General features: G+C 41.8%; 52 protein-coding genes and 1 other RNA gene (2 of these 53 running past the window's edge). 16 read left to right on the top strand and 37 right to left on the bottom strand.

The window, feature by feature from the left end:
• A protein-coding gene (locus ACVCDT_RS03785; protein WP_447131422.1) for a sulfite exporter TauE/SafE family protein crosses the window boundary here: on the bottom strand, window positions 1–433 show its 5' portion. Its footprint begins 320 nt before the window's first position; 433 of the gene's 753 nt are visible here — the first part of the coding sequence; it begins with the start codon at window positions 431–433; its stop codon lies beyond the left edge, outside the window.
• A gap of 127 nt (window positions 434–560) precedes the next feature.
• Here ACVCDT_RS03785 and ACVCDT_RS03780 point away from each other — a divergent pair, with 127 nt between their 5' ends.
• Window positions 561–1,193 carry a CatA-like O-acetyltransferase gene (locus ACVCDT_RS03780; protein WP_447131421.1) on the top strand — a complete coding sequence of 211 codons (633 nt, stop codon included), beginning with the start codon at window positions 561–563 and terminating at the stop codon, window positions 1,191–1,193.
• Here ACVCDT_RS03780 and ybaK read toward each other — a convergent pair whose 3' ends face one another.
• From ybaK to ACVCDT_RS03755, 5 genes are read right to left on the bottom strand one after another with little or no spacing between them, the layout of a single operon-like run.
• The gene (ybaK, locus tag ACVCDT_RS03775; protein ID WP_447131420.1) at window positions 1,194–1,670 is read right to left on the bottom strand and encodes a Cys-tRNA(Pro) deacylase; all 477 of its coding nucleotides are present in this window, start codon (window positions 1,668–1,670) and stop codon (window positions 1,194–1,196) included.
• Between the two features lie 15 nt (window positions 1,671–1,685).
• A complete protein-coding gene (locus tag ACVCDT_RS03770) occupies window positions 1,686–1,976 on the bottom strand; it encodes a hypothetical protein (RefSeq protein ID WP_447131419.1) in 291 nt (96 codons plus the stop codon).
• 25 nt (window positions 1,977–2,001) lie between these two features.
• Window positions 2,002–3,222 carry an FAD-dependent monooxygenase gene (locus ACVCDT_RS03765; protein ID WP_447131670.1) on the bottom strand — a complete coding sequence of 407 codons (1,221 nt, stop codon included), beginning with the start codon at window positions 3,220–3,222 and terminating at the stop codon, window positions 2,002–2,004.
• 7 nt (window positions 3,223–3,229) lie between these two features.
• Window positions 3,230–4,552 (bottom strand): Xaa-Pro aminopeptidase, encoded by a 1,323-nt coding sequence (gene pepP, locus ACVCDT_RS03760; RefSeq protein ID WP_447131418.1) that lies wholly within the window; start codon window positions 4,550–4,552, stop codon window positions 3,230–3,232.
• A gap of 41 nt (window positions 4,553–4,593) precedes the next feature.
• Window positions 4,594–5,163 carry a UPF0149 family protein gene (locus ACVCDT_RS03755; RefSeq protein ID WP_447131417.1) on the bottom strand — a complete coding sequence of 190 codons (570 nt, stop codon included), beginning with the start codon at window positions 5,161–5,163 and terminating at the stop codon, window positions 4,594–4,596.
• A gap of 166 nt (window positions 5,164–5,329) precedes the next feature.
• Here ACVCDT_RS03755 and ssrS point away from each other — a divergent pair.
• The 8 genes from ssrS to ACVCDT_RS03715 all read left to right on the top strand — a co-directional run bounded on the left by ssrS (window position 5,330) and on the right by ACVCDT_RS03715 (window position 11,999).
• A non-coding RNA gene (gene ssrS / locus ACVCDT_RS03750) (6S RNA) lies at window positions 5,330–5,511 on the top strand.
• Between the two features lie 37 nt (window positions 5,512–5,548).
• On the top strand, window positions 5,549–5,959 hold the full coding sequence (locus ACVCDT_RS03745; RefSeq protein ID WP_447131416.1) for a hypothetical protein: 411 nt from the start codon (window positions 5,549–5,551) through the stop codon (window positions 5,957–5,959).
• 138 nt (window positions 5,960–6,097) lie between these two features.
• Complete coding sequence (locus ACVCDT_RS03740) at window positions 6,098–6,988, top strand: ribokinase (RefSeq protein ID WP_447131415.1); 891 nt, start codon at window positions 6,098–6,100, stop codon at window positions 6,986–6,988.
• 19 nt (window positions 6,989–7,007) lie between these two features.
• Window positions 7,008–7,949: a nucleoside hydrolase gene (locus tag ACVCDT_RS03735; protein WP_447131414.1), complete on the top strand. Its 942-nt coding sequence runs from the start codon at window positions 7,008–7,010 to the stop codon at window positions 7,947–7,949.
• 49 nt (window positions 7,950–7,998) lie between these two features.
• Window positions 7,999–9,624 (top strand): ATP-binding protein, encoded by a 1,626-nt coding sequence (locus ACVCDT_RS03730; RefSeq protein ID WP_447131413.1) that lies wholly within the window; start codon window positions 7,999–8,001, stop codon window positions 9,622–9,624.
• Window positions 9,625–9,631: 7 nt separating this feature from the next.
• The gene (locus ACVCDT_RS03725; RefSeq protein WP_447131412.1) at window positions 9,632–10,225 is read left to right on the top strand and encodes a 5-formyltetrahydrofolate cyclo-ligase; all 594 of its coding nucleotides are present in this window, start codon (window positions 9,632–9,634) and stop codon (window positions 10,223–10,225) included.
• A gap of 56 nt (window positions 10,226–10,281) precedes the next feature.
• Window positions 10,282–10,938, top strand: coding sequence for a ribose-5-phosphate isomerase RpiA (rpiA, locus tag ACVCDT_RS03720; RefSeq protein WP_447131411.1), 657 nt, complete (start codon window positions 10,282–10,284; stop codon window positions 10,936–10,938).
• Between the two features lie 173 nt (window positions 10,939–11,111).
• On the top strand, window positions 11,112–11,999 hold the full coding sequence (locus ACVCDT_RS03715) for an SDR family NAD(P)-dependent oxidoreductase (protein WP_447131410.1): 888 nt from the start codon (window positions 11,112–11,114) through the stop codon (window positions 11,997–11,999).
• A 35-nt stretch (window positions 12,000–12,034) separates the two neighbouring features.
• On the opposite strand, the gene ACVCDT_RS03710 is transcribed toward ACVCDT_RS03715, so the two are convergent.
• A complete protein-coding gene (locus ACVCDT_RS03710) occupies window positions 12,035–13,210 on the bottom strand; it encodes a dipeptidase (protein WP_447131409.1) in 1,176 nt (391 codons plus the stop codon).
• 308 nt (window positions 13,211–13,518) lie between these two features.
• Between ACVCDT_RS03710 and ACVCDT_RS03705 the strand changes: the two genes are divergently transcribed.
• On the top strand, window positions 13,519–14,457 hold the full coding sequence (locus tag ACVCDT_RS03705) for a DUF4382 domain-containing protein (protein WP_447131408.1): 939 nt from the start codon (window positions 13,519–13,521) through the stop codon (window positions 14,455–14,457).
• Window positions 14,458–14,530: 73 nt separating this feature from the next.
• Here the strand turns inward: ACVCDT_RS03705 and moeB are convergent, their stop codons facing one another.
• From moeB to ACVCDT_RS03600, 21 genes are all read right to left on the bottom strand, one after another.
• Window positions 14,531–15,286, bottom strand: coding sequence for a molybdopterin-synthase adenylyltransferase MoeB (moeB, locus tag ACVCDT_RS03700; RefSeq protein WP_447131407.1), 756 nt, complete (start codon window positions 15,284–15,286; stop codon window positions 14,531–14,533).
• A 63-nt stretch (window positions 15,287–15,349) separates the two neighbouring features.
• Window positions 15,350–15,745, bottom strand: coding sequence for an 8-oxo-dGTP diphosphatase MutT (gene mutT, locus ACVCDT_RS03695; protein ID WP_447131406.1), 396 nt, complete (start codon window positions 15,743–15,745; stop codon window positions 15,350–15,352).
• A 63-nt stretch (window positions 15,746–15,808) separates the two neighbouring features.
• Window positions 15,809–18,502, bottom strand: a complete 2,694-nt coding sequence (gene secA / locus ACVCDT_RS03690) for a preprotein translocase subunit SecA (RefSeq protein ID WP_447131405.1) — start codon at window positions 18,500–18,502, stop codon at window positions 15,809–15,811.
• A gap of 127 nt (window positions 18,503–18,629) precedes the next feature.
• Entirely contained in the window at window positions 18,630–19,538 is a 909-nt protein-coding gene (locus ACVCDT_RS03685; RefSeq protein ID WP_447131404.1) for a M23 family metallopeptidase, read from the bottom strand.
• Between the two features lie 275 nt (window positions 19,539–19,813).
• Window positions 19,814–20,728 (bottom strand): UDP-3-O-acyl-N-acetylglucosamine deacetylase, encoded by a 915-nt coding sequence (gene lpxC / locus ACVCDT_RS03680; protein ID WP_447131403.1) that lies wholly within the window; start codon window positions 20,726–20,728, stop codon window positions 19,814–19,816.
• Between the two features lie 162 nt (window positions 20,729–20,890).
• The gene (gene ftsZ, locus ACVCDT_RS03675) at window positions 20,891–22,063 is read right to left on the bottom strand and encodes a cell division protein FtsZ (protein WP_447131402.1); all 1,173 of its coding nucleotides are present in this window, start codon (window positions 22,061–22,063) and stop codon (window positions 20,891–20,893) included.
• A gap of 83 nt (window positions 22,064–22,146) precedes the next feature.
• The gene (gene ftsA, locus ACVCDT_RS03670; protein ID WP_447131401.1) at window positions 22,147–23,376 is read right to left on the bottom strand and encodes a cell division protein FtsA; all 1,230 of its coding nucleotides are present in this window, start codon (window positions 23,374–23,376) and stop codon (window positions 22,147–22,149) included.
• Window positions 23,377–23,435: 59 nt separating this feature from the next.
• Window positions 23,436–24,194 (bottom strand): cell division protein FtsQ/DivIB, encoded by a 759-nt coding sequence (locus tag ACVCDT_RS03665; RefSeq protein ID WP_447131400.1) that lies wholly within the window; start codon window positions 24,192–24,194, stop codon window positions 23,436–23,438.
• A 4-nt stretch (window positions 24,195–24,198) separates the two neighbouring features.
• A complete protein-coding gene (locus tag ACVCDT_RS03660) occupies window positions 24,199–25,098 on the bottom strand; it encodes a D-alanine--D-alanine ligase (RefSeq protein WP_447131669.1) in 900 nt (299 codons plus the stop codon).
• Window positions 25,099–25,145: 47 nt separating this feature from the next.
• Complete coding sequence (gene murC, locus ACVCDT_RS03655) at window positions 25,146–26,600, bottom strand: UDP-N-acetylmuramate--L-alanine ligase (RefSeq protein WP_447131399.1); 1,455 nt, start codon at window positions 26,598–26,600, stop codon at window positions 25,146–25,148.
• Window positions 26,597–27,682: an undecaprenyldiphospho-muramoylpentapeptide beta-N-acetylglucosaminyltransferase gene (murG, locus tag ACVCDT_RS03650; RefSeq protein WP_447131398.1), complete on the bottom strand. Its 1,086-nt coding sequence runs from the start codon at window positions 27,680–27,682 to the stop codon at window positions 26,597–26,599. The genes murC and murG overlap by 4 nt, the downstream gene beginning before the upstream one ends.
• Entirely contained in the window at window positions 27,675–29,015 is a 1,341-nt protein-coding gene (ftsW, locus tag ACVCDT_RS03645) for a cell division protein FtsW (protein ID WP_447131397.1), read from the bottom strand. Before ftsW ends, murG begins: the two co-directional genes overlap by 8 nt.
• Window positions 29,012–30,319, bottom strand: coding sequence for a UDP-N-acetylmuramoyl-L-alanine--D-glutamate ligase (gene murD, locus ACVCDT_RS03640; protein WP_447131396.1), 1,308 nt, complete (start codon window positions 30,317–30,319; stop codon window positions 29,012–29,014). The genes ftsW and murD overlap by 4 nt, the downstream gene beginning before the upstream one ends.
• A 15-nt stretch (window positions 30,320–30,334) precedes the next feature.
• On the bottom strand, window positions 30,335–31,417 hold the full coding sequence (mraY, locus tag ACVCDT_RS03635; protein ID WP_447131395.1) for a phospho-N-acetylmuramoyl-pentapeptide-transferase: 1,083 nt from the start codon (window positions 31,415–31,417) through the stop codon (window positions 30,335–30,337).
• A complete protein-coding gene (locus ACVCDT_RS03630; protein ID WP_447131394.1) occupies window positions 31,411–32,820 on the bottom strand; it encodes a UDP-N-acetylmuramoyl-tripeptide--D-alanyl-D-alanine ligase in 1,410 nt (469 codons plus the stop codon). The genes mraY and ACVCDT_RS03630 overlap by 7 nt, the downstream gene beginning before the upstream one ends.
• A complete protein-coding gene (gene murE / locus ACVCDT_RS03625) occupies window positions 32,817–34,379 on the bottom strand; it encodes a UDP-N-acetylmuramoyl-L-alanyl-D-glutamate--2,6-diaminopimelate ligase (protein ID WP_447131393.1) in 1,563 nt (520 codons plus the stop codon). Before murE ends, ACVCDT_RS03630 begins: the two co-directional genes overlap by 4 nt.
• Complete coding sequence (locus ACVCDT_RS03620) at window positions 34,369–36,207, bottom strand: penicillin-binding transpeptidase domain-containing protein (protein WP_447131392.1); 1,839 nt, start codon at window positions 36,205–36,207, stop codon at window positions 34,369–34,371. The genes murE and ACVCDT_RS03620 overlap by 11 nt, the downstream gene beginning before the upstream one ends.
• Window positions 36,204–36,524 (bottom strand): cell division protein FtsL, encoded by a 321-nt coding sequence (gene ftsL / locus ACVCDT_RS03615; protein WP_447131391.1) that lies wholly within the window; start codon window positions 36,522–36,524, stop codon window positions 36,204–36,206. Before ftsL ends, ACVCDT_RS03620 begins: the two co-directional genes overlap by 4 nt.
• Window positions 36,521–37,456, bottom strand: a complete 936-nt coding sequence (rsmH, locus tag ACVCDT_RS03610; RefSeq protein WP_447131390.1) for a 16S rRNA (cytosine(1402)-N(4))-methyltransferase RsmH — start codon at window positions 37,454–37,456, stop codon at window positions 36,521–36,523. Before rsmH ends, ftsL begins: the two co-directional genes overlap by 4 nt.
• On the bottom strand, window positions 37,456–37,914 hold the full coding sequence (gene mraZ / locus ACVCDT_RS03605; RefSeq protein WP_447131389.1) for a division/cell wall cluster transcriptional repressor MraZ: 459 nt from the start codon (window positions 37,912–37,914) through the stop codon (window positions 37,456–37,458). Before mraZ ends, rsmH begins: the two co-directional genes overlap by 1 nt.
• A gap of 420 nt (window positions 37,915–38,334) precedes the next feature.
• Entirely contained in the window at window positions 38,335–39,045 is a 711-nt protein-coding gene (locus ACVCDT_RS03600; protein ID WP_447131388.1) for an esterase/lipase family protein, read from the bottom strand.
• 323 nt (window positions 39,046–39,368) lie between these two features.
• Between ACVCDT_RS03600 and ACVCDT_RS03595 the strand changes: the two genes are divergently transcribed.
• Window positions 39,369–40,427: an aldose epimerase family protein gene (locus ACVCDT_RS03595; protein WP_447131387.1), complete on the top strand. Its 1,059-nt coding sequence runs from the start codon at window positions 39,369–39,371 to the stop codon at window positions 40,425–40,427.
• On the opposite strand, the gene ACVCDT_RS03590 is transcribed toward ACVCDT_RS03595, so the two are convergent.
• Window positions 40,419–42,419, bottom strand: coding sequence for a winged helix-turn-helix domain-containing protein (locus ACVCDT_RS03590; protein WP_447131386.1), 2,001 nt, complete (start codon window positions 42,417–42,419; stop codon window positions 40,419–40,421). The two genes, ACVCDT_RS03595 and ACVCDT_RS03590, sit on opposite strands and share 9 nt — an antisense overlap.
• 133 nt (window positions 42,420–42,552) lie before the next feature.
• Here ACVCDT_RS03590 and ACVCDT_RS03585 point away from each other — a divergent pair, with 133 nt between their 5' ends.
• Window positions 42,553–44,598 carry a fused MFS/spermidine synthase gene (locus ACVCDT_RS03585; protein ID WP_447131385.1) on the top strand — a complete coding sequence of 682 codons (2,046 nt, stop codon included), beginning with the start codon at window positions 42,553–42,555 and terminating at the stop codon, window positions 44,596–44,598.
• 54 nt (window positions 44,599–44,652) lie between these two features.
• Here ACVCDT_RS03585 and ACVCDT_RS03580 read toward each other — a convergent pair whose 3' ends face one another.
• Window positions 44,653–45,453: a SapC family protein gene (locus ACVCDT_RS03580; RefSeq protein WP_447131384.1), complete on the bottom strand. Its 801-nt coding sequence runs from the start codon at window positions 45,451–45,453 to the stop codon at window positions 44,653–44,655.
• A 434-nt stretch (window positions 45,454–45,887) separates the two neighbouring features.
• Here ACVCDT_RS03580 and ACVCDT_RS03575 point away from each other — a divergent pair, with 434 nt between their 5' ends.
• A complete protein-coding gene (locus ACVCDT_RS03575; protein WP_447131383.1) occupies window positions 45,888–47,087 on the top strand; it encodes a dipeptidase in 1,200 nt (399 codons plus the stop codon).
• A gap of 50 nt (window positions 47,088–47,137) precedes the next feature.
• Window positions 47,138–48,055: a GGDEF domain-containing response regulator gene (locus tag ACVCDT_RS03570; protein ID WP_447131382.1), complete on the top strand. Its 918-nt coding sequence runs from the start codon at window positions 47,138–47,140 to the stop codon at window positions 48,053–48,055.
• A gap of 12 nt (window positions 48,056–48,067) precedes the next feature.
• On the opposite strand, the gene ACVCDT_RS03565 is transcribed toward ACVCDT_RS03570, so the two are convergent.
• From ACVCDT_RS03565 to ACVCDT_RS03540, 6 genes are all read right to left on the bottom strand, one after another.
• Window positions 48,068–48,982: a GGDEF domain-containing response regulator gene (locus tag ACVCDT_RS03565; RefSeq protein WP_447131381.1), complete on the bottom strand. Its 915-nt coding sequence runs from the start codon at window positions 48,980–48,982 to the stop codon at window positions 48,068–48,070.
• Between the two features lie 229 nt (window positions 48,983–49,211).
• A complete protein-coding gene (yghU, locus tag ACVCDT_RS03560; protein ID WP_447131380.1) occupies window positions 49,212–50,087 on the bottom strand; it encodes a glutathione-dependent disulfide-bond oxidoreductase in 876 nt (291 codons plus the stop codon).
• Window positions 50,088–50,225: 138 nt separating this feature from the next.
• Entirely contained in the window at window positions 50,226–50,471 is a 246-nt protein-coding gene (locus ACVCDT_RS03555) for an EF-hand domain-containing protein (protein ID WP_447131379.1), read from the bottom strand.
• Between the two features lie 85 nt (window positions 50,472–50,556).
• Complete coding sequence (trhO, locus tag ACVCDT_RS03550; protein ID WP_447131378.1) at window positions 50,557–51,552, bottom strand: oxygen-dependent tRNA uridine(34) hydroxylase TrhO; 996 nt, start codon at window positions 51,550–51,552, stop codon at window positions 50,557–50,559.
• Window positions 51,553–51,664: 112 nt separating this feature from the next.
• A complete protein-coding gene (locus ACVCDT_RS03545) occupies window positions 51,665–52,168 on the bottom strand; it encodes a VC2046/SO_2500 family protein (RefSeq protein WP_447131377.1) in 504 nt (167 codons plus the stop codon).
• Window positions 52,169–52,244: 76 nt separating this feature from the next.
• Window positions 52,245–53,126 carry a DUF1295 domain-containing protein gene (locus ACVCDT_RS03540; RefSeq protein WP_447131376.1) on the bottom strand — a complete coding sequence of 294 codons (882 nt, stop codon included), beginning with the start codon at window positions 53,124–53,126 and terminating at the stop codon, window positions 52,245–52,247.
• Window positions 53,127–53,466: 340 nt separating this feature from the next.
• On the opposite strand from ACVCDT_RS03540, the gene ACVCDT_RS03535 reads away from it, so the two are divergent.
• Both ACVCDT_RS03535 and ACVCDT_RS03530 read left to right on the top strand, forming a co-directional pair.
• Complete coding sequence (locus tag ACVCDT_RS03535) at window positions 53,467–54,873, top strand: MATE family efflux transporter (RefSeq protein ID WP_447131375.1); 1,407 nt, start codon at window positions 53,467–53,469, stop codon at window positions 54,871–54,873.
• 117 nt (window positions 54,874–54,990) lie between these two features.
• Window positions 54,991–57,069 (top strand): trypsin-like serine protease, encoded by a 2,079-nt coding sequence (locus ACVCDT_RS03530; RefSeq protein WP_447131374.1) that lies wholly within the window; start codon window positions 54,991–54,993, stop codon window positions 57,067–57,069.
• A gap of 113 nt (window positions 57,070–57,182) precedes the next feature.
• Here the strand turns inward: ACVCDT_RS03530 and mazG are convergent, their stop codons facing one another.
• Window positions 57,183–57,671, bottom strand: partial view of a nucleoside triphosphate pyrophosphohydrolase gene (mazG, locus tag ACVCDT_RS03525; protein ID WP_447131373.1) — the 3' portion only. 330 nt of this gene lie beyond the right edge of the window; the window shows 489 of its 819 coding nt (coding positions 331–819); its start codon lies off the right edge, out of view; its stop codon occupies window positions 57,183–57,185.

Below are 57,671 nucleotides of genomic sequence, written 5' to 3'. Positions count from 1 at the left end.
CTAATAAACCCATTAAGAGGGCAAACCATAGGTAATCGGGGATAGACTCTTTATCGGCTTTTTCCATCCACAACATAATGGCTAAGCTGACAAAAATAATCACACTCATGACAGTGCGAAATAGTTGATCGTCAATTACATTGCCTAACCAAGTGCCAATCACCACACCTAAGGCCGCAGAAGGAAACAACTTAATTAAGTAGTGCCAGTTAGCGTGGCGGTGATAATACTTAACCGCAAACAAGTCTGCCATTACTAGCATAGGTAACATTATCCCTGCTGACGCCTTCCCTCCAAAGATAATGGCTAATAAAGGCACGGCAAACATAGAAATGCCATGTACCCCGGTTTTGGCCATGCCAATAAAAAACGCCACTAAGACCAACAGCGATACCGAGCCTAAGCTTAATGAGTAGCCAAATATTTCTATCATAAATTGGAAAATTCCACAGACCAGATGGCTAACTTAGCATAGTTAAGCTTTATCTAAAGCTATTTGACCGATGAACTAAGTCGCAAAAAACGTTAAGCTAGAATCAAATTCTTTTTATCATACTCTTATGCACACACTCGATCTCAATGCTTGGCATAGAAAACAACATTTCGAATTCTTTAACGACTTCGAACAGCCCTTTTTTAACCTTTGTGCTACGGTAGATGTCACCCAAGTTGTCAACTATTGCCAACAAAATCAACGTTCGTTTTTTATTTGTTCGTTGTTTTTATTAGGCTATACCGCCAATCAAATTCCTGAATTTAACTACCGCATTAAACAGAATAACGTGCAAGTACATGACCAGTGCAGCTTGAGCTGTACTGTGTTAAATCCCGATCAAAGTTTTAGTTTTTGCGATTTTGGAAATTGCACAGACTTTGCGCGCTTTTACCAACATGCTCAACAACAATTAGCCAGGAGCAAACAAGGCTTGTTGCCTTTTAACTCACAAACGGAGCAAAGTAACTGTATTTATTGTTCGGTTTTACCTTGGTTGCATTTCACCAGTTTTTCACATGCACAAAAACGTCAACAAGGTGATTCAACGCCTAGAATAGTGATGGGTAAATATAAAAAAAACGCCAACGAAATAGCTATGCCTGTTTCGGTAGAAGTACATCATGCCTTAGTAGACGGTCTGCACGTAGGGCAATACTTTGCAAAACTTCAAGAGAACTTTGATCACTATTTTAATTGATTAGCTGTTAGTAACAGATAAATTGGCAAATTTGGCCGCCAGCATTTTGGCTAGCACCTCACTGGATAATTGAATTTCTAATCCGCGCTTACCGCCACTCACATATATGCTGGCATGCTGTTGGGCTGATTGGTCAATTATGCTGATAAGGCGCTTTTTTTGACCAAGGGGGCTGACGCCGCCTAACACATAACCCGTGCTTCTTTGCACATCCATTTTGTCAGCCATTTCGGCTTTTTTTGCTGCGCAAGCTTTGGCCATAGCTTTTAGACTGAGTTTTTGCTGCACCGGGATCACAGCTACAGCAAGCGCACCTGAGTCTAGTTTTACCACTAAGGTTTTGAACACTTGCTCGGCATCCACGGCTAATTTTTGTGCCGCCTCTAATCCATAAGATGGCACAGACGCATCATGTTGATATTCGTGAATTGAAAAATGGCATTTGGCCTTTTTCAATTGCTGAATAGCAGGGGTCATCTATACACCCTAAGATTATTTATCTTGAGTACAAAGCTTATGTACTCTGGCTTTAACTTGCCGAACTCTGTTCACATCACCTTCTGCTTCTGCATCAACTAAATCTAATTTGGCATCCTGACATTTTAACTTGTTGGCTTCTTTAGTCAGAGTAGTTTGATCTTTTTGCTGTTTTTTTTGCCCTTCGGCCCCAGAGTAAACTTTAGGTTTACTTGGTGCTAAATCTTTATCATAGGGGTCTGCCATAATTGCGCCACAGGCCATTAACCCTAGGCTGGTAGTTATGATAATAAGACTGTTTTTCATAGTGGTTTCCTAAAGGTTAATTTACTTAAACTTCTGATTTAATTTCTCTCATGGCTAATTCGGGCAATTCACCGCTCAGCCCCATAGCATGTTGCATGAGTCGCTGTTTAACTGAGTTAGACTGGTTCACCCAACTTAAACCCGCTCCACGGATCAGCTTTTTCACCGGTTGATTGCCGGCAAACAAACGTTTGAAAGTCTCCATCGCCGCTAGCATTTTTGTACATTCGGTTTTACGCCAACGCTCAAAAGCTCTTAAATTTTTGCCCAAGCCAATGTCTTTGCCTTGCTCGACTAACTGCTTAATATGCTGAGCCAAAGCTGCGGCATCCGCTATGCCTAGATTAGCACCTTGTCCAGCAAGCGGATGAATGGTGTGCGCAGCATCACCAATAATCACCACTCTATCTTGTACCCATTGACGAAGGTATTGCATTTTAAGGGGGTAAGCTTGTTTGTCGCTCACCACTTCACAAACCCCTAAAGTACAATCAAAGGCCGAACTTAACGCTTGATTAAACGCACTGTTAGGCAAAGCCATTAACTCATCAGCATGCTCGGTATCTTGCGACCACACTATAGAGCATAGATGTTCATCCCATAAGGGAATAAAAGCTAAAGGGCCGGTTGGGGTGAAAATTTGCCGCGCCACATTGTGATGAGGCTCGGTTGTTTTTACGGTAGCGACTATGGCTTTTTGATCATAATCCCAAAACGTTTGCGGCAACTTGGCTTGTTTTTTAACAATTGAATTGGCCCCATCCGCGCCAATCACTAATCGAGCGCTAATATGTAGCTGGTTATCTAGGGTGATAAAACACTCCTGCTGACCCACACTCAATTGCAAAATTTTAGCCGAAATAATTTCTATCTGACTTGATTTTTCTACTTGTTGCCAAAGGGCATGCCTCAGATTTTGATTTTCGACAATAAAGCCAAGGCTATCTTGCGCCACTTGCTCAGCACTAAATTCGATTTTGGCAAAACTATCCTGATCCCTAACTTGCATGTTTTTATACACACTTAAACGGCTAGCATCTAGGTTTTGCCACACGCCCAAATTACGCATTATATTTTCTGTGGCTAAAGTCAGGGCACTTATACGTAGTTGCGGCTCGTCATTGGGTAAACCTTGGCTGGGATTACTTTCAACAATAGCGATAGATAACCCGCTGTTTTGCAAAGCTAATGCTTGGGTTAAGCCCACTATTCCACCACCAACAATGAGAATATCAAAGCCTTGCATCATAGCTTTAGCTCGCCTTACACATAAGTTGTTCGATTTGCTTTATGCTTTTAGGTACAAACTGAGTAAGGTTATCGTGGCCGCTTTGGGTGATCACTATATTATCTTCAATACGAATGCCTATGCCTCGCCATTTTTTGGCAACCGCAGCATCTGGCGCAATATAAATTCCGGGTTCGACTGTTAACACCATGCCAGGTTTTAAAGGCCGCTCTTGCCCAGCTATTTTATAATTTCCCACATCGTGCACATCTAAGCCTAACCAGTGACTCAAACCATGCATGTAAAATTGTCGGTAACTTTGATTATTAATATTTTCGTCTAAATCGCCACTTAAAATTGCCAAATCCAGTAACCCTTGGGTAATGACCTGAATAGCAGCTTGACTCGCTTGGGCAAGGGTATTGCCTGGTTTAAGCAGCGCAATGGCTTGTAATTGTGCCTTTAACACTATTTCATACAGGGCAGTTTGTTCTGGGCTAAATTTCCCAGAAACTGGAAAAGTACGGGTAATATCTGCTGCATAACCTTGCCACTCACACCCCGCATCAATTAATACTAAATCTCCTGCAGTTAAGCTTTGGTTATTTTCTGTATAGTGCAATATACAAGCGTTAGCTCCCGAGCCAACTATGGTGCCATAGGCAGCATGTTTGGCGCCTTGCATAGCAAATTCGTGATGCAATTGGGCCTCTAATTGATATTCGTGCTTACCAGGCTGGGCAAATTGCATGGCTCTAATATGTGCTTGCCCAGAAATTTGTGCCGCATGGCGCATAAGCTCAATTTCTTGTGCAGATTTGATTAAACGCATTTCATCTAATAGGGTTCGCACATCAATTAAACTGCTAGGGGCAGTTTTAGATTGCTTAGGCGCGCTGCGTAAATCTTGTAATAAAGCAAAAATAAAGTTATCTACTTCACTGTTGTGCCCTTGAGCAAAATATAAATGTTGATGACCATCTAGCAGTTCTATTAGTTTGTCTTCTAACTCGTCTAATCCAAAAGCTAAGGTGACAGGGTAGGCCTTTTTAGCTTGTTTAGGGCCAATCCTGCGGCCATGCCAAATTTCTGCTTGGGGATCTTTTTCTAAACAGAACAATACACTTAAGCCTTGAGGGTAATCTGGATGATTAGACAATACCCACCAAGCTTGAGGCTCTGGAAACCCACACATATAGTGAAAATAACTATCTTGACGAAATGGAAATTCGGTGTCGCGGCTACGAGTATGTAAAGTTTCGGCGGCTAACACACAGATACTATTAGGCGCCATGCTTTCTAATAACACGCTTTGACGTCGAATAAATTCAGTATTATCGATTGGCAAAGTTAAACCCTTATTTACGAAAAACTACATTTATACTTAGGTTAATGCACCACTTTTGGTTCACTTTGCTGTTGCTCTGGTGACTTGCCTAATTCGTTAAAACACAACATGGCTGTCACTCTTACGTACTCCATGACTTCAAATAGAGCTTGTTCAGACTCTTCATCTTCGGCCATTTCATCGTCCATTCTGGCGATTTCAGCAAAGTCTTCTAGGGCTTCTTTTACATCTTGTGAACAACCGGTTAAGTCTGCTTGATGTAACCCAAAACCTAACATAAAGCCTTGCACCCAACTTAACAGCGCTTGCCCGCGTTCATTAATAGGGCTTGAGTCTTCTGGCAAACACATCACTAAAGCAAAGTCACTTTCAATGAGTTGCTGACAGGTTTCTTGGTATAGTTCTTTAAAGGCTTGCTCTACCTGTTGAGAAAAACGCTCGCCTTGGTGAATAAAGTCGGCCAACGGCTCTAACCAATCTTGGCATTCTAAAGGCATGCCCCCACCTAACATGCCACACAACATGCCTTGCACTTCGGCAGCACTGGTTAAAATATTATGACGCTCTAATAAAGCCGTTAAGGTATCAAATTGATTGTTTGAAGTATTCAAAGGGTTCTCTCTATCATTATTCGCCTCTATGCTACCACCGTCCAAGTTCCAAATACATGATCGATATGGCATTAACCCTAGTATCTAAGGTCATATACAGATTATAATGCGCCTGTTTGCTGCTCGACAGAATGAATTTTGTAAAAGCGGCATATTGATGTTTTTAAGTCTCCTGGGATGTTAGCCAGTTTAGTTATGTCCCTGGCCGATGCTTTTTACCAAGGAAGTTGATTCCACTGCTATTGTGCAAGCTTGGCTAGTATCGAGAAGCCTAAGGCAGTGATGATACCTCCGCCCTGAACTTTCGGTTCACGGGCTTACACTAAACAGCGGCATTTTGGGAGGCACCATTATTGACAGCACAACGGATTAAGAAAATAGTCAAATGAAACAAGAAGAACTATTACACAGTTATGGAAAAGACGTAATAGAGGCCTTAGCTTCTATTGTCAAATGGCGTTATGACGAATATCAACAGGTTATGCTGGCAGAATTTTCTGTCGATAAACAAGATCAAGTTTTATTCAGCTTACAACAAGTTTTACCTGTAGCTTGGGATGCAAAAAATATCAAAAAAGCCCCAGCTGAAGTTAAACACCTAGCAGGTGACTTTGCTAAGTTAATTAAAAAACAAAGACTATTTAGCTCAAGCTTAGATAGGCAACCCAAAGTCATGGCGGCATGGTGGCCTTGGGGACATGGTGCCACAGTGTCGGTGCGGTTATTTTTAACCGACACTTCGCCTTATGTTGCCAAAACGGGTTTTGTACAAAAATTAATGTATTTATTTAACTAGATAGATTTGCTGCGAGTGTAAAAATCGATATAATCTCGATTCAGACCATTTGGTCAACTTTTTATTTTGGATTTGCCTCTTTTTCGGCTAAGATTCATATCGTATTTAACGCATAAAAAAGGGGCGAAACAGCGCACTATGGCGGTCATTAATTTTGGTTCTATCAATATCGATCATGTCTACCAAGTAGAACATTTTGTGCAACCTGGCGAAACCTTAGCCTCAACTGGCTATCAATGCTTATTAGGTGGCAAAGGCGCCAACCAGTCAATTGCATTAGCCCGTGCTGGAACAGATGTGCATCACGTTGGCAAAATAAACGAATCTGATGCAGCATTCAAACAAACCATGATCCGCGACGGCATTAACTGTAAGCATGTACAATGCACTGATACAGCTTCTGGACACGCTATTATCCAAGTCACCCCAACTGCAGAAAACGCCATAGTATTATTTGGTGGGGCCAACTTAGAATTAACCGCTAAAGACATTATGCATGCTTTAGATAATGTTAAATCTACTGATTGGGTACTGACTCAAAACGAAACCAGCAGCATAGACGAAGTGCTTAAACAAGCCAAAGAGAGTGGGCTTAAGGTAGCATTTAACCCTGCGCCTATGACAGAATCGGTAAAACAATTGCCGCATGAATGCATAGACTTATTAATAGTGAATGAAGTTGAAGCGGCAGAAATATCAGGCCAATCAGAATTAGCCTTAATGGAAGACTATTTCCTTCAAGATTGGCCTCATGCTGAGGTATTGATTACCTTAGGTAAAGCCGGTGTACGCATGCTCAAGCAAGACAAAACCATAGATATTCCAGCCTTTGTAGTGGATGCGGTTGACACTACAGCTGCAGGCGATACCTTTATTGGATATTTTTTGTCTGCCTACAGTAATCACGCTGATTCAAAAACAGCATTAATTCGAGGTTGTGCCGCTTCAGCATTAGCGGTAATGAAAGAAGGTGCAGCCCAATCTATACCGACCAAAGAAGAAGTCGATCGCTTTTTAGCGAAGCAATAAACACTCAGGGAGTTAAGCAATGAGTCACAAAATTATATTAGATACTGATCCGGGTATCGATGATGCAATGGCAATTTTCTTTGCCTTTCAACACCCTGACATTGAAGTACTGGGGTTAACCACAGTATTTGGTAATGTGCCAGTGGATATGGCAGCACAAAATGCCCTGACTTTGTGTGACCTAGCGGGTCAAGATATTCCAGTTTGTAAAGGTGTGGCTAGACCTTGGGTTGGCAAAGAATCAACTTACGCGCACTTTGTGCACGGTGATGATGGCTTTGGTAATATCAACTTTCCTGCTGCCAAAGGCGAACTAGATCCCCGTAGTTCGGCACAATTTATTGTGGATATGGCCAGAAAATACCCAGGCGAAATCACTCTAGTGCCTATCGGACCTTTAGGTAACATTGCTCTAGCTTTACGTTTAGAGCCCGAATTGCCTAAGCTAATTAAAGCAGTATCTATTATGGGCGGCGCAGCTTTTGTGCCAGGCAATGTCACCCCTGTAGCCGAAGCCAACATCTGGAACGATGCTTATGCCGCTGAAATTGTTATGTCAGCCGATTGGCAAGTGAATATGTTTGGCTTAGATGTGACTAACTCTTGTCCTTTTGATCCTAGCTTTTTAACTGGCTTAAAAGCAGGCAACCCTAAGTTGGGTGGCTTTGTTCATGATGCGGCACAATTTTATATGCAATTTTATTCTCAAAGCAGAAAAGAAGACGTTTGTTTCTTCCACGATGCTATGCCTATTGCTCATTTAGTTGACCCTAGTTTGTTTGAGTTAACTCAAGGTCATATAAGAGTATCCACTGATCCATTAAACATTGGCCAAACTTCTGTTGCCGTGCCTGGTAGTACAGCTAGTCCAGATTGGCTAAACGCCAATATGATTAATGTTGCCACTAAAGTCGACAACCAAAGGATCACTGAGCTATATCTAGAAACTTATAGGCTTTAATAAATTGTGCTATGGTTTTACTACTTAAAACCAGTTTGGGCACCTATTTATGAAACAAGCACCGCCTACTGAAGATGAAGTAGAGCGTTTAAAAGCGCTCTACGACTATGATGTATTAGATACCGAAGCAGAAAAAGTATTTGATGATTTAACTCAGTTGGCAGCGCAAATCTGTGGCATGCCCATCACCCTAATTAGTTTAGTTGACCCTGACCGTCAATGGTTTAAATCTAAGGTTGGTTTAGACGCAAAAGAAACCTCTAGAGACATTGCATTTTGCGCTCATGCCATACATCAAAAACATATTTTTGAAGTTGAAGACACCCTCAAAGACGAGCGTTTTTTTGATAATCCTTTAGTCACTTCTCCCCCTAGCATCCGCTTTTATGCTGGTACTCCTTTGATTACCCCAGGTGGGCATGCAATAGGTACCCTTTGTGTAATAGACGGCAAACCCAATAAGTTAACAACTGAGCAGAGACTCAGCTTAGAGGTATTAGGTCGCTCTGTGATATCTCAAATGGAGTTACGCAAGCATATTAAACAGCTCGAACTGGCTAACCAACATAAAACCGAATTTTTATCTAATATGAGTCATGAATTGCGGACACCGCTTAATGCCATAATTGGGTTTAGCCGTTTGATGTTAGACGATGTTAAAACCCATAATTTGCCAGAAAAATTCTCACAATATTTGTCACACATCGACTTTTCAGGAAATAAATTACTTAATGTCATTAACTCAGTTATCGATCTTAACAAAATTGAAGCAGGGCAAATGCAAGAAAAAATTGAGCCTATCCAAATTGCAGAGTTTTTAATTGGTTTACACGGCATGTTATCTATTTTGGCCGATGAAAAAGGCATAGCCCTCAGTTTTGATTTGGCAGATGATTTACCGGCTTTTTTAGCCATAGACCATGCAAAAGTGAGTCAAATTATTACTAATTTAGTACACAATGCAGTTAAATTTACCGATAAGAACAAATCTGTGCAGGCAAAGTTTAGCTGGCAACAAGATAAACTTAGCATAAGTGTATCCGATCAAGGGGTTGGCATATCAAACGCAGACCAAGCCAAACTTTTTACTAAGTTTCAACAAGTAGGAAATAGAAAAAATGTGGAAGGAAGCGGGTTAGGTTTAGCCATATGCAAAAGTTTAGTGAACTTGTTAAAAGGCGAAATTTCTGTACAAAGCACCTTAGGTCAAGGCAGTGTATTTAATGTTAGCTTACCTGCCTCGGCTCTAGATGAGCAAAGTACTCACGACTCTGAGCAGCCAGTTGAACAAAAATTTAATAAAAACAGTTCTGTTTTGTTAGTAGAAGATAATGAAATTAACCAGATGGTAATGACCGCCATATTCGATGCCTTTGGAATGCAAATAAGCCTAGCTAAAAGTGGTGAAGAGGCAGTAGACATTGCTTTATCTCAGCCAGTTGATTTGATTTTAATGGATATTCATTTACCAAATATGAACGGCAAGGAGGCTGCGCAAATAATTAAACAGCAAAAGCCCTCGCTACCCATAGTTGCACTTACTGCCGATGCAATAACTCAAGCCAATGGTTCAGGCACAAATCATTTGTGGCAAGATTATTTAGCTAAACCCTTAGACAAAAGTTTATTATTAAAGGTATTAAACCGGTTTATCCCTCAAACAGAGCCCAGTTAAATTCTAGATGCATAACAAAACACGGCAGATAATACGCAAAACCTTTCGTGATAAGCGCAAGGCCCTTTCGCCTGAGCAACAAAAACTCGCAGCAAAGCAAGTAGTGGCCAATTGTTTATCTCACACCTCCCTATCACAAGCACAGACAGTGGCAGTTTATTTAACCAACGATGGTGAGCTTAACCCACAAGGCATAATTGATTATTGTTGGCAACAGCACAAAAAAGTGGCATTGCCTGTACTGCATCCCTTTTCTACTGGGCATTTAGTTTTTGTTGAATATCACCCAACAAGCCCTATGAAACCCAATTGTTTTGGGATCCCTGAGCCTATTTTACAATGCCAGTCTATTGTTCCATTGGCACAAATAGATTTGTTATTTACGCCTTTAGTTGCCTTTGATTTAATGGGTAATAGGTTAGGAATGGGCGGTGGATTTTACGACCGTAGCTTAGCCCCTTTAGCTAGAGACAAATCTATGACTCAAATAGTAGGTTTAGCCCATGACTGCCAGCAAGCTAATAATTTACCCATAGAAAATTGGGATATTCCACTACATGGCATTGCCACGCCAACACAATATTTTCAGATAAGTAGCTGAATTTTTACCGGCATAAGTTACAATCTGTGCCACCAGACAGCTCAAAGAAACCCCTTATGACCCAAGATGATAAGAAAAAAGCCGTAGCCCTAGCCGCCGTTAACTACTTACCAGAAGACAGTATTATAGGTGTGGGTACTGGCTCAACTGTCAATTACTTTATTGAAGCCTTAGCCCCAATTAGACATAAAATACTAGGCGCTGTTTCTAGTTCAGAAGCCTCTACCGAAAGATTAATTGCACTGGGCATTGAAGTTTTTGACCTTAACTCAGTAGACAAACTAGACCTATATGTTGATGGGGCAGATGAAATCACTCAACATAAACATATGATTAAAGGCGGCGGTGCAGCACTCACCCGTGAAAAAATTGTGGCTGCTGTGGCCAAAAAATTCGTTTGTATTATTGATGATACAAAACAAGTGCCTATCTTAGGCAAGTTTCCCTTACCTGTTGAAGTTATCCCTATGGCACGCTCATATGTGGCCAGAGAAATCGTAAAATTAGGCGGTGATCCTGTATATCGTCAAGGGGTGATTACCGACAACGGCAATGTCATTTTAGATGTTCACAATTTAAACATACTTAACCCTGTTGAATTAGAAAGCCAATTAAATGGCATAGTCGGGGTTGTAACAAATGGCTTATTTGCCGCGCGTGGGGCTGATGTCGTCTTAATTGGCACAGACTCAGGTGTTCAAGCCATAGAATAAGGATACTCAAGCATACCATTCGAAACACAGGGCTAGCAAAAAAGCTAGCCCTAATTAATTTGATGAAGCCTTGCCAATTCGCCAAATAAAGTATTGTCTTTCCTATACCTCACTTATGCTTAGCTTAAGTTAAACCAAGCGCATGAATTTTTATTGTTACAAAGGAAAGGTCTATGTCGAATCAATTTTCGGGTAAAACAGTTATTATTTCTGGTGGAGCCGGCGGCATTGGCCTAGCTTTGGCCACTGAATTGGGTCAATTAGGCATGAAGGTAGTCATTGCCGATATTGATCCCGACCAGCTAAAACTAGCAGAACAACAGCTTAAGTCGGCCAAAGTTGAGGTATTAGCTTGCCCACTAGATGTAACAGATGCAAGCCAATGGCAAGCCGTACACGACGCTAGCCTAAAAGCTTTTGGACATATTCATATGCTTATAAACAATGCCGGCGTGGCGGGCGTACCAGGCACAGTGGATGAAACCAAGCTCGACACCTGGAAGTGGGTGTTAGATGTCAATGTCATGGGGGTAGTGAATGGAACCCAAACCATAGCCCCCACGCTAAAAGCCCAAAAACAGGGGGGCTGGATTATCAATGTTGCTTCTATGGCGGGCATGAATGGGGTGGCCTATTCAGGGGCTTATGCGGCATCTAAAGCAGCTGTGGTGTCAATGACAGAAAGTTGGGCGCAAGAGTTACAAAAACACAATATATTGGTTTCGGTGCTTTGCCCGGCTTTTGTAAAAACCCGCATTCATCAATCTTTACGTAATTTACAGCCTAAGTATCAAGCGGTGAAAACCCAAGGTGCTAGCCAAGCAAACCCTAAACAAGGTTTAAATCAAGCAGCGGCTCTAGTAGAAGCAGGGATCCCTGCAGAGATGTTGGCCAAACGAGTAGTAGAGGCCTTAGAGTCTAAGCAAAGTTATATATTTACTCATCCTAATTATAAAGCTGGGGTGGCCTATAGATCTAAGCTATTAGATCAAGCTTTTGCTGACGCTGAGCAAAGTACAATAGTTGGGCACTTAATCGATCAACCTATAGATATTTTATAAGCAACACAGGGCTTAGTTTGTGCCTAAGCCTTGCTTTAATCAGGCAAATGTTGTTGTAAAAAATTCAGCATATTTTCACCCATCACCTGTCTAATTTGTTCACTGCTAAGCCCTATATCCAATAAAGCTTGAGTTAAATAAACCAGCTCTGAGGTATCAAAAGGCACACTAGTGGCACCATCAAAATCAGAGCCTAAGGCAATATGTTGACTGCCCAATAGCTGAACCCCATAAAATATAGCTTTAGCAATTTCCTGTACATTGGCTTCGCATACCGCGCCATCCCAATAGCCTACGGCTATTAATCCGCCTTGAGCAGCGATTTGTTGCATTAGGTTGTCGGAAATATTGCGCGCAGATGGGCAGTGCCCATAAAACCCAGTATGACTTACCAGCAGTGGTTTAGTACTAATAGCCAACACATCTTTCACCACTTGCTTTGAAGAATGGGAAACATCCACCATTATGTCTAGTGCTTGCATAGTAAGCACAGCATCTCGCCCAAATTGAGTTAAGCCTTGGCCACTTTCACCGTGCAAAGAGCCGCCTAATTGATTGTCAAAAAAATGCTGCAAACTCATCATGCGAAATCCATGCTGATATAACAGTTGAATGTTACTTAGCTGGCCCTCTAAGGCGTGTGAGCCTTCTGTTCCCAATAACAGGGCAACTAGGTCTGGGTTGTGTTGCCTTTGCTGTAAAAATGCCGCCAGTTCAGATTTTGAGCTAACTAACACTGCATCCTGTGGGTACTCAGTTACCAATTGTTGGACTTTTTGCGCTTGAAACAAAGCTCTTTGTGTTAGGTTTTGCCAGGTGTTAATTGGCCATAAATTGCTGATGGCTAATTTAGTGATGTTATCGGCAGCTTCTGAGCTATTTTCTTGGTAATTAATGCCACTTGGAGACTTAGTCACTGTGGTTAACATTTGCATGGCCACATTGCCTTGCCGTAAGCGCGGCAGATCCATGTGAGCATAGTTATGCTGCTGCCCAAGTTGACGCTTCCATAACAAACTATCGCTATGCCAATCGCCTATCATTAACGTTTTATGTAGAGCTTTGGCTTGTTCGCTGACTTGGGGAAGAGTGCTAGCATGCACAGCATTGGTTTGTTTATCTATATAGGCAGGAAAAAAACTAAAAAAGCCTAATAAACCTATAGCAAATATTATAACAACACTGCATACCACTCGACCTTTAGTTAACATGCGCTTTCCTTGTTAAGGGGTTTAACCACAAAGTTTGCTTTTCTGATTAAGCATAATGTCAATTTTCATATGCTAATTCTAGTTTTTGTTAGTGTAGTCATCTCCACTTGACTGAAGCTTTTGCATACCAAATAGTCCTACCCTGTATCTGATTAGATACTAATGTGCCTATTTTCATGCAGATATTTTTCCAATTTACCAGTAAATTTCTCAGCAGCCCGCACCATTAAGCGCTTTCATAACTTTGGCCTTATATATGCAGTGCTATCTATGCAGATAGTAAAAGAACTAACTAAAGAGGTATCAATATGAATAGTTTAAAATGTTTAGTATTTTCTACAGTAGCTCTATTGCAGGCTTGTGGAAGCTCATCAGAAGAGAGTGCTCCCTCCCTTGTTACTCAAGAGGTCAAGGCAAGCTTGACTCTTAATATCTCAGATGCACCTATAGATAATGCTGTTGCAGTTGTGGTTGAATTTGACTCTGTTGAATTAGTTGGTAATGGCGATCCTGTTACATTTAATGTGAAAGATGAACAGGGCGCAGCCCGTCAAATTGATTTGTTAGCGTTTCAGGGGGAAGATTTTGCAACTTTATTAAGTGAAGTAGACATCCAGCCCGGTAACTACAGTCAACTAAGACTAAATGTGACCGAAAACTCTTACATAGAAATGGACACTGGCACCTTTAATTTAAGAGTTCCTAGCAATCAATTAAAACTTGATGGCTTTACCATTAATGAGTCAGAACAAGCCATATACACAGTAGAGTTTGATCTTCGCAAATCATTAGTAGATCCCAAAGGCCAAGATGCCATTTTACTTAAACCAAGAGGCGTTCGTGTTGTAGAAAACAAATTAACTGGCGTGCTAACTGGCAGTGTCTCTGAGGCACTAATAAATGCAGAACCTTGTTTAAACAAAGTAGACTTACAGGTAGGAAATGCAGTTTATATTTACCAAGGAACTGACTTAGCATTAGAAAATCTTGGTGACGATGCCGACCAAACTAGTGATGAGAATGAAGTTTCGCCCTACACCATAGGTGAAGTGTCGCTAAATGATGACAGTATTTATCAATTTAAAGTCGCTTATCTTCCGGCAGGGGAATACACCATAGGCTTCACTTGTTTAGCAGAAAATGACCAACCCGAAACTGATGAAGGCAGCGAACAGGGGTTTTATATTCAAACTCAACAAAGTGTTAGTGTTCAAGCTGAACAAAGGGTGACAGTAACATTCGAATAACCATGTATTGCATGCCCATTCTAATATTTGAATGGGCATTGTTAACGGCATCCTTGACAATTATCTGGTAAATTTAGCCACTACAAATTTTACATTCTGGGTGTTTAGCCACAGTAAAAGACTGCCATTGGCCCTGTATACCGTCAAATAGCATTAGGGTATTGGTAAGGCTTTGCCCATAGCCTGTTAATAGCTTAATTGCTTCTAAGGCTTGCATAGAGCCAATAACGCCTACCACAGGCGACATTATCCCAGCTTCAACACAAGTTAAGTTTTGTTCAGTGATAAATTGACTAATACAGGCATAACAAGCCGAGTTAGTTTTAGGTTGCACACAAATAAGTTGACCTTCCATGCGTATAGCCGCACCCGAGACTAAATTTTTTTGCTGTTGATAACAGACTTGATTCAATAAATTTCGGCTAGCCAGGTTGTCGGTACAATCTAAGACTAAATCCACAGAGGGTAACAATTTGTTATAGTCAGCCATAGTTAGCCGTGCTTTTATTGACTGGATCTGCAGTTTGGCATTTAAGTTAAGCAAGCTAGCCTGAGCTGAATCGCATTTATGCCGACCAATATCTGTTTCCCCGTGCAACACTTGTCTTTGCAGGTTAGAACTATCCACTTGATCATCATCGACTAAAGTAAACTGCCCTACACCAGAGGCTGCTAAATATTGTGCTGCAGCACAACCTAAGCCACCCAGCCCAACTACCAGTACATGCGCGTTAAGTAGCAGCTCTTGCTTATCTAAATCAAACTTAGGCAAGAGAATTTGCCTATGGTAACGCATAGCCTGTTGTGCTGTGAGTGTGGTTTTAGTCACGTTTTATTGAGTAGCCTGTTTGGTTGAATTTACTTTGTATCACTTGTCTGGTGATGGTGCAATCTACTGACCTAATTGGCTAATCAGTTTTTTAATGATCAATTGATTTGCTTCAGGAAACTCATAATCAGTTAAGTCTTTAATATCTACCCATAGACTTTGCTGGCCCTCTTGATGGCTAGGCTGGCCACTAAAGCCTTCAACAACTTGCACATGCAAACTCACTTGTTTATCACCATAATCATGTTGGATATGCATGAAAAACCTTTGTTCTGTTACTTGTATACCTACCTCTTCGTTTAACTCGCGGGCCAAGGCTTGCTCTATGCTTTCATTGGCTTCACATTTTCCACCGGGAAATTCCCATTTGCCGCCTTGGTGCAAAGCATCAGCGCGTTTACTGATATATACCTGCTGCCCTTGCTTTATTACCCCTACCGCAACTTGAACGCTTTTCATTTGTGCTCCCATACAAAAAAGTCGGACTATAGCCCGACTTTTAAATTAAGTTTTAATTGTTTTTTAGGTTAACTTGCCATGGCATTGTTTATATTTTTTGCCTGATCCACAAGGGCAAGGATCGTTTCTTCCTACCTTGGGTCCTTGACGTTGCGCTACCACTGGTTTTTCTGGCTCACTGGCAGATTCATGTTCAAAGTTTTTAGGAGTTTCGTCTGCTTGACGACGCTGCTCTTCAACTGCTTCTACGTCTTCTTGTGCTTTAACCTGAACTTTACTCAGAATAGTCACCACTTCAACTTTAAGAGCTTCTAACATTTCAGAAAACAGCTCAAATGACTCGCGCTTGTATTCTTGTTTAGGGTTCTTCTGAGCATAGCCACGTAAATGAATACCCTGACGCAGATGATCCATAGCAGCCAAGTGCTCTTTCCAGTGACTATCTAGGTTTTGTAGCATGACCGCTTTTTCAAACTGCCTGAGCACTTCTGGACCTACTATTTCTTCTTTAGCTTTGTAAGCCGCTGTCACTTCTGCCAACACACGTTCACGTAGCTTTTCTTCGTATAACTTGTCGTCTTCATCAAGCCATTTTTGTACTGGCATATCAATTAAGAATTCAGCTCTAAAGCGCTCTTCTAAACCGGCAATATCCCACATTTCTTCTAATGATTGCGGCGGTATATATTGATCCAATATACCGTTAACTACATCTTCGCGGATCACTTCTATGGTTTCACTAATATCGCCTTCGTCTAACAACTCATTACGTTGCTCGTAGATGACTTTTCTTTGGTCGTTTGCTACGTCATCGTATTCTAAAAGCTGTTTACGCATATCAAAGTTACGTCCTTCAACTTTGCGCTGTGCGTTTTCGATGGCGCGAGTCACCCAAGGATGTTCTATGGCTTCGCCACGCTCCATACCTAAACGCTTCATCATATTGCCCATTTTTTCTGAGGCAAAAATACGCATTAAGGCATCATCTAACGACAAGTAGAAACGTGAAGAACCCGCATCCCCCTGACGACCAGAACGACCGCGTAATTGATTGTCTATACGACGAGATTCATGGCGTTCAGTACCAATAATATGCAAACCACCCGCAGCCAATACCGCATCGTGATTTTTTTGCCATTCGGCTTTGATTTTTTCTACTTTGCTAGGCTTAGGATCGTGAATTTTATCCACTTCTGCTTGCCAGTTACCCCCTAACACTATATCTGTACCACGGCCTGCCATATTGGTTGCAATAGTAATAGCACCAGGTTTACCCGCTTGTGCCACAATGTCGGCTTCTTGTTCGTGGAACTTAGCGTTTAACACTTTATGAGGGATTTTTTCTTTTTTAAGAATACGCGAAATCAGTTCTGAGTTTTCAATAGACACTGTACCTACAAGTGCAGGCTGACCACGTTTAACACAGTCTTTAATATCTTCAACTATGGCTTCGTACTTTTCTTCTGCGGTTAAAAAGATTAAATCAGCTTTATCTTCTCTAAGCATTGGTTTGTTAGTAGGAATAACGACTGTATCTAGGCCATAAATACTTTGAAATTCAAAGGCTTCGGTATCAGCTGTACCCGTCATGCCCGATAATTTGTCGTACAAACGGAAATAGTTTTGGAAGGTAATTGAAGCCAAGGTCTGGTTCTCGTTTTGAATATTTACCCCTTCTTTTGCTTCTACAGCTTGGTGTAAACCTTCAGACCAACGACGGCCTTCCATAGTACGGCCCGTATGTTCATCTACTATGACAATTTCGTTATCTTTAACAATATAGTCTACGTCTTTAGCAAATAACTTATGAGCTCGTAAGGCCGCATTAACATGATGCAATAACGAGATATTAGCGGCAGCAAACAACGATTCTTCTTCAGGTAAAATGCCTTCACGCTGTAAAATTTGTTCAACAAATATTTGGCCGTTTTCGGTCAAATGAATTTGTTTGCCCTTTTCGTCTATGGTGTAGTGACCTTCGCCCGCTTCACCTTCTTCGTCTTCTTTATCCTGTTGCACTAGCTCTGGAATGATCAAGTTGATCTTACGATATAACTCAGAGCTGTCTTCTGCTTGGCCCGAAATAATCAAAGGCGTACGAGCTTCATCAATTAAGATCGAGTCAACTTCATCGATAACCGCAAAATGCAGGGCTTTTTGTACTCTGTCATTTGGGCTAAAAGCCATATTGTCGCGTAGGTAATCAAAACCAAACTCGTTGTTAGTACCATAGGTAATATCGGCGGCATAGGCGGCTTTTTTCTGTTCGTGGTTCATACCCGGAATGTTACAGCCTACGGTTAAACCTAAAAATTCAAATAACGGCCTGCTCCAATCCGCATCACGGCTAGCTAAGTAATCATTTACGGTAATAACGTGTACCCCTTTGCCACTAAGGGCATTAAGGTAAGAAGGCAGAGTAGAGGTTAAGGTTTTACCTTCACCAGTGCGCATTTCGGCAATTTTGCCTTGATGTAACACTTGGCCACCTAAAAGTTGCACGTCAAAGTGGCGCATACCAAATACACGCTTACTGGCTTCGCGTACCACAGCAAAAGCTTCCACTAAAATATCGTCTGTGGTTTCGCCTTTTTCTAAACGTTGCCTAAATTCAGTGGTTTTTCCTTTTAGCTGCTCATCTGATAATGCTTCATAATCACTTTCAAGCTGATTAATTAGTTCTACAGACTTGCCAAGTGTTTTTAAGGTTCGGTCGTTACGACTGCCGAAGATTTTTGTAAGAATACTCGAAAACATTGATTTACAGCTTCCAATCTAAATAATTAATAATGCTTTGTGGGTTAAAAAACACACAAAGCCTGTCTAAAAATAAAACAATCGGCTCACTAGGAGCCGATTGTAAAAATACTTTTGCTTCTTAACACTAAGAGCTTTTTTGATACACGTAAGGCAAGGGATCTTGCTGTTTACCTTTACGTATGACTTCGTAGTGCACATGTGCACCAGTCGATCGTCCAGTGTTACCCATTATCGCTATATGCTGACCTTTGGTAACCACATCGCCAATCTTAACATTAAGCGCTTTATTATGCCCATAGCGTGTGACTAATCCGTCACCATGGTTGATTTCAACCAACTCACCATAGCCATAACGTGATCCCGACCAAGTAACCACCCCTGCTCCAGTGGCTAACACAGGCTCACCTTCTTTTCCGGCAAAATCTAAGCCTTTGTGCATAGCAGGTTGTCCGGTAAAAGGATCGTTACGCATACCATAATAAGACGACAACCAACCCGATGATATGGGCTTACCCTGTAATCTGCTCTCTTGTCTTATATGGTGACTTAACATGATAGATTCAAGAGCACTGAGCTCTTGAGTTTTATTTTGAATTTGATTCAACATAAGATCTATTTTTGCCAACAAACTATCTTGTGCGGCTAAGTCTGAACTTTGTTCTTGCTCATCTAACTCGGTGTTAACTAATTTATTAAAACTAAACTCATCAGGATTAAGTTTGGCTTGTTCAACTAGCTTTAACCCCATGGCATCTAAACGTTGAATGTGACTTTGCATATCTGCAAGTTTTCTTAACACCCCAGACATACGCTGTTCAGTTTCTAATTTTAATTGGGAAACTTGCTCGGCTTGCAATTCTAAGCCGGCCTTAGCAGATTGGACACGGGCTAAATTTTCTTCTGGCGAGGTTGTTGAACGACTAGAAACCAAGACTAAACCGCTAATGGCTATAAGCCCCAACAGCAATTTTTGCTTATTAATGTTCAGCACAAACTGCGCATTATTACTTTTAAAAAGTAATGTTAACTTCATGACTCTTAACACCTTTCAACATGGGTGGATTGTATTATGGCTAATACACCACTGAGTCTAATTCACAGCATGACTAACAAACAGCTAATCTTGTTATGCTTGTTTATACAAGCTGTCTATTTTTCATACTCGCCGATTATACTATCGGCTTCTTTTGGGTTTATACACAGCTTATTTTTACTGTGTTAAGCCAACCCATGGTATTGAAAAAAAAACGAAAATACAAAAGGTTTCATAGCCAACAAAAGAGTATTTTGTTGGCTAGTGGCTTGAAGTTAATTTGCTAAAACAGTTGATGCAAATCGGATAGGTAATTCTTCAGGGTTTTGGTAACTTACAAATTCCCAGCAAGATTGATTTTGTAATAACGCATTTAATAATTTGTTATTTAAACCATGGCCGGTTTTGTAGGCTACTAACTCACCTATAATACTGTGGCCACCTAAATATAAATCACCAATTGCATCTAAAATTTTATGCTTAAGGAACTCATCGCTATAACGTAAGCCTTCAGGATTTAGCACACGGTATTCATCTAATGCTACCGCGTTTTCCATGCTGCCACCTAAAGCTAGGTTGTGCGAGTTCATGTATTCAAGATCTTTCATAAAACCAAAAGTACGGGCACGACTCACTTCGTCTACATAAGATGACGAATCAAAATCTAGTACCATGTGCTGACGCGTTTGGCTAATAACGGGGTGATCAAAGTCTATTCTAAAATCGACTCTAAACCCGTCATAGGGGCGTAACTCTGCCCACTTGTCAGCCTCTTGTACTTTAATGGCTTTAGTAATTTTTATAAATTGTTTAGGCGCATTGAGCTCTTCAATTCCTGCAGATTGCAGAAGGAAGATAAAAGGACTCGCACTACCGTCCATGATTGGCAGTTCATCACTGTCTACTTCAACAATGATGTTGTCTATTCCCAAACCAGCCAGAGCAGAAGCAAGGTGCTCTACTGTTGAGATAGTGGCACCATCTTGGTTACTGATACAAGTACACAACATAGTGTCGCCTACTGCATCGGCGCGTGCAGGAATATCTGCATAAGGCTCAAGGTCAACGCGGCGAAATACAATACCTGTATTCGCCGGCGCAGGCCGGAGAGTCATAGTGACCTTGTCACCTTTATGCAGGCCAATGCCTGTTTCTTGCACAGATTGTTTGATGGTGCGTTGTTTAATCATAACCTTTTTAGCTCAATAGCTTATGGGAATAAAAAGCGGCGCGTATAGTACTTAAAAATCTTAGCATTGTCAAAATACTGCCATAATCATGGCATTTAACCTATTTAAAACAACTCATTCAAGTCTAAGACCTACACTTGGCTAATTAATTCCGTTTTAGCATTAATCTGCTTGCTTACGCAAAAATGCTGGAATATCAAGATATTCCAAGTCATTGCCTTGCTCAGCTTTTTCTTCACTGGCTACCGCTTTGCTAGGCTCAGGCATAGCGCTTGAACTAGGCATAGCATTTGAACCATTGGCTTGTAGCTTAAATTCATTGCTATCAGCAATAACTTTGCTCGCACGGCTAGAGACTAAAGAAATATCAGGCTTTTTCTCAGCGCCAATACCAGTAGCAACAACAGTAACCCGTAGCTCGTCACTCATTTCCATGTCTATTACTGTACCTACAACTACAGTGGCATTTTCAGAAGCAAAGGCTTTAACTGCATTACCTACAGTTTCAAACTCATCAATAGAGAAATCAGGTCCAGCGGTAATATTAACCAAAATACCTCTAGCACCAGATAAATCTATGTCTTCTAATAAAGGACAAGCAATAGCACTTTCAGAGGCTTCTTCGGCACGATCTTCACCAGACGCACTGCCACTGCCCATCATAGCTGTGCCCATTTCAGACATCACTGTGCGTACATCGGCAAAATCCACGTTAATTAAACCAGGACGGGTAATTAACTCGGCAATACCTTGTACTGCACCACTTAAAATGTCATTAGCAGCACTAAAGGCTTGTAATAAAGGCGTACCTTTACCCATAACCTTAAGTAACTTTTCATTTGGGATAGTAATAAGTGAGTCAACATACTTTGACAATTCTTCAATGCCTTGGTCGGCAAAATCAGTACGTTTTCTACCTTCAAAAGGAAAAGGTTTAGTCACCACAGCTACAGTTAGGATGCCCATTTCTTTGGCTATTCGAGCCACTTCTGGTGCTGCACCTGTTCCTGTTCCACCACCCATACCAGCGGTAATGAAAACCATGTCAGCGCCTTCAAGACTTTGACGAATGGTTTCGCTGTCTTCTTCAGCTGCTTGACGGCCAATATTAGGGTTAGCCCCAGCACCTAAGCCTTTAGTTACGCCTGAGCCAATCTGTAAGGTTACATTGGCTGCTGAACTTCTTAATACTTGGGCATCAGTATTAACGGCAATAAACTCTACCCCTTCAATACTTTGTGACACCATGTGTTCAACGGCATTACCGCCACCGCCGCCCACACCGATAACTTTAATTACCGCTTCTTCGCTATGACTATCCATTAATTCAAACATGTTTACTCTCCGGTTTGTACATCAAAGCAGTCAGGTTTTCTTCCTTGCCTGCTACCTTTCATTATTATGCCAAAAAGCCAGCTTTAAAACTCGCCTTTAAACCAACTTTGTATTCTTTGCCAAGTTCCATCGGTGGCTTTAGATTTTTGAGCAAGTTGACTAATCAAATGCTCTTTTCCATATTGCAACAAACCTACTGCTGTTGCGTATTTTGCATCTTCTACATATTCAGACAAGCCTTTCATTGCTATTGGCTCACCTACTCGAACAGGCATCTGGAAAATCTCTTCAGCAAATTCCACAGCCCCTTCCATTTTTGCAGTGCCACCAGTTAACACTATGCCAGCTGCAATTTGCTCTTCTAATCCACTGGCTCGAATTTCGTCGTGGACCAGTTCAAATAATTCTTGGTATCTTGGCTCTATGACTTCAGCCAAAGTGTGTCTAGACATTGCCCTTGAAGGTCTGCCTCCTACACTGTGCACCTCAATATTCTCTTCCATGCTAACCATGTCTTTTAAGGCACAGGCATAGTTAATTTTAATTTCTTCTGCATGGCTAATTGGGGTGCGGAAAATTTTAGCTATATCACTGGTGATTTGATTACCTGCCGCCGGAATAACCGAGGTGTGGCGAATTGCGCCATCGGTATAAATCACCATATCTATGGTGCCACCACCTATATCTACAACACATACCCCCAACTCTTTCTCATCGTCGGTAAGCACAGCATAACTCGAGGCTAACGCCGAAAAAATTAATTGGTCGGCACTGAGATCACAACGTTCCACACATTTAACTAAGTTTTTAGCCATGTCGTCGGCACAAGTAATAATGTGAGCTTGAGCTTCCATTCGTACCCCAGACATACCAATAGGGTTTTTAATGCCTTCTTGCACGTCAATGGTAAATTCTTGGGGTAACACATGTAATAACCGACGTTCAGCTGCAATTGGAACAGAGCGCGCGGCATGCACTACATTATCAACATCCTCTTGCGTCACTTCTTGGTTGTTTATCGGCACCATGCCACTTTCGTTTTGGCATTTTACGTGACGACCAGAAATTGACATATAGACTGACGACACACTACAGTCGGCCATCAATTCCATTTCGTGCACAGCTCGTTTAACCGACTGCACCACTAGATTCAGATCGTTTACCCCACCTTTGTCCATGCCTTTAGCTGAATGACTGCCGACACCCACAATACTAATGCTGTGGTCGTCTAATAGCTCGCCCACCACAGCTTTAACATTACTGGTGCCTATGTCTAAACCAACAATAAGTTTTCTTTCTGCACTTTTAGACATTTTGCTGTGTACTCACTAATTTCACTTTCACTGTTATTACTACTCTCTCAATTAAACTATTAAGCGGGCTTATCTGAGGTTTTCCAACCTACTGCCAAGCCAGTGTCGTAACGTAAATCTACATAATCTATGGGTTTTTCTTGCTTAGAAATAAGCGGCAATAAATCAACAAACCGCTGCAACCTGTCAATAAACTCGGTGCGCCCTAAATTTAACTTAATGCCGTTGTCTAACTCTAAATTCCAAGCAAAACGCTCACTTAAAAACATTTCTACTATTTGTAATTCTGTGGCCTCTAACAAAGATTGCATATTGCGATACCCTTGTAATGCCGTTTGTTCACTGCCGCCTGGCCCGTACAAATGCGGCAACACCAGTTCAGTCTCTAAATTTTGGTTATTAATGAAACCATCAAAAGCCTCACCGTATTGGTTTAACAACATATCGCCATTCCAAATGGCCGCGGGTTGTTGTTCTACCACAAAAATATCTAAGCTATTTGGCCAACGTTTTCTCACCGATGCCCGGTACACCCATGGCATGGCTTCAACACTTTTGTGGGCCAAATTTACATCTAACTCAAAAAAGCTGCCTGGCTGCGTTTTTTTGATCAACTCTACTATCTGTTGATCCTGAATAAATTTACGCTCACCCGACACCACTATATCTTGGACCGGCGCTTGCTGTTCGTCTTCAAGCCAAGCATTTAGCTTATAAGCACCTAATCCTAACCCCAGCAATAAACAAACAAAAAATCCTAAACCTATATAAAACTCTAGGCCTTTGGGTGCTTTGTCTAAGTCGGGCAATTCGGTCATTGCTTTACCTTGGCTGCTCTGAGGTTTTTAATACCTCTAAGGCTAATTGACCAAAGCTCATACCCGCTTGTTTGGCGGCCATAGGCACTAAACTTTTTTCTGTCATGCCAGGTACAGTATTAGCTTCTAACAAATAAAACCGACCTAACTTATCCTGCATAAAATCTACCCGCCCCCAACCGCTGCCAGCAACGGCTTCAAAGGCCTCAAGGGCTAACTCTGCCAGCTTTAATTCATTATCGGCAGATAAACCACTTGGACAATGGTACACAGTGGTATCTGCCTGATACTTGGCAGTGTAATCATAAAAAACCCGAGGAGTGGCCATACTGATCGATGGCAAGGCATGCCCATTTAGTATGCTTACGGTATATTCAGAACCATGAACAAATTGCTCAATCAAGACTTTATTATCGTATTTAAAGGCGTCTTGAATGGCGATTTCTAATTGTTGCGCGTTATTAACCTTGGCCATACCTATGCTGGACCCCTCCTGCGCAGGTTTGACCATTACCTCATTCCCCAAGTCGGCCATTATAGCCCCGCAGATACTTGCATCAAAGCTTCTTTTGTCAGCTATTTTATATTTTGCCGTAGGCAAGCCTAAACTTTGCCATACTTGCTTACTGCGAATTTTATCCATGCATAGGGCCGAGCCTAATACACCTGTGCCAGTGTAGGGAATATTCAGTTGTTGTAAGGCGCCTTGTAAGCTGCCATCTTCGCCCCCACGGCCATGCAACATGATCAATACACGGTTAAATTTTTGCTCAAGTAAAGCAGTTAAATTTTGTTCTTTGGGGTCAAACGCATGGGCATCTATGCCAACACTAAGTAACCCTGCTAATACTGCCTGACCTGACTTTAATGAGACTTCACGCTCGGCGCTATTGCCGCCAAACATGACGGCAACTTTTCCAAAGTCTGTTAAGTGTCTATCTAAACTTTGGCTCACAGCGCGAATCCTTTTACTAAAGTAGAGGGTTCGAGCTGCGCTTGTTGCAAGCCCTTGGCGATTTGGCCGATATTTCCTGCTCCTTGAGTCATGACTATATCTTGATCTTGTAAATGCTCAGCCAAAAGTTTTGGCAAGTCATTAAGTTCAGACACATGTATGGGCTCTAGTTGACCTCTTTGACGAATTGAACGACACAAAGAACGGCTATCTGCGCCATCAATAGGGGCTTCACCAGCCGAATACACATCGAGCAACAACAACACATCAACTTGGGATAAAACCTTTACAAAGTCTTCGTATAAATCACGGGTACGAGTATAACGATGAGGTTGATAGGCCATAACAAGTCGTCTGTCTGGCCAGTTATTTCTAGCTACCGCTATAGTGGCCGCAACTTCTGTTGGGTGGTGACCATAATCATCAATGAGAATGGCTTGACCTTTAGAAGTGGCAAAGTCGCCTAAAAACTCAAATCTGCGCCCTATACCCGAAAAGTTGGCTAAGGCTTCCACTATATAGTGATCGGCTATGCCTTCATCACTGGCCACAGCTATTGCCGCTAATGCATTTAACACATTGTGGTGGCCTGGAATATTGACCCTAACTGATAAATTTGGCTTATCTTTTCTTAACACCTCAAATGAACTTTGATTAAAGCCAAGTTGAATATTGGTCGCTCTTACATCGGCTTCTTCAGACACCCCATAAGTAAGATATTTACGCCCGATTTGAGGTAATAAGTTTTGAATTACCTGATCATCAATACATAACACAGCTAATCCGTAAAACGGCAAATTATGTAAGAAGTCCAAATAGGTTTCTTGCATCTTGTGAAAGTCGCCCTGATAGGTTTCCATGTGATCTGCTTCAATATTGGTCACCACAGACACCATAGGTTGCAAATGCACAAATGACGCATCACTTTCGTCTGCTTCAGCAATTAGGTATTGGCTGTCACCTAATCGTGCATTAGTACCTGCGCTATTTAACAAGCCGCCAATAACAAAAGTAGGGTCTAGTTTAGCTTCGGCGTAAATAGTGGCAATTAAACTAGTAGTAGTGGTTTTGCCATGTGTTCCTGCTACAGCTATGCCGTGTCGAAAACGCATCAATTCGGCCAGCATTTCTGCACGGCGGATCACTGGAATACGTTTTTCATTGGCCGCTTGAATTTCTGGGTTACTGGTATCAATGGCACTGGACACTACTACTACATTAGCCAATTCAACGTTACTAGCCTGATGACCAAAAAATATGGTGGCGCCTAAGTCTGCCAACCTTTGGGTCATACCATTGGCTTGTTTATCTGATCCGCTTACTAAGTATCCTTCGTTAAGCAATACTTCTGCTATGCCGCCCATGCCAGCACCGCCTATTCCAATAAAGTGAATATGTTTGATACGTCGCATTTCTGGCACATGGTAATGAGTAATAGTGGCTGTTTTCATGCTGCTTGCTCGCTTAAATTAATACAACAATGCGCGACTTGTTCTGCGGCATTTAATTTGGCTATGGTTCTTGCTCTTTTGCCCATTTCGATTAATAGATTAGGGCTATGTTGGTAGCTTTTTAATAAGCGCTGCAACGACTCAGCAGTAAAATCCTGTTGAGCTATTAGTTCTGCAGCCTCAACTTCGACTAAGCTTTGCGCATTTTTAGTTTGATGATCGTCAACCGCATGCGGCAGCGGAACAAAGATTGCCGCGACTCCGGCCGCTGCGACTTCTGCTACTGTTAACGCCCCTGCGCGGCAAATTACTAAATCAGCCCAGGCATAGGCGCTGGGAATATCATCAATAAACTCTGTGACTTGCACATTTTGGCTAGGCAATACCGAGGCTTGATAGGCCGCTTGAACTTGCTCTTTATGCCCTGCCCCTGTTTGATGGCGAACCTTTACTTCAACTAATTCAGAAAGGGCAGCTGGCACCACTTGGTTTAATACTTGAGCACCTAAACTGCCGCCCACTACTAAAATGTTTAGGGGTAAAATAATCACTTCTTTGTTAGCCATCTCTGCAAATTCTTTACGAACCGGATTACCCACCCATTGGAATTTAGAATTGGCAGAACCTTGCTTTGCAAAGGTGTTATCAAAACCGGTTAATACTTTAGTGGCGATGCGCGCCAGCAGCTTATTGGTTAAACCCGCTGTGGCGTTTTGTTCATGTACAACTAGTGGCAAGCGATTTAACCAAGCCGCTAAGCCGCCAGGACCACTAGCAAAGCCGCCCATACCTAATACCACATCGGGTCGAAACTCGCGTATCACTTTATGCGCTTGATAGGTGGCTTTAATAATTTTAAACGGGGCTTTTAATAAAGTCATAAGACCATTTTTACGCACCCCTACTACATCAATAAAACTAATTGGGTAGCCGGCTTTAGGTACAATTTGCGCTTCCATTCGTGTGCGGGTACCCAACCAATGAATTTGCCAGTTTTGTGTAGACAGTTCGTTTGCAACTGCTAAACCAGGGAAAACATGCCCCCCTGTACCACCAGCCATGACTAATAGTCGTTTAGGCATTATCACCTCCGACTTTTGAGCTTGGCTTTTCAGCCACAGAAGATTCAAAAATCACTGCATCTATCACATCGTTAACTTTTTGTTTGGCAGATTTTGTCTTGGCTTTTTTATCTGATTTTAACGCACCACCTTTATTGATGGCTTGAATTCCATCAACTCGCATTTCAAAGTCAATACGCACTAAAATGGCCACGGCTATTGCCATAATAATTAAACTTGAGCCGCCATAACTCAACAGTGGAAAGGTTAAGCCTTTGGTTGGCAAAATGCCGGCACTCGCCCCAACATTAACTGCAGTTTGCAAACTAAACCAAATACCAATGGAATAAGCCAAGTAAGCATCAAAAGGACGCTCTTTACGTAAGGCTAAATTTCCCATACGCATGGCTTTAATTACTATGCACAGCATAATCGCTAGTACTGCAAATACTCCAGTAAAGCCTAACTCTTCGGCTAATATCGCCATAATAAAATCGGTATGGGCTTCAGGTAAGTATTCCAACTTTTGCAAACTATTACCCAAACCTTGACCAAATAAATCGCCGCGACCGTAAGCCATAAGAGATTGAGTCAATTGATAGCCACTGCCAAAAGGATCGGCCCAAGGATCTAAGAATGAGGTAATACGCCGCACACGATATTCCTCAAACACAATCAGCATCACTACCGCTAAACTGCCAGCTATGGCCAAACTAAAGAACTGCCATAACTTAGCGCCAGCTAAAAATAACAGCCCTATAGTAGTACACAACATCACTACCACAGTGCCCAAGTCAGGTTGTAATAACAGCAACAAAGCCAAAGCAAAAAACACCACTAAGGGTTTAATAAAGCCTTTTAAGTTTTCTGTAACTTCTTCGTAACGGCGCACTAAGTAACCAGCTAAATAGCAAAAGAAAAACAACTTAGCTGGCTCTGCAGCTTGAATTGTAATGGGCCCCACTACTAACCAACGAGTACTACCATTTACCGTGCGCCCAACAGCTAACACGCCGATCAGTAAAACGACTGCTAATAACAGCAACCACACATTGGTCATTCGCCACCAACGCATAGGAATTTGCATAACTATCATGGCTGCGGTTAGGGCTAACACCACATATACCCCATGACGAATGGCAAAATGGAATGGATTATCAAACAATCGAGCGGCCACTGGCATAGAAGCCGATGTAACCACAGTTAAGCCTATGGCCATTAACGATAAAGCCAATAACACTAAAGATAGATCGTAAGGCTGTAAGGCCGCTTTGCCACCAGCTAACTCTCTATTATGTTTTAACATAAAGAGTTGGCGCAGAGGATTAGCTTTGTGCTCTATCAAGCTAGTCATGCCGCTAGCTCCTTAACAGCATGGGCAAAGCAATCCCCTCTGTGTTGATAATTATCAAACATATCAAAACTGGCGCAGGCAGGTGAAAGCAACACTATGTCACCCGGTTGGCTATGCTGCACCGCTACTTTAACGGCTTCTTGCATCGAGCTAACTGGAATACTGTTTGAATGTAACTGCGCAATTTTATGACCGTCTTTACCTAGGGTAATCAACAGCGCCACAGAGCGGTTAAAGCTAGCTTTTAATACAGAAAAATCTGCCCCTTTGCCTTCTCCACCCGCGATTAAAATCAAGCGGTGATCCGCATCAGTGGTCAAGCCATGAATGGCTGCCAGAGTGGCCCCAACATTGGTGGCTTTAGAATCATTGATCCAACGGATATGATTACTCAATAACACGGTTTGACAACGATGGGGCAAACCAGCAAAAACTTTTGCGGCTTGTACTATGCTCGCATCATCTATACCCGCTACTTTGGCCAAAGCCGCTGCCGCTTGAATATTAAGCATGTTGTGCGCGCCCACCAATAAACAATCTTGGCTAGCTAAGTAGGGCTGGCTGTTAAATAAGATAATCCCTTGCTTGGCATCAAAAGCAAAGCCCTGCTCACTTGCAGATAATCCATAGCTGATTAAAGGTACTAGGTTGCTGGGTGATGCCATTTGATCATCGCGATTACACACAGGATGTTGGCAGTGTGTATATATACCCAACTTAATTTGCTGGTAGCGAGCCAGACTGCCATGGCGATCTAGATGATCTTCACTAATATTTAATACTGTGGCCGCCAAAGTGTGTAGTGAGGCTGTGGTTTCTAGTTGAAAACTGGATAATTCTAATACCAATATATCGGCATCTTGCCCCAACAAATCTAATGCTGGAACGCCAATGTTTCCACCTAACAAGGCCTTTTTGCCTGCTTGCAAACACATATTAGTCACCAATTGGGTGACGGTAGACTTGCCATTAGAGCCTGTTATGGCGATCACTGGTACAGAATTAAATAAAGCAAAGAGCTCAATATCACCAATGACTTTTACCCCAGCTTGCAATGCTTGTTGAATGGCAGGTTGGGCTAAATCGACCCCAGGACTTAATACAATTAAATCGGCCTGACATAACACTTGTGCATCAAATTCACCTAAGCGTAAATCCACCGCTAAATCAGTGCTTAGCTCAAGTCGGCTATCCATAGCTATGACTTTAGCCTGTTTAGCTAATAAAAAGCGCGCAGCAGATTGGCCGGTAAGACCCATACCTACTACTACCACTTGTTTATTTGCTAATTCAATCTGATCCACGGTTTTACTGTTTCCTTAACGTAATTTTAAGGTGGCTAAACCCACCAATACCAACATCAAAGAGATAATCCAAAATCGCACTATCACGCGCGGCTCTGGCCAACCTTTAAGTTCGTAATGATGATGAATAGGTGCCATTCTAAAAATGCGTTTACCACGCATTTTAAATGAGCCCACTTGTAAAATAACTGAGAGGGTTTCCACCACAAAAATCCCGCCCATAATAAAAAGCACAATTTCTTGGCGCACTAAAACGGCTAAAACCCCTAAGGTTCCCCCTAGTGCCAAAGAGCCTACATCGCCCATAAAAACTTGAGCTGGATAAGTGTTAAACCATAAAAAGCCCAATCCGGCTCCCACCATAGCGGTGCACACTATGACCAATTCACTGGTTAAAGGCAGATAAGGTAATTGCAAATAGGCTGAAAAGTTAATATTGCCAGTTACATAAGCAAAAATAGCTAAGGCACCGGCCACTAACACTACTGGTACTATGGCTAAGCCATCTAACCCATCGGTAAGGTTTACTGCGTTACTGGTACCCACAATCACAAAGTAAGTAATGACAATAAAAAACATGCCCATTTGTGGCATCACATCTTTAAAGAAGGGCACTAACAATGCTGTTTCAGCAGGATTTTGTTGGCTTGCATACAAATAAAACGCCACACCAATGGCAATAACCGATTGCCAAAAATATTTCCAGCGAGCGATTAACCCTTTGGCATCTTTGCGTATGACTTTTCGATAATCATCAATAAAACCTATAGTGCCGTAACTTACTACCACAAAAAGCGTGACCCACACATATCTATTAGATAAATCGGCCCACAACAATACACTCGAAACTATGGCTGCTAAAATCAACAAACCGCCCATGGTTGGGGTGCCTGATTTGGCCAAATGTGACTCGGGACCATCATCGCGTACTGTTTGCCCAATTTGCATATGTTGCAACCAACGGATCATTTTAGGCCCAATAAACACTGCAATTAACAAAGCAGTTAAAGTGCTTAAAATTGCTCTCAGGGTAAGATAAGAAAACACCCTAAAGCTTGGGTCAAACTGTTGCAGCCATTCGGCTAACCAAATCAGCATGCGATTCGCTCCCTATGGCGTTCAAGCTTTCCCAAGGGGGATTCCTCCAAAGCTTCAACGACTCTTTCCATACGCGCACTACGCGAGCCTTTGACCAAAATAGTAATGTCGCATTGTTGAGATAAGGTTTGCTGATTAATAAACTCAATCATTTGCTCTAAACGGCTAAAGTGACGGCCATTAGTGTCAAACACATCACTGGCACTTTGGCTTAACACCCCTAAGGTATACACCTTATCTATGCCTTTTTCTTTGGCATACTCACCAACTTGTTCGTGATAAAAACGAGCTTTTTCGCCTAATTCAGCCATATCCCCAAGCACTAAAACCTTATGCCCAGCAAAGCTACTTAATAAGTCGATGGCGGCATTCACTGAACCCACATTGGCGTTATAGGTATCATCAAGAATTTTCACCTGATTAGACACTTGTTTAACTTCAAGGCGACCTGTTACATGTGGCATATCTCGCAAGCCTTCACTTACATCTTGTAAGCTAGCTCCCACTTCTAAAGCCAACGATGCTGCAACTACCGCATTGCTAACATTGTGCAATCCAGGCAGCGATAGGCTAATAGCCACCCGCCCTTTAGGGCTGATTAACTCAAATTGCGCGCAGCCATCTAAGCCTAAAATCACGTCTTCGGCATACACATCTGCGGGCTTTTGAGCAGAAAAGGTTTGGACCTTGTTGTACTTTAATTTGCCCAACCAATACTCAGCAAATTGGCTATCGGCATTAACTATTGCTAGGCCATTTTTTTCAGATAGGCCTTTAAAAATTTCACTTTTGGCTCTTGCTACCCCTAATAAACTGCCAAAACCTTCTAGGTGAGCAGCTGCGGCATTTACAATAGTCGCCACATCAGGCTTAACTAAGTTAGTGGTGTAGGCAATTTCACCTAAGTGGTTGGCACCCATTTCGATCACCGCAAACTCATGTTGCTCTTCTAGTCTTAACAGTGTCATGGGCACACCTAAATCATTATTTAGATTGCCTTTTGTGGCCAACACCTTGCCTCTACGAGATAAAATCGCTGCGACCATTTCTTTCACAGTGGTTTTGCCACTGCTACCCGTGATCCCCACAGTTTTTGGTCCAACTAAGGCTTTAACCGCTGCTCCTAACATACCTAGTGCCATTTTAGTGTCTTCTACTAAAACGTAAGGCAATTGAGTGTCTACCGGACGCGATACAATTAAAGCAATGGCTCCTTTATTTTCGGCTTGTAGCACAAACTTATGCCCATCAAAATTTGGGCCTTGTAAGGCTAAAAATAGATCCTTGGGCTGAATACTACGGGTATCTGTACTTACACCAGTGATGATCAACTCTTGATCAGTTGGCGCAACCAATTGCCCCTTAGTTTGCTCTGCCACCCAGGATAATGAAACCGGGATCATACTGTTTTCCCCTCTAATAAAGTTGCAACAAAGTCGCGCTCGTCGTAAGCCACTTTTTGCTTGCCTATAATTTGATAATTTTCGTGGCCTTTGCCGGCCACTAAGATCAGGTCATCAGGACCTGCACCCGAAACTGCCTGTTTAATTGCACTTTTGCGCTCATGCTCAATGCTGATTAATTCTGGTTGGGTACAACCAGCTAAAATATCTTGCACTATTTGTTGTGGGTCTTCATTTCGTACATTGTCGTCTGTCACTATTATGTGATCCGCAAGACTCTGTGCAATTTCGCCCATTAACGGACGTTTACCTTTATCTCGATCGCCCCCACAACCAAATACACACCAAAGTTTGCCATGGCAATGTTGACGCGCTGCCAATAAAGCTTTTTCTAATCCATCTGGTGTATGGGCATAGTCAACGACTATGCTTGGTTGTTTGGCTTTAGCAAAAATTTCCATGCGCCCAGCAACGGGCTTTAATAACGCGGTAATACTGGCAATATGTGCAAGGCTTTTACCTAAACATAATTGACTGGCTATGGCAGCCAACAGATTAGATACGTTAAATTCGCCTAATAGCGGCGCTTTAATTTCGGCCTCGCCCCAAGAAGATTGGATCTGCATCACCATGCCTGAGTTTGAATAACTTACTTGGCTAGCACTGCAGTATTTTTGCCCTTGTTTTAGTTCAGCTTGATTAAGCTCTTGACCAAATAAAACTAACTCTACCCCGCTAGGTAAGTGGCTTAACCAAGCTTTATGTTCAATATCGTTAGCATTCACCACTGCAAAGGCCAACTCTGGTTGACTCAATAGCAAGCGCTTAGCACTGGCATAAGCACTCATAGTGCCATGGTAATCTAAGTGGTCGCGGCTAAGGTTAGTAAAAACCGCAATATCTGTTTTTACGGCTTTAATTCGGTGTTGCACTAATGCATGTGAAGAGGCTTCTAGCGCCACTTGATAGGCGCCTTCCCCTACAAACTCAGCCAATAAACGTTGCATACTGATAGCATCAGGGGTGGTATTAAGGGCATTTTTGCTGCCTAACGCGGGGCGTTCAATATCCACCATGCCCGCACCTAAGGTGCCTATAGTGGCGCAGTGCTCACCCATTAACGAACCAAGTTGCCCACAAAGCTGCACAGTTGAGGTTTTACCATTGGTGCCTGTTACCGCTATGACCGACATCGAATTAGCTGGAAACTGGAAAAAATGCCCAGCTAAGGCTGAGAGGTTTTCAGCTAATTGGAAGAACCACACTATTATGCTTTGCTCACGCATTTCTACATGCCCATGCTCAGCTAACTCGTCACATTGTGCGATGATGACCTTGGCCCCTAAGCTAATGGCTTGAGGAATAAAGTCACGTCCATCTAATGCATGCCCTGGAATAGCAATAAAAGCTTTGTGAATGGCCACATCACGACTATCTAACACTAGGTCGCTGATCATGATATCTGGCGCATCAATATGAAATTCTGCCAACAAAGGCTTAATGCTTTGGTCAAATGCGCGGGCAAATTGTTTATTTATGCTAACCATATCAACCTGCATTGGCCACCTCCTGAAGATTTTCAGAGGAAGACACTGCCACATCAGATACGGTTTTATCATCGGGTGGAACATTTAAAATTTGTAAACTGGCGCCCATAACTTTTGAAAATACCGGAGCGGCCGTATGACCGGCGTAATACAACTCACCCTTAGGCTCGTTGATCAAAATCACTACTGCTAATTGCGGATCGGAAACCGGCGCCACGCCAGCAAAGATATTGACGTATTCTTCACCGTAACCATTAGCTATGGCTTTACGACTCGTACCGGTTTTTCCTGCCACTCTATAGCCAGGAATGCTGGCTTTTTCTGCTGAGCCATTTTTTTGGGTCACACTTTCCATCATGGTTAGCACTTGCCTAGTGGCTTCTTCACTAATCACACGCTCACTTTCTACCGGAGTAGTAGGCTTAATAATACTCAGTGGGCGACGTACTCCACCATCACCTAAAATGCTGTACATTCTGGCCAACTGTAAGGCGGTCACCGATATGCCATAACCAAAGGATAAAGTAGAGAGTTCAAAATCAGACCAGCGATTGCGTTCGTTAAATATACCGTCACTTTCACCGAGTAAGTTGGCGCCACTATCACTCATTAAGCCCACGTTGTAGTACATATCTAACAAGAATTCTTTAGGTACCGATAAGGCCAACTTAGACGTACCCATATTGCTAGATTTACGAATGATTTCGGTTAGGTCAATTTCACCGTAATTAACTGTATCTCTAACAATGTTGCCACCTAAATGCATCCAGCCTGGTGAGGTATCAATTAAAGAATCAAATTTTGCTGAGCCAAATTCCAAGGCGCTTAATACAGCTAAAGGTTTAACTGACGAGCCTGGCTCATAAGCATCGGTGACAGCACGATTTCTTAGTCTGTGAGTTGATACCCCTGCTCTGTTATTGGGATTAAAAGAGGGACTATTAACTAAAGCTAAAATTTCACCGGTTTTTACCGCCACTACTATGGCTGAGCCCGAACTGGCTTTGTAATATTGCACCGCTTGTTTTAATTCTTTGTAGGCTAAGGCTTGAATACGCTGATCTAAAGTCAATTGAATATCTTTAGGTTTTTCCCCTTCTTCAAATTCAATTAACTCCACCATACGGCCTTTACCATCACGGCGAATTTTTCGTGTACCTTGAGTACCAGCTAGCCATTTGTCATACAGTTTTTCTATGCCTTCTATGCCGGTATCATCAACATTAGTAAAGCCCACAACATGGGCCGACACTTCACCACTAGGGTAATAACGTCTAGATTCATCACGTAAATACACTCCTGCCAATTTGAGTTTATCCACATATTCAGCCATAGCGGGGGATACTTGACGTTGCACGTAAACAAAACGTTTAGCCGGATCGCTAACTCGCTCAAGCAAGGTATCTAAATCTTGACCTAAAACTTCGGCTAAGGCTTGCCAGCGTTTTTTATCTTCTCTTTGTTTAGCAGTTAAATTAAAGCTAGGGTCTACCAAGGCTTTTTCTTGATCCGCCACTCTGGCCTCGGCTATGGTTTTGGGGTCGGCCCAAATCGCCCGTACTGGCACACTCACAGCTAATTGCTGGCCATTTCTATCAACAATTAAACCACGATGCAGCGGGTTGGCGCGGGTGCGTAATGTTCGATTATCACCTTGTTTAATTAACAAGTCTGGCGACACCACTTGAATGTATGCTGCTCTAATACTCAAACCCACAAACACCAATAAAATCGCGCTAATGACCACAATAAAGCGCCAATGCAATAAAGCCGGCACACTTTTAGTTTTAGCTTGCTCAGCCTGTTTTTTGACTTTATTTGATGCAGAAAATCGGCTCATTTTATGCGTACCACCACTTCTTCTGAGGGCGTAGGACGATGCATATCTAGCTGCTTTGAGACCAATGATTCAATACGGTTGTGCTCAGTCAGAGCGCTTTGTTCTAACACTAAATGCCGCCACTCAACATCAAGCTGATCCTTCTCTTGCATCAACTCCTCTATGGCGATAGACATTTGTCTATTGTGGTGAGCACTAAGAATGACTAAGGCAGCACTAACTAAGACCGCTAGAAACAACAAAACCCGCACTGGGTGGCGGGCTAAATCAGCGAGTACAAAACTGAGTAGATTAAAGTTAGTGTGTTGATTACTCATAACTTTTCGGCCACCCGTAGTACCGAACTTCTGGCCCTTACGTTATCTTGCAATTCTTGCTCTGAAGGCTTGATGGCTTTGCCTATGGTTTTCATGGCTTTGGCGGCATCGATTTCAGCCTGCATTATAGGCATGCCATGTGGCACATTTAGACCTCGACTTTGTTCACGCATAAAACGTTTGACTAATCGGTCTTCTAGCGAATGGAAACTGATCACAGACAAGCGCCCTTTAGGTGCCAAGGTAGTTAATGCGGCTTTTAGACCCGTTTTAATTTCATCCAGCTCACTATTAATATAAATACGAATGGCTTGAAAACTGCGGGTGGCTGGGTGTTTAAATTTATCTTTAACCGGCACTGCCTGATCGATAATCTGTGCCAAGCGAGCCGTATCTTCTATGGGCGCAATTTGTCTTTCGTTAACTATGGCATGTGCAATACGTTTACCAAATTTCTCTTCACCAAACTCTTTTATTACTTGGGTGATATCTTGTTCGTCAGCTGTGGCTAACCACTGAGCAGCACTCTGCCCTTTAGTGGTATCCATACGCATGTCTAACGGTCCATTGCGCATAAAACTAAAGCCGCGTTCAGCATCATCTAATTGCGGAGATGACACCCCAAGATCCATAAGAATGCCGTCAATCTTACCCACTAAATCTAAAGACTCAGCAACACTTTGTAAGGCCGAAAATGCACAATGATGAATAGAAAAGCGCGGGTCATGACTAAACTTTTGTGCGGCTTGAATGGCACTAGGATCACGGTCAATGGCAATCAAGCGCCCTTTTTCAGAAAGTTTTTGTAAAATCTCACCTGAATGACCACCTCGACCAAAAGTCGCATCTAAATAAATCCCATCAGGTTTAATCGCTAAGCCGTCGATAGACTCGTTTAATAAAACCGAAAGGTGCGCATCTTGGTTAGCCATTAAAGAGAAAAGTCCTGCAATCGTTCGGTTAGTTCAAAGTTGCCTTCTTGTTCTTTAGCCACATCAAGGGTGATTTGTTGCTGCCAAATTTCTGCATCCCAAATCTCAAATTTATTAAATTGACCAACCAGCATGATTTGTTTATCTAACTTGGCATGTTGACGCAGAGGCGCACCTAATAAAAATCGCCCGTTCTTATCCATCTCTCCTTCACTGGCATAGCCTAATAACAAACGCTGCATTCGGCGTTCGTCTGAATTCATGCTAGATAAGCGACTAAGTTTGAGTTCGATTTCTTCCCATTCGGGAAGTGGGTAAAGCAGCAAACAGGGTTGTTGGGTGTCTATGGTACAGATTAGTTGTCCCTTACAATCATCTAGCAAAGACTGCCTATACCGGGTCGGTATAGTCACTCTTCCTTTTACATCTAGATTGATTGCGTTAGCGCCGCGGAACATTCCCCTACCTTTTTTATTTTTTATTCTTAACTAATCGGCACAACACTAAACAAAATCTGGTTTTTTATTATTGTTATTTGAGGGACTAATTTACCCACCAGATCCACTTTATGCCACTTTTACCCACAATAGACAGTTTAGGTACCACCTGTCTATCATGTCAAGGATTAAAATAGGCAAATTGTCAGGGATCTTGGGCAGGTCAATACGACTTTGGTCGAAGTGCTTGAATTAGTAGAAGAAAGCCAGAAGGTGTGGCAAACAGATAAAAAAAAATTAATCGGCACAAGTGCCTAGATTTAGCTTTGAAAGGTAGGAAGTTACGCCTCAGTCTTCAATATGGGAGGTTGGAAAACCACGACACTTTAACTCACAATGAATAAAGTGTCGTTTAGCCAGCGCAGTTTGCACCCATTTTAATTACTGAATTAATTGCACTTGTTTACTGGCGGTATCGGTTTGCAATCCAAAATGGCCTAATGCATAAGTATAGCTGGCGTCTTGATACCAAATACTGCTGCTATGAATGCCTCCAACAGTGCAGTTGCCAGTGGAACAGATGATTTGATCCATATAACTTTTAATCGAATACACTTTATGCCCTAAGGGTATGCCATACAGACTGTTTAAAAATGGACTTTGAATAGACAAGCCATAATACCCACATGTTGAGCTCCACACATTGTATGGATACACGCCACAACTTCTTAATCCTCTAAATGCCCCTGCTATTCCAACAAAAGTATCCACATAACTGGCCACAGCTAATTTATCGATTTGTTGGGCGGCCAAAGTTGCGCCCATAGAGTGTCCAATCACATCAATTTTTCCGCTGCATGAGTTAGCCAAAGCACTTTCAATAGCCTGACGTACAGGGGTTTCTTCGCTTCCACTATGGTTATTACAGCTAGCACAGGACTTGGAGCCCCAGTTTGGTCTGTAAATATCTGCCGCTTTATATCCTTGGTTCAAGAGGGTGTTGTAGGTGTTATTCCAACTAGAGGGGTCGGCTGTATTGCCATGAACTAACACCACAGGATCTTTACATGCAAAGGCTAGACTACTGAATAACCAGCCCCCTAACACAGCAAGGCGAGTCAAGTTAATAAGTTTTTTATTGATTTTATTCATGGGTTCTTCTCTGTAAGTAAGACCCACAAACCCTAGACTGTTAACAAAAAATTTACATAATACTTTGGTACTGAGTTCTGAGAATCACCCTGCATTCTGGTTGGTTAATGGCTAAGGCTAAAAACAGGTATCACGTTTTTCTCTGCCCTGCTGTGCCCGGCTATATCTGTCTAACTAAATATAAAACAATAGGTTAGATCTAATAAGTGGCTACCCATCAGCTGATAAATTCTCTAACATGCATCCATGCCTTAGATCCGTTGCGACTAAAGGTCATAAATTAGCTGATGAAATTTATCTCCCATTCCCGTTAGGATTTTCAAATGATTACACAAACTACCTTTGGCACTCACCCTAATGGCCAGATTGTTCGTCAGTTTTGTTTAACCAATAAAAATAATGTACAACTAGATATTTTAAACTTAGGCGGCATTATTCGGCGCTGGCAAGTGCCTAATCAAGCATCTCAGCCCACAGATATAGTGCTTGGCTTTGATTCTCTTGAGGCTTATTTAACAGACGATAGTTATTTAGGCGCCTTGGTGGGTCGTTACGCTAACCGTATAAAACACGGCAAATTTAATCTAGGGGGACAGGCTTTTGCTAGCCCTGCTAATTTAAATCATCACTCTTTGCACGGAGGCCCACAGGGCTTTAATAGTAAAATTTGGCAAACCAGCATAATCTCGAGCCATGAAAACCCGTCAATAAAATTACAATTAACCAGTGAAGACGGCGATCAAGGCTTTCCTGGCAACTTAACTGCTAGCGTTATTTACACCTTAACTGAGCAAAATCGTTTGCGTATTGAATATTTTGCGCAATCTGACAAAACCACAGTGTATAACCCAACTAATCACAGTTATTTTAATTTAAATGGTCATAAAGGTGAGTCGGTGGCTAGCCATCAAATACAAGTGCCGGCAAGTTATTATACCCCTACAGATGAAGAAGCTATCCCTACTGGCGAGATAGCCAAAGTGCAAGATACGCCCTTTGATTTTAGAAAACTAACCACAGTGCAGCAGGCGTTAAACTCAACTCACCCACAAATTCGCTATGCCAATGGGTTAGATCATAACTTGTGTGTAGATGGCTTTAGCCCCAAACAAAGCGCGGCTAGGTTTGCCGGGAAAGCTGTATCTGCAAATGGTAAAATTGGTTTAGAGGTATACACTAGCATGCCAGGCATGCAGCTATTTAGCGCTAATCACTTTGCCAATAAACCGGGTAAAGAGGGCGCACTATATCAGGCCAATCAAGGCCTGTGTTTTGAAACTCAGTTTTACCCTGACTCCCCCAATCAAGCAAATTTTCCTAGTGCGACTTTGGCCCCTGACCAAGAGTTTTATGCGCTAACCGAATACCAGTTATTATTTTAAGCGCACCAACTTTTTAATGTCTTCTACTTGAGAAAAGTAAAACTGCTCGGCCCCTTTGGTAGTGTTGGTAAAGTGTAAACCTTGTTCATGTGAGGTTTTAAACAAGCTTGTGGCGCCTAAGCTGGGTTGCTCTATGTTTAATAACTCAAACTCATTTTGATAGGAAAGGCCAACATGAAATTGATTGTCGCCTAAGGTAAAGCCTGTGATTTCGCCAGCTTGGGTCGCCCATACAAGCTCCATGTCAGCTGTTGGCGAAACCTGAAAAATTTGTTCTGTATTAGATAGATACAATTGATCCTGCTGATCAAGTGCCATAAATGTACAAGTAAAATTCACATCTGCATCAAACAACACTGTTAGCTGGCGAGTAGCCAAATCGAACTTGGCAGGTTTAATGCCCCGTTCATTGACTAAAGACACTAATAAAGCCTGCTCGTGTTGGTACCATTGGCGTAAATAAAATGGCCCTAGACTGTGATTAATTTGTTCAAAGGTTGCACTAGCCACATCTATAACAAAAAGCGCATTTTTGCTTGCGGTTATAATCTGTTTACCATCTGGCGACCAAACTATGCCCCAAAGTTCATGATTGTCGGGGTTATTAAAAACTAAGCGTTGCTGGCCATTATCGTAAACAAAAATTTGTTTTAGACCATTACGGTGCGACTCAAAGGCAAAGTTATCTTGCTGTGGCGATAGAATAGGCAAAAAGTCTAGTGATTGAGTGTCGACTAGTACTTGATAAACATAAGGCGCTTGGCGACTAGACGACAATATATCCACATCTAAACTGATCAACTCCAGCAGTATTTCTTCACCACTGTGGGTATAACTGGCATTGCGTATATATTGAAAATTATCAAATTCGATATTCTCTAGTTGCTGATCTAGAGTTAAGCGTTGCAAGTGTTCTCTGTTGCTTAACAACAATGACTGATTATTCGGATGCCAACTTAGTCCATGCAGTTTGCCTTCTACCACTGCCACTTCTGTAATAGCCAAGGTATCGGTTGCCATTAATGCAATTTGGTTTTTATTTTGATGAATATATATGGCTAAGGCTAAATTCTGTTCATTAGGTGACAAGGCTAAGGTCACTAGCTGCGTTTTGCCTTGAAAAGTTTTTAAGGTTTTAAGGCGATTATGAGCAATTGAATATTGTTGCAACCATGTGATGTCGTCAGGGCCTTTTTGAGCGAAGTAAATCTGCCCTGTAGACGACCATTGCAATTGAAAGCTCAGTACAGAATTGACCGCCAAATTGGTTAATTTAACTGCTGGCAAAGCAGTTAAACTTATTGGATCGATTGCCATGTACCACAACTCATCGCTTTTTTCGGTGCGTTTAATATAGGCCAAGGTATGGGTGTCTTTAGCCCAGCCTAAGTGCCTATAATTCGCTGCCTCAAGGCTGATTTTTTGCTCTTTGCCGCTCACCACATTTTTAACCCAAATATGATTTTTTTTACCTCCGTCAATGCGAACAAAAGCCGCCAAATCAGAGTTAGGAGAAAGCGCTAGTTCAAATTCGCTACTTTCGCTAGAGGTTAAAGGGCGTAATAAGCTAAAGGTGGTTTTTTCTGCTGGTGCTGAGAAAAATTGTTTATCTGCAATCCCAGCCAAGATTAATAACCCAAGTATGGCAAAAACCCAAACCGTTTTGATGGCCGGTTTAGTTTCAGTCTGATCGGGTAACACTAAGCTATAGCCACGTTTAGGATGAGTAAGAATAAACTTGGGTTGTTTGGTATTTTGCTCTATGGCTTTACGTAATATTGCAATGCTGCGCTGCACTGAGCTAGGGCTAAAAATACTATTGGGCCAAACTGCCGCAAAAATATCTTGTTGACTTACAACCTGCCCTTCGGCTCGCCATAATATTTCTAATACTGCCATCACTTTAGGTTCAATTGACAGGGTTTGAGCCTGGTTAGTGATCTTGCACCTAGACCAATCAACCACACAATCGGCAAATTTTAGTTCTTGCACTACTTCTCCAAAACTTCTTTAAAATCAAGAGCTAATGTTTTCTTAAGGAAATCTAAAGCACTTCTACATTGTTAATTTTAGCTTGCCAGTTAACTCTCACCGCAAGCATAACCCATTCCCCTTAGAGGTGCCGATGAAAAACACGTTAATGCTGCTAAATATCCTATGCAGTGCCTTCTTAGCCTTCCAGATCCAACCCATATTAGCAAAAAGCATGCTTCCTATTTTTGGCGGCGGTGCGTCAATTTGGACCTGCACTATGTTGTTTTTTCAGGGGCTGTTATTAATGGGATATTTACATGCTTATTGGTTAAGCAAATTAAAATCGGTAAAAGCTCAATTATACCTACAACTAAGTTTACTTTTTTTATCTGCGCTATTTGCCCCTAACCTTATTTTAAGTAGTTCTTCGCCCGTGGTAAATGCAAGTCCAGAGTTAAGCATACTCTATTTGTTGCTTGTGCAAATAGGTCTGCCTTTTTATCTGCTGTCGTCTACTGGGATCATGCTACAACATTGGTATAGCCTAAAAATCACCAACAAAAAGCAGGTATATCCCTATTACGCTTGGTCTAATCTAGGTTCGCTAAGTGCCTTACTGGCCTACCCTTTTGTATTTGAATTATATCTAGGCTTGGCCCAACAAAAAGTGCTGTGGTTATTAATTTATCTAGGTTTTGTGCTGATTAACGGTGGCTTAATCGGGTTGATGATAAAAGATCCCAAGCTGGTACAAAGGCCCAAATTGTCAAACCCAAGCAATCCAATCTCTAAGTTGCAGATATTTTTATGGGTGGCCTTAGCGGGCTCTGGGGTTTTGGTTTTATTAAGCACCACTCACCTGCTCACTTTAAATATTACGCCTATGCCATTTTTATGGGTGCTACCTTTTAGCTTGTATCTTGGCAGTTATATTCTGAGTTTTTTACCCTATGCCATTTACCAAAGAAGTTATTGGATACCTCTGCTGCTGTTTAGTTTTGCCGCGGCCATATTGATGTTTTTCTTTGGGAGCCAATTCAACAGCTTGGCGCAAATCTTCATGTATAACTTTATTTTGTTTGTAGTCTGTATGGTGTGCCACGCAGAACTACGTCAACATTGTCCCGACACTCAGCATTTAACTTTATTTTATCTATGCATAGCAGTAGGAGGGGTTATTGCTGGCATAGCTATCAGCCTTTTAGCTCCTGTTTTGTTTACCAAAATTACCGAATACCCCTTAAGTATGCTGCTGGTTTACCTGCTAATTGGTTTAAGTTTTGTCATCTCACACGCCAAGGAATGCCAACTAAAAATCTGGCCTATTGCCGCAGGAACACTCAGTCTGGTGGGGTTGGTTGTAGTTTATGTTAATTTAGATAAGGCCTATAGCCGCTTTGATATTGCCAGTGCACGAAATTTTTACGGATATTTAAGTGTTAAAGATGTACAGCAAGATCAGCAAACCATAAGGCATTTAGTAGATGGCACAACCATTCATGGTAGTGCAAATTTAACCCGCCCACACTCAACTAAACAGGGTTATTATGCAGCAGATAGTGGCATTGCCAAGGCCATTCATTTTGCCCAGCAACAAGCTTCAATGAAGATGGCTGTGATTGGTTTAGGCGCGGGAGTGTTGGCCAGTTATGGTCGCTCTGCAGATAGCATTACTTTTTATGAAATTAACCCCAATGTGGCAGAGTTTGCCTTGCAGTATTTTGATTACTTGGAGTTATCAGCTGCGCAAACTGAGGTGGTCATTGGAGATGGACGCCTTACTTTAAGTCAACAATTCAGCCAAACTGGCAGTCAAAAGTTCGATCTATTAGTGATAGATGCCTTTAGTAGTGATGCCATTCCTATTCATTTATTAACCCTAGAAGCCTTGCAGCTATATTGGCAACATTTGAATAATGATGGCTTGCTGGTTTTACACGTCTCAAACAATCACATAGATTTGCACCCGGTAATAGCTACCTTAGCCCATAAGCTCAACAAAAAGCTGTATCGCTTTAATTCAGGATCGAATCAGATTGGCGATTTTGCATCGCAATGGCTTATCTTATCTAATAATCTAGCGTTTGAGCGTAGCTATGGGAGATATAACAAGTGGGTCAATCCTCGGCCATCCCATACCGCTAATTTGTTATGGACAGACGACTACAACACTTTGTTAGCTGTTATTAAAATATAAAAAAGCCCGCTACAACTAGGGTTGTAGCGGGCTTTTTAAATGGCTTACTTAAGCTTATTTTTTAGCGGCTTTTTTAGCTTTTGGCTTAGCTTCTTCAGCTGGCGCTTGAGCAGCTTCTGCTTCTGCTTCTTCTAATCTAAGTTGCAATGCCTGTACTGGGTTTTCTGTTTTTTGAGTCAGTTGCACTAAACGGTTTAATTGACCTAGTGACATCAATACAGCGTAGATGGCACCTAAGTAACCAGTTTTATGCAATTCAACTACAGTATCTGCATCTAATTCTTGTAGACGTTTTTCGCTAATAGTTAGCATGCCATTGATGTTACGTTGCTGACCATTGGCATATTGAGCGCGTACAATAATTGGGTCAAATAAGTTTAACTCTTCGATTTTTTTGATGAAATCGCGAGTCGCCATCTCGCTGTTAGCTAGTTCAGATAACAGTTGCTGACGGTTTTCTAAAAACTTACTTGGTGCGTCATCACTAAAAAGCGCTTCGCCTTCTGTGCCCACTAAGTCTGAATTTTCATCAATAAACACACCTAGCTTGTCGCCATCAGGACGCACGTCAAAAGGGTAACGCTGAATATTTAAAGGCACTACATGCCCAGCCCAACGACCTTCTTGCATAAACAAGTTGTTATTTTGCTCTATGCCTAACATTGCCACACTGTGAGTCGTGTTACTTTTTGGCTCTTTAATAAAGATAATTGGCATACAGCTAGCAATTTGCGCGTATTCACGTAAAGAGGCAGCAGCTAAATGAGTATCTTTAGCATGGGCGAAGTCACCGCTTAATTTTACTTTTAGGTCTTTATGTTTGTTTTTATCTAAGGGAATGTAATTCATTGTCATTTAAAAATTTCTCTAATTATTTTGATTAAGCGGTTTGAATAGCCGTATGTTTTTAAACAAGGGCAACATGGCTAATTATCTGGGGATCATTATGGCTTTTACAAGTAATAATCAGCATTAGTGTGATTTTTTTGTTAATAATTTTCACAATAAGGGGATTTAATTGGGCAAACACATAAATTTCTGCATTTATTGTAGGGCTATTTTCTGATTTTTTTATTTGAAGCTACACGGGGGCAAAATTTACTGATTTAAGTTTAAGGATTTATATTCACCTACTTAGCGCAGAAGTTGATTCACTCTAATTTACTACTTTTACTTTAGCTTTATCTACCTATAAACTAGGCCAGCTTTATTGAATTAAATTAAAATTGCATATTTAACTGTGGTTATAACTGCCATAGTAAATTTTAAAATAGCGGGAGACTATTAGCATGAATAGCAAGCGGACATTGCTGAGCATTATATTATTATCTAGTACAGTTTTTAGCTTAAATGTTATGGCCATTAAGCTGTCTGATAAAGCCAACAAATTGGCGCAAGAACAAATCATTATAGACTCACATATAGATGTACCTTACCGCTTAGAAGAAAAGTGGGTAGACGTGACCCAAGCCACCGATGACGGTGATTTTGATTATCCCAGAGCTAAACAAGGCGGCCTAAACGCGCCTTTTATGTCTATTTATATTCCTGCAAGTTTAGATAACTCAGCCAACTCTACACGATTGGCAGATAAGTTAATTGACTATGTAGAAGCCATAGTTGGCCGCGCCCCAGACAAGTTTGCTATTGCCACCAGCACTCAGGATGTAAAAGAGCAATTTGCCAAAGGTTTAATTTCATTGCCTATGGGCATGGAAAATGGCTCGCCAATTCAAGGGGATTTAGCCAATCTTCATCATTTTTATAAACGTGGGATCCGCTATATTACTTTGGCGCATTCTCAAGCCAACCATATTTCAGACTCTTCTTATGACTTACGCCGCAAATGGAAAGGTCTTAGCCCTTTTGGTAAAGAGTTAATTAAAGAAATGAATAAAATAGGCATGTTAATTGATATTTCTCATGTCTCAGACGCAGCCTTTTACCAAGCATTAGCTCTAAGCCAAACTCCAGTGATAGCTTCACACTCGTCTTTACGTGCCTTTACTCCTGGCTTTGAACGCAATATGGACGATGACATGATCAAAGCCTTAGGTAAAAATGGCGGGGTTATACAAATCAACTTTGGTTCAACTTTTGTGACCCGTCAGGCTAATGCTTGGAGCAATAAAAGAAGTGCAGAGCAAAAGAAAGTTGCTGAACAATTTGGTGAAGACAGTGAAGAGTACAAAAACTTTAGAGCCAAATTTAGCCAACAAAACCCTCTTCCTTATGCAACATTAGATAGTGTGTTAGACCATATAGACCACGTAGTGAAGCTGATTGGCATTGACCATGTAGGTATTGGCTCAGATTACGATGGCGTGGGTGACTCTTTACCCATAGACCTTAAAGACGTGTCTACCTATCCGAATTTAATTCAAGGTTTGCTAAATCGTGGCTATAGCGAGCAAGATATTGTAAAGATTTTAAGCGGTAACTTTATGCGCGTCTGGCAAGCCAATGAAGCTTTTGCAGCCAAACAATAGACCATTTGAATAACAATTATCTTGCGCTTAGCGTCCGTTGAGGTGTGTTTGTGACACAAGAATACTTTGATGATTCAACTTTCGACATGTCACTAGCCAACATATTACTAGTAGACGATGACTCGTTTGTATTAAGTGTATTAAAGCAAGCATTAAAAGATTTTAAAAATGTACATTGTGTGACCTCCGGAGCTCAGGCCATTACTTTTTGCAATGATTCGCCCCCAGATTTAGTCGTATTAGATGTGATGATGCCAGAACTAAACGGTCTAGAAACGTGCCGCATGTTAAGAACCATAGAAGGCATGCAAGACTGCCCTATTATTTTTTCTACTTCTTTAGATAGCTTAGAAGATGAACTTAAGTGTTGGGAAGCAGGCGGCACAGATTTTGTGCTTAAGCCTATAGTTCCTATGTCTTTGATAAAAAGGATTCAAGCGCATATACGTTTAAAATTTCAAAGTGACGCGCAAAAAGAGTTGGCTATTATAGATAGTTTAACCGGACTTAGAAATCGCCGCTTTTTTGATGATTATTATCAACAACTCTTAAACCTTAGTATCAAAACTAATACTGACATGGCCATAATTGTGATTGATATTGATTATTTTAAACAATATAACGACACCTATGGACACGTACAAGGCGACTTTTGTTTACAGCTAGTGGCTAAAGTGATTGCTCAGCAAATAAATCGACCAACAGATATTGCCGTGCGTTACGGAGGTGAAGAGTTTGCTATTTTACTGCCAAATAATACTATTGATGGGGCGCGTACCGTAGCCAATCAATTAATCTCTCAATTAAAACAACAAGCTATTCCGCATAACTCTTCACCTTTAGGCATAGTCACAGCCAGTGCTGGTATAGCCTCATTATGCACTTTAGAGGAAGGGCAAAGTCTGTTTGGTGTGGCGGATAAACGCTTGTTTTCGGTAAAAAATTCCGGACGTAACGCCTACGCCTAAGTTGTGATTAATCTAGGGCACTACTAATGTATTACGTCCATTATCTTTAGCTTGATATAAAAGTTCATCGGCCTTAATAATGGCTTGTTCTACTGCCAATGAGCCATTTTTAATTATCGTCCCACCAATGCTAACCGTGAGTTTCCCAAACTCTGATTCCGAATGTGGAATATTTAAATCTCGAATGGCGTTTAAAATACTGATAGCCACGTGCTCAACGCCTTTACTATCGGTGTCGGGTAGTACCACTGCAAATTCTTCGCCACCGTAACGAGCCACACAGTCGGTTGGCCGGCCAATTATATCAGTTAAAGCGTTAGCCACAGCGATAAGACATTCATCTCCCTTAACATGCCCATAGGTGTCGTTATATTGTTTAAAATAATCAATATCTATCATCAACAAGCCTAAAGAGTTGTTATTTCTGGCTGCTAACTTAGCTTGCTCTAAAATAAATCCATCAAAAAAGCGACGATTTTGAATTTTAGTTAACGCATCGTAGGTGGCTAAGTGCATGAGTTTATCTGTCAGTTGCTTAACAGCTAAGTGCGAGTTGACTCTGTGGCGTAAGGTTTTTATTGAAAAGGGTTTGGTAATAAAATCGACACAACCCGCATCCCAGCAATCATCTTCAGATTGAGGGTCGGAATGGGCAGTGATAAAAATTACCGGAATATGTTTGGTTTCTGGGTTCTGCTTTAACTTTAAACAAGCTTCTAAGCCACTCATACCTGGCATGTTAATATCCATTAACACAATATCAGGGGGTGTGTTTTCACAAAAATCGAGTGCGGCTTGGCCGCTCGACACATGGTGGGCTTGATAAATATCTGACAGCGCTTGCATTGAAATCAGCGCACTGACTTCGTCGTCTTCTACCACTAAGATGCGTGACTCTTGGGTCGATATTAGTCCCTGATCAAACAATTGGTTTAAAATAACATACTCCTACAAACCTAAATATTAACCACCAATCAATATAAATTACATTAATGTGAAACTATAAGCAAAATACATGGTGGTTAAAAAGCCAAGGGAGATAGCTGATGAACTATACCCTTTCTTATAAAATTCCTTGCCTATTTTTTATACCAAATTTTACCTTTGGTCAAAAAAATAAATAGCTTATTTTTTTAATATTGCCAACAAGTTAACCTTAGTTATCTGGTGTGGCAATTTTGTCTTGAGTTCGTTTTATAAAGTCTTCGGCAGAATGGCGCTCGTGTAATTGACCAGCAGGCTCCCCCCAAGTACGGTTGACCATTTTTCCCCTTTGAACTGCTTCTCTGGCATCAAGCATTTTTGCCCATTTTAGTACATTTTGGTAAGTTTCAACCTGCAAAAACTCCGCTGCCTCATATAACTTGCCTAACACTAAAGCCCCATACCAGGCCCAAATTGCCATATCTGCAATAGTATAATCATCACCACACATATAGGTATTCTTAGCAAGATGCTGATCTAATACGTCTAACTGGCGTTTTACTTCCATTGCATAACGGTTTATTGGGTATTCATACTTTTCTGGTGCATAGGCATAAAAATGTCCAAAGCCACCACCAAGCATAGGCGCGCTGCCCATTTGCCAAAATAACCAAGACAAACATTCTGGCTTTTTGCTTGGATCCCTAGGCAAAAACGCATCAAACTTTTCAGCTAAATATAATAAAATTGCGCCGGATTCAAACACCCGAGTCGGAGGTTGTGTACTAGTGTCTAGCAAGGCAGGAATTTTAGAGTTTGGATTCACTTCAACAAATCCACTGCTAAATTGCTCACCTTCCATGATGTTGATCAAATATGCGTCATATTCAGCTTGTGTTTTGCCAAGGGCTAATAACTCTTCTAATAAAATCGTGACTTTCACCCCATTAGGTGTTGCCAAAGAATAAAGCTGCAGTGGGTGTTTGCCTTGCTTTAAGGCTTTTTCATGGGTGGCGCCAGCAACAGGGCGATTAATGTTGGCAAATTTACCACCGCTGTCGGCATCCCAGGTCCACACTTTGGGGGGAGAATAGCTTTTATCTGACATACAAAATACTCCATATTAATTTGCCACTGAAAATAGGTACGCTAAAGAGAAAATAAAAGATCTACAAGGTTACATAAATGCTTGCTAATGAAAAAAGCCCAAATAAGGTTATTTGGGCTTTTTAGTGGGTGAAGTGATTTAGTACTCCCACCAGGACTGTTGCCACCATTCTAAAAACTCATCAAAGTCGATGGCGCCATCATTGTTTTTATCAATTAATGAAAATCCTTCTTCAACATGACTGGCTTTGGTTTTTGGCGATAAAACAGTTAACAGCTCAATAAACTCTGTTAGGCCAATTTGACCATTGCCATCGGCATCAAAGAAATCAAACTCTTTTCGAGCTTCAGCAATTTTTTCGGGTGCTAGTACTTTTTCAGACATAACTTCTTCAACTATTTGATTGTTAAACTTAGTCTAACGCTTTAGGTTAGTCAGTGTCTACGTTCTTATGCACAAGAAAATCAATCTAGCCGTTTGGTTTACCCATAGCAGTACGTTGCGCTCTGCGCGCGGCAGCTTTTTGTTGACGTCTTTGTTTGATGGCTTTACGTGCTTCTAACCCCAGATGCTCTTCTTGACGCGCTTTAGCTAAATTCACCTGTTTTTCGCGCTCTCTAAAGCGAGAAATTTGTTCTTCGCTGTGGGTGCCATAACACTTAGGGCAGCTGACTCCCGACTCAAACTTATCACTCTGTTTGTCTTGCTCAGTAATTGGCAAACGACAAGCATAACATTGATCATAATGGCTTTTTTCAAGATCATGATTGACCGCGACACGGTTATCAAACACAAAACAGTCACCTTGCCATAAAGTCTCTTGTTTGGGCACTTCTTCTAAATATTTTAGAATACCGCCCTCTAAGTGATAGACCTCTTCAAAACCCTGTTGCTTTAAATAAGCCGTGGACTTTTCACAACGGATGCCGCCAGTACAAAACATGGCCACTTTTTTGTTTTTTTCTGGGTCTAGGTTGTCTTTTACGTATTGAGGAAACTCTCTAAACGAGTCTGTTTTAGGATTCACAGCATGTTTAAAAGTACCGATTTCAATTTCATAATCATTACGGGTGTCAATTAATAACACATCAGGGTCGGCTATCAGTTGATTCCAATCTTGTGGCTTAACATAAGTTCCTACGGTTTTGACCGGATCTATCCCTTCCACCCCCATAGTGACTATTTCTTTTTTAAGTTTAACCTTAGTACGATGAAATGGCTGGTTGTCGTCGAGTGACTCTTTAACTGATAACGGATTTAACCTGTGGTCAGCATTTAGCCAAGCTAACAATGCATCTATGGTTTCTCGGGTACCAGACACAGTGCCGTTGATCCCTTCTTGGGCAAGCAACAAAGTGCCTTTAATATTGTTAGCTTCCATGAATTCAAGCAAAGGCTGACGCAAAGCTTGATAGTTATCTAGGGTGACAAATTTATATAAAGCGCAGACTACGAATTTTGACATAATTTAATTACCTTGCGAGTTGGGGCGTAATCCCAGAGCAAAAAACAGCGCGCGATATTAGCAGATTGCTGGGTTTTTCGTCAACGTTAAGCCTGCTTAGGTTATATCTGGCTTATGCCGCGTTTTGCTCTAACTCATGCAAAATGTCGTACAATTTGGTTTCGTCAATTTTAATAGTTGGATTTGCCGCTTGATGCATACGTCTTTGGGTGGCCAGGCTGCAATTGGCTATCACCTCAGGATCAATTGTATCAACTTTATCATTTAGGGCTAAAGGCTCGGGGTGCATGGCCAACCAAAGTTTTGCCGACTGCATCTGTGCTTGATGCACAAATTGACGGGTAGACTCACAGGATTGCCAATAAGATGCATCTGCACTTAACTGTGGATTGCGATAATAATTTGGAATGGACTCTGTTTGCTTGCTTGATTCAGGCTGGTCTTTATCAAACTGTGGACGATGCAAACTATCTTGCTCAAGCATGGCCATCAATAGGGCAAATTTCGCCCCTTGGCCAGCCGCTTGATTGATCTGGCCATTAAGTTCGTAATCATTTGCAACTAAGGCTTGATGATTAAAAATGTCCTTGCTTTGAGTCAACACAGAATCGCTCAAATCTAACCCACACTTAACTTTAGTTACTCAAGTTATCGCGCTTTTAGCCTAAGTCTTTAATAAAAGCTTAAATTAACTAGCCAAATATTTTGGGGACAAATAATGGCGTTGAGGCTTTGTAGCTTTGATAAGCTTGATTTTGCCCCCAGCGCGCTTTGGCTTGCTCTTCTTGCAAAGACACACCACTTATATACCTTAGTAAAACAAAAACAAACAAGGGCGATAGCAGGGTCACCAATTGCCAACCATATAGTGCAGGATAGGCAATGACGGCCACACCACTCCAAAGAACGATTTCTCCAAAATAGTTAGGATGGCGCGAATAAGCCCATAAGCCACTTTGAATAAAGCTATTTTGAGTATTGTGCTGTTGTTTGAATCGGCGTTTTTGCTCGTCAGCTATGGCTTGGTAACTAAAGCCAAACAACCAGATAACTAACCCAACTAGAGCAAAACTATCAAAGGCGACCTGATGTGTAGACGTAATTGCGGCTAACGCTGCTCCAGCAGTAAAAATCACCCACAACCCTTGCACAGTCCAAGTAATAGAAAAACGCCAAAAATTTACCTTGAGCTGATCAAAACGACTGTCTTTGCCCTGTTTACGCACCCTTAAAAATAAAAAGCTGGCCAATCTTAAAGCCCAAATGCTAACTAAGGCACAAAGCAAAATACTCCGGGCATCTATTGTAGCACTTTGCCAAAATGCAAAAGCTATGACGGCTAAGTAGGTCATGCCTCCGGTTAAATCATAAAAATGTTCGGTTTTTAACCATGCAGCAGGGATCAGCGCTATCCACTGGATCACAAATGCCAACAAAGCGCAGACACTAAAAATTTTCCAGTGTTCAGCCCCAAGCTGCATATATTGCCCTTCATATGAGCCAGCAAAGACTAATCCCAAGGCCAGCAAAGCCACTACACTATGTACCACTAATGCCTGAAAAAATTGCTGCACAACATTACACCTTATTAATTGCTAATTATCTTCAGTCTTTACTACCCTTAAACCCACAAAAAAGTTCTATCTAAGTTTAACTTTTTGACATTCTTAATAATTCTAAGCATGCTTAAGCCTTAATTTTTAACCGAGAAAGCCAATGATTCTTACCATTGAAAATAAAAACCTAATGTTATTTTGCTCGGTTGCAAACCGCTTTATTACCTTCTGGGCTTAAACAACTTTGGTTACAGCAATAGTTAGCCTTGCCTGCTAACATCTTAAAACCTTGCGCCTAACTTACAACATTTCTGACTTTTATTGGTTGTAGTTAGTTGCCCTGTGCATGGACTCTGTAATGCAAGAACAACAACATAAAAATCAATTTATTACTTTATTTAAACAAGCTCTTAGCTCAAATCCACAAACAGATTTAACCCAAGGTTCAATTGGCAAAGCCGCATTTTTGTTGTCAGTGCCTATGGTTTTAGAAATGATGATGGAGTCGATTTTTGCGGTTACCGACATATTTTTTGTCTCGGCTTTGGGCCCTGAAGCTGTGTCTGTAGTGGGACTCACCGAAGCCGTACTCACCTTATTGTATGCCATAGCCATAGGCTTAGGTATGGCGGTAACCGCCACTGTAGCGCGCAGAGTAGGAGAAAAAGATATAGCAGGGGCCAACCAAGTGGCGGCGCAAACCATTTGGCTTGGCTTAGGTGTGGCGTTAGCCATTGGCCTGCCTGGCAGTATTTTTGCCTTAGACATTTTATTGCTAATGGGCGCCACCCAATCTATTGCCGAGATGGGCCAAGGCTACACAGCTATTATGCTAGGAGGTTGCGTTAGCATAGTTTATTTATTTTTACTCAATGCGATTTTTCGCGGTGCCGGTGATGCCAAAATTGCCATGAAGTCTTTATGGTTGGCGAGTGGCATAAATATAGTGCTTGATCCGCTGCTAATTTTTGGCATAGGTCCTTTCCCAGAGCTTGGCTTAACTGGGGCTGCGGTGGCAACGACTATTGGTCGCAGTATAGGGGTGATATATCAGCTTTATCACTTGTTTGCAGTGAGTGGCAAAATTCAAATTTGGGTAGACCAATTACAACTTAAATTAACGGTTATTTGGCAGTTGTTAAAAGTCTCTTTTGGTGGGGTATTACAATTTTTAATTGCCACCGCCAGCTGGGTATTGTTAGTACGCATAGTAGCGCAATTTGGCAGCGATGCGGTGGCTGGTTACACCATAGCTATTAGAGTTGTGATGTTTACCCTATTGCCGGCCTGGGGTTTAAGCAATGCAGCAGCAACTTTAGTGGGGCAAAACTTAGGGGCCAAGCAAGCCTTAAGAGCCGAGCAATCGGTTTGGGTGATCACTAAATATAATTTGTATTTTATGTCAGCAGTTGCAGTGCTTTTGTATGTGTTTAGCGCACCTATTATTGCCATCTTTACGCAAGATATTGAAGTTATTCGCTATGGCAGCTTATGCCTTGAGTGGATTGCTTATGGTTATGCCTTTTACGCACTTGGCATGAGCTTAATGCAAGCCTTTAATGGCGCTGGCGATACCATGACCCCAACCATAATAAATTTAATTTGTTACTGGATAATTCAAATACCCGTAGCCTATAGTCTTGCTGTTATACTTAAATTAGGCCCCTTGGGAGTGTTTATCGCTATCCCATTGGCGTCACTATTAATTGCTATTTTGTCTTTTGTTATTTTTAACCAAGGGCATTGGAAAACTAAGCAAGTTTGAGAGCAAAAAAAATATTTTTTTATAAAACCATAAAAAGCAATCTAATTCGCTTCCTTTAACGTAGTAATGACTCTGCGCCTAAATTTAGTTTAGGCAACACTGTCATTCGGAGTATGTATGTTCGACACTTTAGTAAAAACTGGGTTGGCCTCAGCCCTTTTAACCATGGCAGGTTCAGCGCTCGCTGCTTCTTCGCCGGCAGCCCCCTCCCCAATTAGCCCTAAAATTGTGGGTGGTGTAGAAGCCAACCAAACAGATTGGCCTTTTATGACGGCTTATGTCTTTACCTTTGAAGCAGTAGCCACTAGCTTGCAAGTAGGTGATACCAGTTACGACACAGATTCCTTTACCAATGGCGCGGCTGGGGATGCCAGTGGCGAATTAATGAATTGTGGTATAGGCGATGCGGCTTGCACAGACGCTACAGGCAAAGTGTGTTTAATTGAACGTGGCGAAATAAACTTTTCTGCCAAGGCCGACAATTGTGAAGCGGGCGGCGGCATTGGCGCGATTATTTACAACAACGAAGAAGGCAGCATTTCTGGCACTATGGGTGACGACTACACTGGTACTATCCCTGTGGTTGCCGTTACCCGCGCAGATGGTTTACTAATTTTAGAGCAAGTGGGCAGCACAGCGACTTTGTCTGTTAGTGCCACCAGTGAATTACAACAAGACTCAGCATGTGGCGCCTCTTTCCTTGGTGACAAATGGGTATTAACCGCAGCCCATTGTGTTGACGACGAGTTTGCTTATTTATATAAAATGAATGTTGGCGAATACGACTTAAGCGATGGCGCGGAAAATGCCATTGATATTGCCAATATTTACATTCACCCTGATTGGGATGCAGATCAATTAGACAGTGACATAGCCATAGTTGAATTGGCCACTAGTGTACAAACTCAGGGCGTAACTATTGCTGAAGCGTCAGTCACTAATCAATATGCCACTGAAAATAGTATTTCTACCGTAGCTGGCTGGGGCGGCAGACTAGGCTATGAGCCAAATGAAGGCCCCACTGCTGATTTTCCAGACATTCTACATCAGGTAGATCTAAACCTTATGACCAATGAGCAGTGTGCAGATGAGCTAGCCAAGATTAACAGAGCACCAACAGACAATATGATCTGTGCTGCCGTGGCCGAAGGCGGTAAAGGTTCATGCCAAGGTGACAGTGGTGGTCCATTAGTGATCAACACAGGTTCAGGGGTGCAACAAGTGGGCATAGTTAGCTTTGGTGCAGGTTGTGCAGCAGCGGGCTACCCTGGAGTTTATACTCGTGTGTCAACTTTTAAAGATTGGATTAACGCTATCACTAATGGCGTAGCTATTACTCAACTGCATAATTTTGGTTTGGGATTTGAAGGCGTGACTCAAAGTGTTGCTTTAGACGTAAGCAACAACAGTGACTTAGCGGTAGGCTTAACTTATCAAGTGAATGGGTCTGCAGCCTTTACAGTGGACGCCAGCAATTGTGCTTCTTTAGCGGCTGGGGCGAGCTGCCAAATTGAAGTCACTTACACCCCAACTTTGGCCAATGAAGAAAGCGCTGAAATATTGATTACCTCAGATAACCCTGAGGTTGCCACTACCAGTGCTAAAGTATCAGGCACTACCTTAACCTCTGCTTCTGCTGAGTTAGCTACCAATGCCGGTAATCAATCTAGTGCGGTCACTTACTTTACTGGTGGTACAGGTGGCTCTACAGGTTGGGCTGTTAATGATACTGAGGGCGTAGACAGTGGTAATACTGCAGACTTACAAGAAAGTGTATTTGCCGCCATAGTTGAAGGTGAAGGGGTCTTTACTTTTGATTGGTCTGTTTCATCTGAAAAGAATACCGATGATGATGAAAACGCCGAAGACTATGAACCATACGATGCCTTGTATTTATATGTAAATGGCGAGTTGATTGAATATATCTCAGGGGAAGTAGCCTTTAAACAAGTCAGTTTAGACTTAGAAGCTGGAACCAATGTGATTAATTGGACTTACAGAAAAGACCCGGCTGTTTTTGAAGGCGAAGATAAAGGCTATGTTAAAAACGTCAACTTTGAAGAGCCAGCGCCACCTGTCACCCCTACACCTAGCCCCACTCCGACTCCGGCAGCTCCTTCAAGCGGCGGCGGTAGTTTGGGCTGGTTAAGTTTAGTGCTTGCGGCTGTGTTGTTACGAAAGCGCAAGTTAATCTAATTCTAAAACCTAAATAACCAAGGCAGAGCTATTTTAGCTCTGCCTTTTTTTGTGTAAGCCAGCTAAGAAACTCAATACTTTTGAGCACAAGCAACGCCCAACACTAAACCAATCTACTGATTATTACCCGCTTTAACTTGTTGCCAAGCCGCTTCCATTTGCTCTAAGGTCGCACTGGATAAACTCAAACCTTGTTGTTGGATCTGTTGCTCAACTTGCCTAAACCTCTGTTCAAACTTTTGGTTAGCTTTGATTAAGGCAGTTTCGGCATTAACTTGAGTGTGTCTGGCTAAATTGACTGTGGCAAAGAGTAGGTCGCCTATTTCTTCTTCTATGGCTTGCTGATTAGGCTCGGGCGCATGGATCTCAGCCAAGACTTCATCCACTTCTTCATGAATTTTGGCCACAACTGGGGCCAGCTCGTTCCAATCAAAGCCCACTTGGGCACATTTTTTCTGAATTTTTTGCGCTTTTAACAATGGCGTTAAACCATTGGGAATATTGGCCAAGATACTGCTATCTTCTGCCTTACCTGCAGCGCGACGCTCTTGTTGTTTGATCTTATCCCATTGCTGATTTAATGCATCGGTGTTTTTTGTATC

The organism is Paraglaciecola aestuariivivens (assembly GCF_052983255.1).
This window is presented reverse-complemented; position numbering and strand designations above follow the sequence as displayed.

What these genes read in the sequence shown, in the direction of transcription:
- ACVCDT_RS03780 (WP_447131421.1), top strand. Translation starts at nt 561, where the DNA reads ATGCACACACTCGATCTCAATGCTTGGCATAGAAAACAACATTTCGAA.
- ybaK (WP_447131420.1), bottom strand. Translation starts at nt 1,670, where the DNA reads ATGACCCCTGCTATTCAGCAATTGAAAAAGGCCAAATGCCATTTTTCA.
- ACVCDT_RS03770 (WP_447131419.1), bottom strand. Translation starts at nt 1,976, where the DNA reads ATGAAAAACAGTCTTATTATCATAACTACCAGCCTAGGGTTAATGGCC.
- ACVCDT_RS03765 (WP_447131670.1), bottom strand. Translation starts at nt 3,222, where the DNA reads ATGCAAGGCTTTGATATTCTCATTGTTGGTGGTGGAATAGTGGGCTTA.
- ACVCDT_RS03745 (WP_447131416.1), top strand. Translation starts at nt 5,549, where the DNA reads ATGAAACAAGAAGAACTATTACACAGTTATGGAAAAGACGTAATAGAG.
- ACVCDT_RS03740 (WP_447131415.1), top strand. Translation starts at nt 6,098, where the DNA reads ATGGCGGTCATTAATTTTGGTTCTATCAATATCGATCATGTCTACCAA.
- ACVCDT_RS03735 (WP_447131414.1), top strand. Translation starts at nt 7,008, where the DNA reads ATGAGTCACAAAATTATATTAGATACTGATCCGGGTATCGATGATGCA.
- ACVCDT_RS03730 (WP_447131413.1), top strand. Translation starts at nt 7,999, where the DNA reads ATGAAACAAGCACCGCCTACTGAAGATGAAGTAGAGCGTTTAAAAGCG.
- ACVCDT_RS03725 (WP_447131412.1), top strand. Translation starts at nt 9,632, where the DNA reads ATGCATAACAAAACACGGCAGATAATACGCAAAACCTTTCGTGATAAG.
- rpiA (WP_447131411.1), top strand. Translation starts at nt 10,282, where the DNA reads ATGACCCAAGATGATAAGAAAAAAGCCGTAGCCCTAGCCGCCGTTAAC.
- ACVCDT_RS03715 (WP_447131410.1), top strand. Translation starts at nt 11,112, where the DNA reads ATGTCGAATCAATTTTCGGGTAAAACAGTTATTATTTCTGGTGGAGCC.
- ACVCDT_RS03710 (WP_447131409.1), bottom strand. Translation starts at nt 13,210, where the DNA reads ATGTTAACTAAAGGTCGAGTGGTATGCAGTGTTGTTATAATATTTGCT.
- ACVCDT_RS03705 (WP_447131408.1), top strand. Translation starts at nt 13,519, where the DNA reads ATGAATAGTTTAAAATGTTTAGTATTTTCTACAGTAGCTCTATTGCAG.
- mutT (WP_447131406.1), bottom strand. Translation starts at nt 15,745, where the DNA reads ATGAAAAGCGTTCAAGTTGCGGTAGGGGTAATAAAGCAAGGGCAGCAG.
- secA (WP_447131405.1), bottom strand. Translation starts at nt 18,502, where the DNA reads ATGTTTTCGAGTATTCTTACAAAAATCTTCGGCAGTCGTAACGACCGA.
- ACVCDT_RS03685 (WP_447131404.1), bottom strand. Translation starts at nt 19,538, where the DNA reads ATGAAGTTAACATTACTTTTTAAAAGTAATAATGCGCAGTTTGTGCTG.
- lpxC (WP_447131403.1), bottom strand. Translation starts at nt 20,728, where the DNA reads ATGATTAAACAACGCACCATCAAACAATCTGTGCAAGAAACAGGCATT.
- ftsZ (WP_447131402.1), bottom strand. Translation starts at nt 22,063, where the DNA reads ATGTTTGAATTAATGGATAGTCATAGCGAAGAAGCGGTAATTAAAGTT.
- ftsA (WP_447131401.1), bottom strand. Translation starts at nt 23,376, where the DNA reads ATGTCTAAAAGTGCAGAAAGAAAACTTATTGTTGGTTTAGACATAGGC.
- ACVCDT_RS03665 (WP_447131400.1), bottom strand. Translation starts at nt 24,194, where the DNA reads ATGACCGAATTGCCCGACTTAGACAAAGCACCCAAAGGCCTAGAGTTT.
- ACVCDT_RS03660 (WP_447131669.1), bottom strand. Translation starts at nt 25,098, where the DNA reads ATGTTTGGCGGCAATAGCGCCGAGCGTGAAGTCTCATTAAAGTCAGGT.
- murC (WP_447131399.1), bottom strand. Translation starts at nt 26,600, where the DNA reads ATGAAAACAGCCACTATTACTCATTACCATGTGCCAGAAATGCGACGT.
- murG (WP_447131398.1), bottom strand. Translation starts at nt 27,682, where the DNA reads ATGCCTAAACGACTATTAGTCATGGCTGGTGGTACAGGGGGGCATGTT.
- ftsW (WP_447131397.1), bottom strand. Translation starts at nt 29,015, where the DNA reads ATGACTAGCTTGATAGAGCACAAAGCTAATCCTCTGCGCCAACTCTTT.
- mraY (WP_447131395.1), bottom strand. Translation starts at nt 31,417, where the DNA reads ATGCTGATTTGGTTAGCCGAATGGCTGCAACAGTTTGACCCAAGCTTT.
- ACVCDT_RS03630 (WP_447131394.1), bottom strand. Translation starts at nt 32,820, where the DNA reads ATGATCCCGGTTTCATTATCCTGGGTGGCAGAGCAAACTAAGGGGCAA.
- murE (WP_447131393.1), bottom strand. Translation starts at nt 34,379, where the DNA reads ATGCAGGTTGATATGGTTAGCATAAATAAACAATTTGCCCGCGCATTT.
- ACVCDT_RS03620 (WP_447131392.1), bottom strand. Translation starts at nt 36,207, where the DNA reads ATGAGCCGATTTTCTGCATCAAATAAAGTCAAAAAACAGGCTGAGCAA.
- ftsL (WP_447131391.1), bottom strand. Translation starts at nt 36,524, where the DNA reads ATGAGTAATCAACACACTAACTTTAATCTACTCAGTTTTGTACTCGCT.
- rsmH (WP_447131390.1), bottom strand. Translation starts at nt 37,456, where the DNA reads ATGGCTAACCAAGATGCGCACCTTTCGGTTTTATTAAACGAGTCTATC.
- mraZ (WP_447131389.1), bottom strand. Translation starts at nt 37,914, where the DNA reads ATGTTCCGCGGCGCTAACGCAATCAATCTAGATGTAAAAGGAAGAGTG.
- ACVCDT_RS03600 (WP_447131388.1), bottom strand. Translation starts at nt 39,045, where the DNA reads ATGAATAAAATCAATAAAAAACTTATTAACTTGACTCGCCTTGCTGTG.
- ACVCDT_RS03595 (WP_447131387.1), top strand. Translation starts at nt 39,369, where the DNA reads ATGATTACACAAACTACCTTTGGCACTCACCCTAATGGCCAGATTGTT.
- ACVCDT_RS03585 (WP_447131385.1), top strand. Translation starts at nt 42,553, where the DNA reads ATGAAAAACACGTTAATGCTGCTAAATATCCTATGCAGTGCCTTCTTA.
- ACVCDT_RS03580 (WP_447131384.1), bottom strand. Translation starts at nt 45,453, where the DNA reads ATGACAATGAATTACATTCCCTTAGATAAAAACAAACATAAAGACCTA.
- ACVCDT_RS03575 (WP_447131383.1), top strand. Translation starts at nt 45,888, where the DNA reads ATGAATAGCAAGCGGACATTGCTGAGCATTATATTATTATCTAGTACA.
- yghU (WP_447131380.1), bottom strand. Translation starts at nt 50,087, where the DNA reads ATGTCAGATAAAAGCTATTCTCCCCCCAAAGTGTGGACCTGGGATGCC.
- ACVCDT_RS03555 (WP_447131379.1), bottom strand. Translation starts at nt 50,471, where the DNA reads ATGTCTGAAAAAGTACTAGCACCCGAAAAAATTGCTGAAGCTCGAAAA.
- trhO (WP_447131378.1), bottom strand. Translation starts at nt 51,552, where the DNA reads ATGTCAAAATTCGTAGTCTGCGCTTTATATAAATTTGTCACCCTAGAT.
- ACVCDT_RS03535 (WP_447131375.1), top strand. Translation starts at nt 53,467, where the DNA reads ATGCAAGAACAACAACATAAAAATCAATTTATTACTTTATTTAAACAA.
- ACVCDT_RS03530 (WP_447131374.1), top strand. Translation starts at nt 54,991, where the DNA reads ATGTTCGACACTTTAGTAAAAACTGGGTTGGCCTCAGCCCTTTTAACC.